General features: G+C 68.3%; 55 protein-coding genes and 9 pseudogenes (1 of these 64 only partly in view). 32 read left to right on the top strand and 32 right to left on the bottom strand.

Annotation, left to right across the window (positions count from 1 at the left end; genetic code table 11):
- The 4 genes from ACZ499_RS32990 to ACZ499_RS32975 all read left to right on the top strand — a co-directional run.
- Positions 1-795 carry the 3' portion of a pirin family protein gene (locus ACZ499_RS32990; protein ID WP_468679932.1) on the top strand. The gene continues 129 nt to the left of window position 1, outside the view, so 795 of the gene's 924 nt are visible here — the last part of the coding sequence; the start codon falls outside the window, past its left edge; the stop codon is at positions 793-795.
- 57 nt (positions 796-852) lie between these two features.
- Complete coding sequence (locus ACZ499_RS32985) at positions 853-1,194, top strand: GNAT family N-acetyltransferase (protein ID WP_466819651.1); 342 nt, start codon at positions 853-855, stop codon at positions 1,192-1,194.
- Between the two features lie 490 nt (positions 1,195-1,684).
- The gene (locus ACZ499_RS32980) at positions 1,685-2,275 is read left to right on the top strand and encodes an alpha/beta hydrolase (protein ID WP_468411028.1); all 591 of its coding nucleotides are present in this window, start codon (positions 1,685-1,687) and stop codon (positions 2,273-2,275) included.
- Between the two features lie 86 nt (positions 2,276-2,361).
- Positions 2,362-2,739, top strand: coding sequence for a transposase (locus ACZ499_RS32975; protein ID WP_468679928.1), 378 nt, complete (start codon positions 2,362-2,364; stop codon positions 2,737-2,739).
- A 22-nt stretch (positions 2,740-2,761) separates the two neighbouring features.
- Here the strand turns inward: ACZ499_RS32975 and ACZ499_RS32970 are convergent, their stop codons facing one another.
- Positions 2,762-3,085 (bottom strand): hypothetical protein, encoded by a 324-nt coding sequence (locus tag ACZ499_RS32970; RefSeq protein ID WP_468679926.1) that lies wholly within the window; start codon positions 3,083-3,085, stop codon positions 2,762-2,764.
- A gap of 214 nt (positions 3,086-3,299) precedes the next feature.
- Here ACZ499_RS32970 and ACZ499_RS32965 point away from each other — a divergent pair, with 214 nt between their 5' ends.
- Positions 3,300-4,070, top strand: a complete 771-nt coding sequence (locus tag ACZ499_RS32965) for a transposase (protein ID WP_468679921.1) — start codon at positions 3,300-3,302, stop codon at positions 4,068-4,070.
- Between the two features lie 227 nt (positions 4,071-4,297).
- Here the strand turns inward: ACZ499_RS32965 and ACZ499_RS32960 are convergent, their stop codons facing one another.
- Positions 4,298-4,891 (bottom strand): hypothetical protein, encoded by a 594-nt coding sequence (locus ACZ499_RS32960; RefSeq protein ID WP_468679919.1) that lies wholly within the window; start codon positions 4,889-4,891, stop codon positions 4,298-4,300.
- 1,628 nt (positions 4,892-6,519) lie between these two features.
- Here ACZ499_RS32960 and ACZ499_RS32955 point away from each other — a divergent pair.
- A complete protein-coding gene (locus tag ACZ499_RS32955; RefSeq protein ID WP_468679917.1) occupies positions 6,520-7,311 on the top strand; it encodes a hypothetical protein in 792 nt (263 codons plus the stop codon).
- A 163-nt stretch (positions 7,312-7,474) separates the two neighbouring features.
- On the opposite strand, the gene ACZ499_RS32950 is transcribed toward ACZ499_RS32955, so the two are convergent.
- Entirely contained in the window at positions 7,475-11,566 is a 4,092-nt protein-coding gene (locus ACZ499_RS32950; protein WP_468679915.1) for a NocE, read from the bottom strand.
- A gap of 399 nt (positions 11,567-11,965) precedes the next feature.
- On the opposite strand from ACZ499_RS32950, the gene ACZ499_RS32945 reads away from it, so the two are divergent.
- A complete protein-coding gene (locus tag ACZ499_RS32945; RefSeq protein WP_468679913.1) occupies positions 11,966-12,745 on the top strand; it encodes an AfsR/SARP family transcriptional regulator in 780 nt (259 codons plus the stop codon).
- 241 nt (positions 12,746-12,986) lie between these two features.
- Positions 12,987-14,282, top strand: coding sequence for a M28 family peptidase (locus tag ACZ499_RS32940; RefSeq protein ID WP_468679911.1), 1,296 nt, complete (start codon positions 12,987-12,989; stop codon positions 14,280-14,282).
- Positions 14,283-14,303: 21 nt separating this feature from the next.
- On the opposite strand, the gene ACZ499_RS32935 is transcribed toward ACZ499_RS32940, so the two are convergent.
- The 9 genes and pseudogenes from ACZ499_RS32935 to ureA form a co-directional block, all read right to left on the bottom strand.
- Complete coding sequence (locus ACZ499_RS32935) at positions 14,304-14,519, bottom strand: transposase (protein ID WP_468679910.1); 216 nt, start codon at positions 14,517-14,519, stop codon at positions 14,304-14,306.
- The gene (locus tag ACZ499_RS32930; RefSeq protein WP_468679909.1) at positions 14,516-15,259 is read right to left on the bottom strand and encodes an IS5 family transposase; all 744 of its coding nucleotides are present in this window, start codon (positions 15,257-15,259) and stop codon (positions 14,516-14,518) included. The genes ACZ499_RS32935 and ACZ499_RS32930 overlap by 4 nt, the downstream gene beginning before the upstream one ends.
- Positions 15,260-15,483: 224 nt before the next feature.
- Positions 15,484-15,781: pseudogene (locus ACZ499_RS32925) on the bottom strand (IS701 family transposase); the annotation flags it as partial.
- 155 nt (positions 15,782-15,936) lie between these two features.
- Complete coding sequence (locus ACZ499_RS32920) at positions 15,937-16,557, bottom strand: urease accessory protein UreD (protein WP_468679908.1); 621 nt, start codon at positions 16,555-16,557, stop codon at positions 15,937-15,939.
- 281 nt (positions 16,558-16,838) lie between these two features.
- A complete protein-coding gene (ureG, locus tag ACZ499_RS32915; RefSeq protein ID WP_468679906.1) occupies positions 16,839-17,534 on the bottom strand; it encodes an urease accessory protein UreG in 696 nt (231 codons plus the stop codon).
- Between the two features lie 24 nt (positions 17,535-17,558).
- Complete coding sequence (locus ACZ499_RS32910; protein WP_468679904.1) at positions 17,559-18,233, bottom strand: urease accessory protein UreF; 675 nt, start codon at positions 18,231-18,233, stop codon at positions 17,559-17,561.
- A gap of 98 nt (positions 18,234-18,331) precedes the next feature.
- The gene (ureC, locus tag ACZ499_RS32905; protein ID WP_468679902.1) at positions 18,332-20,344 is read right to left on the bottom strand and encodes an urease subunit alpha; all 2,013 of its coding nucleotides are present in this window, start codon (positions 20,342-20,344) and stop codon (positions 18,332-18,334) included.
- A 29-nt stretch (positions 20,345-20,373) separates the two neighbouring features.
- Positions 20,374-20,700, bottom strand: coding sequence for an urease subunit beta (locus ACZ499_RS32900; protein WP_468679988.1), 327 nt, complete (start codon positions 20,698-20,700; stop codon positions 20,374-20,376).
- A gap of 72 nt (positions 20,701-20,772) precedes the next feature.
- Positions 20,773-21,123: pseudogene (gene ureA / locus ACZ499_RS32895) on the bottom strand (urease subunit gamma); the annotation flags it as partial.
- 463 nt (positions 21,124-21,586) lie between these two features.
- On the opposite strand from ureA, the gene ACZ499_RS32890 reads away from it, so the two are divergent.
- Both ACZ499_RS32890 and ACZ499_RS32885 read left to right on the top strand, forming a co-directional pair.
- A complete protein-coding gene (locus tag ACZ499_RS32890) occupies positions 21,587-21,760 on the top strand; it encodes a hypothetical protein (protein ID WP_468679900.1) in 174 nt (57 codons plus the stop codon).
- Between the two features lie 7 nt (positions 21,761-21,767).
- Positions 21,768-21,933 (top strand): annotated as a pseudogene (locus ACZ499_RS32885) (IS5/IS1182 family transposase); the annotation flags it as partial.
- Positions 21,934-22,045: 112 nt separating this feature from the next.
- Here ACZ499_RS32885 and ACZ499_RS32880 read toward each other — a convergent pair.
- Positions 22,046-23,503 (bottom strand): NF041680 family putative transposase, encoded by a 1,458-nt coding sequence (locus ACZ499_RS32880; RefSeq protein ID WP_468679986.1) that lies wholly within the window; start codon positions 23,501-23,503, stop codon positions 22,046-22,048.
- 214 nt (positions 23,504-23,717) lie between these two features.
- On the opposite strand from ACZ499_RS32880, the gene ACZ499_RS32875 reads away from it, so the two are divergent.
- From ACZ499_RS32875 to ACZ499_RS32850, 6 genes and pseudogenes are all read left to right on the top strand, one after another.
- Complete coding sequence (locus tag ACZ499_RS32875; RefSeq protein WP_468679898.1) at positions 23,718-24,707, top strand: group II intron maturase-specific domain-containing protein; 990 nt, start codon at positions 23,718-23,720, stop codon at positions 24,705-24,707.
- 415 nt (positions 24,708-25,122) lie between these two features.
- Positions 25,123-26,346: pseudogene (locus ACZ499_RS32870) on the top strand (DUF349 domain-containing protein); the annotation flags it as partial.
- Between the two features lie 745 nt (positions 26,347-27,091).
- Positions 27,092-28,138, top strand: coding sequence for a hypothetical protein (locus tag ACZ499_RS32865; protein WP_468679896.1), 1,047 nt, complete (start codon positions 27,092-27,094; stop codon positions 28,136-28,138).
- Positions 28,131-29,123 carry a hypothetical protein gene (locus ACZ499_RS32860; RefSeq protein ID WP_468679894.1) on the top strand — a complete coding sequence of 331 codons (993 nt, stop codon included), beginning with the start codon at positions 28,131-28,133 and terminating at the stop codon, positions 29,121-29,123. Before ACZ499_RS32865 ends, ACZ499_RS32860 begins: the two co-directional genes overlap by 8 nt.
- Positions 29,124-30,243: 1,120 nt before the next feature.
- Positions 30,244-30,438, top strand: coding sequence for a hypothetical protein (locus ACZ499_RS32855; RefSeq protein ID WP_468679892.1), 195 nt, complete (start codon positions 30,244-30,246; stop codon positions 30,436-30,438).
- An 8-nt stretch (positions 30,439-30,446) separates the two neighbouring features.
- Entirely contained in the window at positions 30,447-30,881 is a 435-nt protein-coding gene (locus ACZ499_RS32850; RefSeq protein WP_468679891.1) for a hypothetical protein, read from the top strand.
- Positions 30,882-30,949: 68 nt separating this feature from the next.
- Here ACZ499_RS32850 and ACZ499_RS32845 read toward each other — a convergent pair whose 3' ends face one another.
- Positions 30,950-31,528, bottom strand: coding sequence for a TetR/AcrR family transcriptional regulator (locus ACZ499_RS32845; protein ID WP_468679889.1), 579 nt, complete (start codon positions 31,526-31,528; stop codon positions 30,950-30,952).
- Between the two features lie 86 nt (positions 31,529-31,614).
- Here ACZ499_RS32845 and ACZ499_RS32840 point away from each other — a divergent pair, with 86 nt between their 5' ends.
- A complete protein-coding gene (locus tag ACZ499_RS32840; protein ID WP_468679887.1) occupies positions 31,615-32,787 on the top strand; it encodes an FAD-dependent oxidoreductase in 1,173 nt (390 codons plus the stop codon).
- 350 nt (positions 32,788-33,137) lie between these two features.
- Positions 33,138-33,868, top strand: a pseudogene (locus ACZ499_RS32835) (transposase family protein).
- 55 nt (positions 33,869-33,923) lie between these two features.
- Here the strand turns inward: ACZ499_RS32835 and ACZ499_RS32830 are convergent.
- Positions 33,924-34,863: pseudogene (locus tag ACZ499_RS32830) on the bottom strand (LysR family transcriptional regulator).
- A 116-nt stretch (positions 34,864-34,979) separates the two neighbouring features.
- On the opposite strand from ACZ499_RS32830, the gene ACZ499_RS32825 reads away from it, so the two are divergent.
- From ACZ499_RS32825 to ACZ499_RS32815, 3 genes are all read left to right on the top strand, one after another.
- Positions 34,980-35,792: an inositol monophosphatase family protein gene (locus ACZ499_RS32825; protein WP_468679885.1), complete on the top strand. Its 813-nt coding sequence runs from the start codon at positions 34,980-34,982 to the stop codon at positions 35,790-35,792.
- A gap of 50 nt (positions 35,793-35,842) precedes the next feature.
- On the top strand, positions 35,843-36,487 hold the full coding sequence (locus ACZ499_RS32820) for an NADPH-dependent F420 reductase (RefSeq protein WP_468679883.1): 645 nt from the start codon (positions 35,843-35,845) through the stop codon (positions 36,485-36,487).
- Between the two features lie 628 nt (positions 36,488-37,115).
- The gene (locus tag ACZ499_RS32815) at positions 37,116-37,565 is read left to right on the top strand and encodes a DUF2690 domain-containing protein (protein WP_468679882.1); all 450 of its coding nucleotides are present in this window, start codon (positions 37,116-37,118) and stop codon (positions 37,563-37,565) included.
- A gap of 62 nt (positions 37,566-37,627) precedes the next feature.
- Here the strand turns inward: ACZ499_RS32815 and ACZ499_RS32810 are convergent, their stop codons facing one another.
- The 6 genes from ACZ499_RS32810 to ACZ499_RS32785 all read right to left on the bottom strand — a co-directional run bounded on the left by ACZ499_RS32810 (position 37,628) and on the right by ACZ499_RS32785 (position 40,672).
- Positions 37,628-37,834 (bottom strand): hypothetical protein, encoded by a 207-nt coding sequence (locus ACZ499_RS32810; protein WP_468679880.1) that lies wholly within the window; start codon positions 37,832-37,834, stop codon positions 37,628-37,630.
- A gap of 384 nt (positions 37,835-38,218) precedes the next feature.
- Positions 38,219-38,551, bottom strand: a complete 333-nt coding sequence (locus ACZ499_RS32805; RefSeq protein ID WP_468679878.1) for a WhiB family transcriptional regulator — start codon at positions 38,549-38,551, stop codon at positions 38,219-38,221.
- Entirely contained in the window at positions 38,548-39,009 is a 462-nt protein-coding gene (locus ACZ499_RS32800) for a hypothetical protein (RefSeq protein ID WP_468679876.1), read from the bottom strand. The genes ACZ499_RS32805 and ACZ499_RS32800 overlap by 4 nt, the downstream gene beginning before the upstream one ends.
- Positions 39,006-39,308 (bottom strand): hypothetical protein, encoded by a 303-nt coding sequence (locus ACZ499_RS32795; protein ID WP_468679874.1) that lies wholly within the window; start codon positions 39,306-39,308, stop codon positions 39,006-39,008. Before ACZ499_RS32795 ends, ACZ499_RS32800 begins: the two co-directional genes overlap by 4 nt.
- 53 nt (positions 39,309-39,361) lie before the next feature.
- Positions 39,362-39,493 carry a hypothetical protein gene (locus tag ACZ499_RS32790; protein ID WP_468679984.1) on the bottom strand — a complete coding sequence of 44 codons (132 nt, stop codon included), beginning with the start codon at positions 39,491-39,493 and terminating at the stop codon, positions 39,362-39,364.
- 570 nt (positions 39,494-40,063) lie between these two features.
- A complete protein-coding gene (locus ACZ499_RS32785) occupies positions 40,064-40,672 on the bottom strand; it encodes a hypothetical protein (protein ID WP_468679873.1) in 609 nt (202 codons plus the stop codon).
- 366 nt (positions 40,673-41,038) lie between these two features.
- Between ACZ499_RS32785 and ACZ499_RS32780 the strand changes: the two genes are divergently transcribed.
- The gene (locus tag ACZ499_RS32780; RefSeq protein ID WP_468679871.1) at positions 41,039-41,272 is read left to right on the top strand and encodes a hypothetical protein; all 234 of its coding nucleotides are present in this window, start codon (positions 41,039-41,041) and stop codon (positions 41,270-41,272) included.
- A 247-nt stretch (positions 41,273-41,519) separates the two neighbouring features.
- Complete coding sequence (locus tag ACZ499_RS32775; protein WP_468679870.1) at positions 41,520-41,654, top strand: hypothetical protein; 135 nt, start codon at positions 41,520-41,522, stop codon at positions 41,652-41,654.
- A gap of 276 nt (positions 41,655-41,930) precedes the next feature.
- Here ACZ499_RS32775 and ACZ499_RS32770 read toward each other — a convergent pair whose 3' ends face one another.
- The 3 genes and pseudogenes from ACZ499_RS32770 to ACZ499_RS32760 all read right to left on the bottom strand — a co-directional run.
- Positions 41,931-42,281, bottom strand: coding sequence for a hypothetical protein (locus ACZ499_RS32770; RefSeq protein ID WP_468679868.1), 351 nt, complete (start codon positions 42,279-42,281; stop codon positions 41,931-41,933).
- Positions 42,282-42,528: 247 nt separating this feature from the next.
- Positions 42,529-43,404: a hypothetical protein gene (locus tag ACZ499_RS32765; RefSeq protein ID WP_468679865.1), complete on the bottom strand. Its 876-nt coding sequence runs from the start codon at positions 43,402-43,404 to the stop codon at positions 42,529-42,531.
- A gap of 437 nt (positions 43,405-43,841) precedes the next feature.
- Positions 43,842-44,162 (bottom strand): annotated as a pseudogene (locus ACZ499_RS32760) (DUF3618 domain-containing protein); the annotation flags it as partial.
- An 11-nt stretch (positions 44,163-44,173) separates the two neighbouring features.
- Between ACZ499_RS32760 and ACZ499_RS32755 the strand changes: the two are divergent.
- From ACZ499_RS32755 to ACZ499_RS32745, 3 genes and pseudogenes are all read left to right on the top strand, one after another.
- Complete coding sequence (locus ACZ499_RS32755; protein ID WP_468679863.1) at positions 44,174-45,016, top strand: alpha/beta hydrolase; 843 nt, start codon at positions 44,174-44,176, stop codon at positions 45,014-45,016.
- A gap of 200 nt (positions 45,017-45,216) precedes the next feature.
- A pseudogene (locus ACZ499_RS32750) lies at positions 45,217-45,522 on the top strand (IS5/IS1182 family transposase); the annotation flags it as partial.
- A complete protein-coding gene (locus ACZ499_RS32745) occupies positions 45,519-45,752 on the top strand; it encodes a hypothetical protein (RefSeq protein ID WP_468679861.1) in 234 nt (77 codons plus the stop codon). The pseudogene ACZ499_RS32750 and the gene ACZ499_RS32745, both read left to right, overlap by 4 nt.
- 63 nt (positions 45,753-45,815) lie before the next feature.
- Here the strand turns inward: ACZ499_RS32745 and ACZ499_RS32740 are convergent, their stop codons facing one another.
- The 4 genes and pseudogenes from ACZ499_RS32740 to ACZ499_RS32725 form a co-directional block, all read right to left on the bottom strand.
- Positions 45,816-46,184, bottom strand: a complete 369-nt coding sequence (locus ACZ499_RS32740; RefSeq protein ID WP_468679859.1) for a hypothetical protein — start codon at positions 46,182-46,184, stop codon at positions 45,816-45,818.
- A gap of 131 nt (positions 46,185-46,315) precedes the next feature.
- Positions 46,316-46,702: a low temperature requirement protein A gene (locus tag ACZ499_RS32735; RefSeq protein ID WP_468679858.1), complete on the bottom strand. Its 387-nt coding sequence runs from the start codon at positions 46,700-46,702 to the stop codon at positions 46,316-46,318.
- Positions 46,675-46,986 carry a low temperature requirement protein A gene (locus ACZ499_RS32730; RefSeq protein WP_468679856.1) on the bottom strand — a complete coding sequence of 104 codons (312 nt, stop codon included), beginning with the start codon at positions 46,984-46,986 and terminating at the stop codon, positions 46,675-46,677. Before ACZ499_RS32730 ends, ACZ499_RS32735 begins: the two co-directional genes overlap by 28 nt.
- A gap of 59 nt (positions 46,987-47,045) precedes the next feature.
- Positions 47,046-47,379: pseudogene (locus ACZ499_RS32725) on the bottom strand (hypothetical protein); the annotation flags it as partial.
- Positions 47,380-47,681: 302 nt separating this feature from the next.
- On the opposite strand from ACZ499_RS32725, the gene ACZ499_RS32720 reads away from it, so the two are divergent.
- Positions 47,682-48,155, top strand: a complete 474-nt coding sequence (locus tag ACZ499_RS32720; RefSeq protein ID WP_468679982.1) for a carboxymuconolactone decarboxylase family protein — start codon at positions 47,682-47,684, stop codon at positions 48,153-48,155.
- 434 nt (positions 48,156-48,589) lie between these two features.
- Complete coding sequence (locus ACZ499_RS32715; RefSeq protein WP_468411166.1) at positions 48,590-49,246, top strand: DUF1326 domain-containing protein; 657 nt, start codon at positions 48,590-48,592, stop codon at positions 49,244-49,246.
- On the opposite strand, the gene ACZ499_RS32710 is transcribed toward ACZ499_RS32715, so the two are convergent.
- Entirely contained in the window at positions 49,243-50,424 is a 1,182-nt protein-coding gene (locus ACZ499_RS32710) for a permease (RefSeq protein ID WP_468679853.1), read from the bottom strand. The two genes, ACZ499_RS32715 and ACZ499_RS32710, sit on opposite strands and share 4 nt — an antisense overlap.
- A gap of 130 nt (positions 50,425-50,554) precedes the next feature.
- Between ACZ499_RS32710 and ACZ499_RS32705 the strand changes: the two genes are divergently transcribed.
- Positions 50,555-51,178 carry a DUF1326 domain-containing protein gene (locus tag ACZ499_RS32705; protein WP_468679850.1) on the top strand — a complete coding sequence of 208 codons (624 nt, stop codon included), beginning with the start codon at positions 50,555-50,557 and terminating at the stop codon, positions 51,176-51,178.
- Positions 51,179-51,326: 148 nt separating this feature from the next.
- On the opposite strand, the gene ACZ499_RS32700 is transcribed toward ACZ499_RS32705, so the two are convergent.
- A complete protein-coding gene (locus tag ACZ499_RS32700; protein ID WP_468679848.1) occupies positions 51,327-52,163 on the bottom strand; it encodes a DUF2182 domain-containing protein in 837 nt (278 codons plus the stop codon).
- Positions 52,164-52,317: 154 nt separating this feature from the next.
- A complete protein-coding gene (locus ACZ499_RS32695; protein WP_468679845.1) occupies positions 52,318-52,461 on the bottom strand; it encodes a hypothetical protein in 144 nt (47 codons plus the stop codon).
- A gap of 679 nt (positions 52,462-53,140) precedes the next feature.
- Between ACZ499_RS32695 and ACZ499_RS32690 the strand changes: the two genes are divergently transcribed.
- Together ACZ499_RS32690 and ACZ499_RS32685 are read left to right on the top strand one after the other, a co-directional pair.
- A complete protein-coding gene (locus tag ACZ499_RS32690) occupies positions 53,141-53,419 on the top strand; it encodes a hypothetical protein (RefSeq protein WP_468679842.1) in 279 nt (92 codons plus the stop codon).
- A gap of 497 nt (positions 53,420-53,916) precedes the next feature.
- Positions 53,917-54,666 carry a hypothetical protein gene (locus ACZ499_RS32685; RefSeq protein ID WP_468679840.1) on the top strand — a complete coding sequence of 250 codons (750 nt, stop codon included), beginning with the start codon at positions 53,917-53,919 and terminating at the stop codon, positions 54,664-54,666.
- Between the two features lie 174 nt (positions 54,667-54,840).
- Here the strand turns inward: ACZ499_RS32685 and ACZ499_RS32680 are convergent, their stop codons facing one another.
- Positions 54,841-55,002 (bottom strand): hypothetical protein, encoded by a 162-nt coding sequence (locus ACZ499_RS32680; protein WP_468679838.1) that lies wholly within the window; start codon positions 55,000-55,002, stop codon positions 54,841-54,843.
- Positions 55,003-55,255: 253 nt separating this feature from the next.
- Here ACZ499_RS32680 and ACZ499_RS32675 point away from each other — a divergent pair.
- Positions 55,256-55,425 (top strand): transposase (locus tag ACZ499_RS32675; protein WP_468679981.1); only part of this gene is annotated, 170 nt, incomplete at its 3' end.

Genomic DNA, 55,425 nt, shown 5'->3' with positions numbered 1-55,425 from the left:
CACTACGGCCCCGACCCCGTCGCCGACACCGGCGGCATGGACGTCGCCCCGCACCCGCACACCGGACTCCAGACAGTCAGCTGGCTCTTCAGCGGCGAAATCGAGCACCGCGACAGCCTCGGCAGCCACGCCTTCGTACGCCCCGGTGAGCTCAACCTCATGACCGGCGGGCACGGCATCGCCCACACCGAGGTCTCCACCCCCGACACCACCGTCCTGCACGGCGTCCAACTATGGGTCGCGCTTCCCGGCGAACACCGCCACGCCCCACGCGACTTCCAGCACCACGCGCCCAAGACCCTGCGCGTCGCCGGCGCCGACATCCGCGTCTTTCTCGGCACGCTCGCGGGCGAGACCTCGCCGGTGCGCACCTACACCCCGCTGCTCGGCGCCGAGATCGTCCTCGACGCCGGTGCCACCGTCGCACTCGACGTCGACCCGGACTTCGAACACGGCCTGCTCGTCGACCAGGGCGACATGCGCCTCGACGGCTTCCCGCTGCAACCCGCCGAACTCGGATACACCGGCCCCGGACGTACCCGGCTGACCCTGGCCAACGCCGCCGACCACCCGGCTCGCGCGATCCTGCTGGGCGGCCCGCCCTTCGACGAGGAGATCGTGATGTGGTGGAACTTCATCGGCCGCAGCCACCAGGACATCGTCGAAGCACGGGAGGCTTGGGAGCACTCCTCCGACCGTTTCGGCAGCGTCGACGGCTACCCCGGCGACCGGTTGCCCGCCCCCACCCTGCCCAACGCCGTCATCGCCCCTCGCAAGAACCCCTCCCGCCACTGAACACCTCCCGCCCCGGACCCCTCCCTCCGCTGACCCCCTGCACCCGAAAGAGCCCTCATGAGCGAGCAGAACCCCACCCCCGTCGTCCGTCGCGTCGAGGCCCGTCACCGGTACGAGATCCTCGTCGACGAGTCGCGCGCCGGCCTGACCGCGTACCGCGACCGCGACGACCGGCGGGTCTTCTTCCACACCGAGATCGACGACGCGTACGCCGGGCAGGGACTCGCCGCGATCCTCGTCGAGCAGGCCCTGACCGACGTCCGCGCCTCGGGCATGCGGATCGTCCCCGTCTGCCCGTACGTGGCCAAGTTCCTCCAGAAGCACACGGAGTTCGCCGACATCACCGACCCGGTGACCCCCGAGGTCGAGACCTGGCTCGACGCCCAGCTGGGACGCTGACGCCCAGGGCGGACGCCGCCACCGCTTCCCCGTCCACCCTTTCCAGGACACCGAGGCGTGCCGCGCGGCAGGAGTCACCGGAGCGGGCCGCCTGGTTCGCCGACTGCGAGGGACCCACCACACCGAGATCGCCCGGCGCGAACTGAGCGGCATGGAGACCTGGTTCGCCAAACCCGGCTCGACACGGCCTGCGCCACCGAGGTTGGAAGATGGCCATGAGTGCCACCCTGACAACCTGCGCGGAAAGCAGCGCTCCAGTCGGGGACCGCCGATGGGCGTGAGGCCTTGATGCACCAGCCTCACGAGCACGGCCTTCGCGCTGTTCCTGTGCCCCTCAGGATCAGGCGAAGGCCGTCTACGCGACTACTGAACTGCGAAAACCTCGATCAAGTTCGAGGTCGTCGTCGTTCGATGCTGAGCCGCGGTAAACAGCAGTGGCGGCGTTCGAGCACCGGGAGACACGTGATCAACTCGCTAGTAGTCTGCGGCCATGTCTGATCCCGTACCCTTCGCCGTGCCCACCCGTTTCGACGGAGGCCGAGATCGTGTCGCAGTTGTCGTTCCAGGTGTCGGCTACTCGCCTGCCCGGCCGCTACTGCACTTCGCCCGGAGCGTCCTGCTCCAGCACGGATGGACAGTCCAGGAGCTGTGGTGGCAGATCCCCGATGGGTTCGCGCAGTTCACGGTGGACGACCGGATCGCATGGGTGGAGCAGCAGGTCACCGAGGCCATCGAAGCCGAGGCCGGGGCGTGTCAGCTCGTCGTCGGCAAGTCCCTGGGCTCCCTCGCCTGCGGCATCACGGCTGACAGGAACATTCCGGCAGCCTGGCTCACCCCGGTCCTGACCAGCGACCACGTTGCCGCGGCTCTCCGGCGAGCCATGGAGCCGACCCTCCTCATCGGCGGAAGCGCCGACAAGCTCTGGGATTCACGAATTGCTGCGTCCCTGCGACACGATGTCCTGGAAGTGCCCTCGGCGGACCATGGCCTGGAGCTTGCGGACGATGCCGCAGGATCGGTTGAGGTCCTGCGGCAAGTTGTCTCTCGTCTGGACCGGTTCATCGGTTCGCTCAGCCGCTGAGGGCATCTAACAAGTTCGTAGAGGTCGTCGGCCTGGGATGCGGATGGTGGTGATCCAATGAGCCTTTTCCAACCTCACGCTGACGAGTGGTGAAGGACGAGGACGGCCTTCAGACGTCGGTGATTCGGTTGCTGCTGCAGCGGAGCTTTTCGCAGGAGACGCCAGCCCTTGAGGGCTGCCATAGCCTGCTCGCCGAGGCCCCCTTCCGGGCCTCATTCAGTTACGCGGATCCGACTACGAGACCGCACTCGCGTCCTGACCACCACACCAATGGTGTCCGTCAAAGCGGAACAAGGTCACCACCCGGCTTCGACGCTGAGGCATACAAGGAGCGCAATGCTGTTGAGCGGTGCATCGCCCGACTCAAGCAGTGGCGCGGCCTCGCAATGCGGACGGACAAACTCGCACTTGCCTATCAGGCCGCCCTGCACCTCGCCGCCATTCTGATCTGGTCCCGCAGGTGACCGAGTGCCGATGTGAGCCGACCTATACGAGGTCGGTGCTCGGTTGGCGCCGCCAATCCCAGTTGGGATGCCGGCTGACGAGCGTGAGGAACTCGCTCGCCTGCAGGATTTCGTAGTGGTTGGTGTCGACGAGCCCGTCGAGTCCAGGGAGGACGTCGCGGAGGAAGGCCCGGGCCGCGTCCATGGACTGGCACGAGACATAGACCGCGTATGGTTCGCCGATCTGGGTGGTCACCTGATCAAGCTCGTCGCTCTCGTAGTCAGCCAGGATCCCGCCTGAGAGGTCGACGGAGTATGAGCACCCGTGCCAGTGCAGCCTGTCGTCACCCGCAATAGGATCCGGCACGAGCTCAAAAGCACGGATCCGCCCTTCAAGCAACGGACGTCGCGCTGCGGGGACAAGGATGATCACAGATGGCCAGGACACTCGTTTACCTCCCTGGCGACCGTAGCCGAGCAGCCCCCTCGAGGCGCCAGACTTTCCGGTGGGCGGCTTCTCCATCAAAGAGACAGGCTCTAAAGGGTGTTGCAGAAGGCTTCGGTTCGGGCATTTCCCCTGTATGGGTGGGGTGTTGAGGGCTGAGCCGTTGTGGGTGGAGACGTTCACGGGCTTGCGGATCGAGCGGTTCGCGAAGCTGGTGAAGGTCGTGCGGGAGTGGGGCGGTAACGGGCCGGGCGGTGGCCGTCCGTGGTGTCTGCCGCTGGCTGATCGGGTGCTGCTGGTGGCGGTGTACTACCGCACGAACCTCACCATGCGGCAGCTCGCTCCGCTCTTCGGGGTCTCCCCGGCCACCGTCTGCCGGGTCATCCAGCGCCTGCGGCCGCTGCTGGCGCTGGAGCCCGCTCCGCGGCCGGTCGCCGACGTGGACCGGCTGTGGATCGTGGATGGAACCCTCATCCCTGTGCGCGACCGCACGGTTGGCGCTTCGTCAAGGAACTACCGGTTCTCGGCGAACGTGCAGGTCATCATCGACGCGGACAGCCGCCTGGTCGTCGCGAGCGCCCGGCCTGCGCCGGGCAACAAGGCTGACGCGCACGTCTGGCGGGAGTCGGACCTGCCGGCCGCGGCAGCCGGCACGACGGTGATCGCGGACGGCGCCTACCTGGGCACCGGCCTGATCGTCCCCCACCGCAGAAGGCCCGGACGCCCGCTCCTGCGCGGCCGGGAGGAGGACAACGCCGAACACCGACGGGTCCGCGCCCGGGTCGAGCACACCTTCGCCCGCATGAAGAACTGGAAGATCCTCCGCGACTGCCGCCAGAAAGGTGATGGCCTCCACCATGCCGTCCAGGCCGTCGCCACCATGCACAACCTCGCCATGGCACGGTGAAACAGCAGGTCAAGCAGCACACAACCCTGCCCGAACCGAAGCCTTCTGCAACACCCTTTAGGTATACCGCTCACCTCGCCAGCCGACCACGCGCTCACTCCACAGCCCCCCGTACGGCCCGCACCCGCGCCCCGGCGCGCCGTCTCAAGGCTGAGGTCCGGCGCGAAGGGGCGGAAGGGCGGAAGCGGCGGCGGTTACTCCAGGTCCCGTTTCACAAGCAGTCGAAATCAGTCGCAGACCGTTGCCGCGCGAATGGCATCGACAATGGCCGCGCTGGAATTCTGCGATTCCTTCATGATGGCGTACACCTTTCCGCACCCTCCCCGCGCACGGTACACAGGACCCGCGTATTGCGTGAAGTAGCCGGTGTCCTCTGCGCATCCGTCGGCGATCCAGTTCGAGCACACCTTGAGTTTCATCCATTTACGCGTGCTCGTATTGTTGTCCAGAATCGCGCACGTCGGTTCGTTGTTCGGGTCACCGTCCGTCGGTATGCGATAGGTGAACAAGGTCGCCAGCCGCTGCTCATTGGTGGGGAGCCGCTGAGCGTTGTCGAGTACGTATCCCCCACCGCACACCACGGCCGCCGCACGCACCTCCCCGGGGTGGGCGGCAGCGAGGGCCCGGGTCTCGGCGTTGGCCCCGGCCGTGACCTCGGCGGCACGCGGCGACGGATCGGCGTGGGCCTGCGGTGCCGCCACGCCCAGTGCCGCGATGCTCGTCAGCGCGATCAGGAGCCGGGAGGGCGTGAACCCCCGGGCCCGCATGGCGATTGCGGATGTCGTGGACCGCGTACGGCTCGGCATGACGACAGGTGACATGGATCCTCCTGGTGGATTTCACGGGCAGGACAGGGCGCCGTATCACCGTGGGATGCCTTCGTTTGTCCGTCAACACAAACCCGCGTATCCGCAGGTGGGGCGCGGACAATCGCGTTGTCCGCGGACAGGGGCCGCCGGATGCCCCCCACCCGCTCCCACCCGCCTCGCCTCGCCGATGGGCGTGAGGCGGATATCGGCGCCTCAACTCCCCCAGATTGTCCGACAATCGCTGGACCCGCTATCCGATTCCTGTTCTGCTGAAGTCGGAATCGACGGCGGGGCGAAGTGGTGTGCGCCCATGAGCACCAAAGGGGTTCAAACTGGGTAGGGCGGGACGTCTGCAAGGAGAGCCCAGAGGCGAGACAGCCCAGGCAAACAACCTCGCTTTTTTCCTGCGGGACATGACCAAAGGACGCACGGTCCGGGAATTGGCCAAGTGTTACGGGAGCGGCAAGACCACTTGGAGCGACTATCGCTCGGGCGTCAAGATCATTCCGTTCGACTTGCTGAAACGCGTGGTCTTGGCCCAGTGCCGGGACGAACGCAGTCGAGTGGAACTCCTGCGCCGGGCAAGGGACTTGCACGCCGCCGCCTGTGACGCCGAAGCGGGGAGAATTCCCACGGCTGATGCCAAGGCGCCGCAGCCCGAGGCTTGGCACGCGATCAGGGAGGCGCAGCGTCGGGCACAGGCCGATCTGGCAAAGTCGGAAGCGGTGGTGCGGAGCCTGTTGGCTTTGACCGCGAGGCTGCAGCACGAGCTGGGACAGACACTGCCGCCCGCTCACAGCCCCGCGCCCGGGAGCACAGTCACGCCGACAGGCCGGATGCCGCAGGTGCCGCTCGATGAACAGGCCGGACTGCGGAACTCCTCGACGCAACCCCTGGACGGGGACGCCGAGCAGGCGCGGGAGTCTGCTCCTTCAGACCCTATGAGTCACCGAATGCGCCAGGGGCACCCGTCTCGGGACATTCAGGAGGAGCGGCGGGAGGGGTTGGTGGGTGCCGTCATCCAGCTACGGCGAAGACACCTGCTCGTCAGGCGCGGTGCTGCCACGTTCGGTGGCACGCACTCCCCCGGTGACTCCCCCCGGGAGACGGTCCGCCCGCCGGCCGAGGTCCACCCCAGTGAGACATATGCGCTCCAGCCGTACCGACGCCAGAGCCGAGCGATGAGTCGTTCGGGCGCGGCAGTGGTACGCGGAGAGGTGGTCCGGCGGAGCGGCGCGACGGGAGGCTCGGGACGGCTTCCGGTTCTGCCGACCCACCCTGGGGGCGTCCGTGTCGGACGCGCGACGAAATGGGCACGGCACGGGCTCCTGCTCGCCTTCACCGTGCTGATCATCGTGGTGTCCGCCGCACGCATGGAGGGGATCCGACAGCCCCTCGCCTCGCCCCATCCCCCTCCGCCCCCGCGCCCTGTCCAGGGGCCCGGCCCGCAGGAGGCGCCCGCCAACTCCTCCCCGCAGATATCCCCTTCATCGATCACCACAAGCCCGCAGGCCGCTCCGTCGGCCGATGACTCCCGGCCCGTACCCACCTCGCCGAGCCCGTCCGGATCAGGCAGTACAGCACCGCCGCCCCCCGCCACGAACGTGGACCGCAGACCGCCGGGGCCGCAGCCGTCGACCGTGACCCCCGCACCAGCAGGCGGCGGCGGTGTCTATGCCATCTCCGAGAAGGGCAGCGCCGTTCTGGAGTGGAGCGGGAGCGGGACCGCCTGGAGGAAAATCGGCGCGACGGCCACGAAGCTCTATGCCGGAGCACCCGGATTGTTCGCGATCGACTCCGCCACACGTGAGCTGCTGAAGTACGGTGGCGCACCCGGAAGCTGGGTGAGCATCAGCGAGCCCGCCGCCGAGTTCGCCATCAGCGGGAATGACGTGTTCCGTCTGGCCCAGGACCGCAGTGCGATCCATCGATGGGACCGGACACGGAGCAGTTGGACCCGTGTCGGCGGCCCGGCAGGGCGCATCTACGGCGGTGGAGCGGGCGTGTTCGCCACCGACCCGGTGGACGGCAGGCTCTTCGCCTACCGCGGTAAGTCCGGGGTCTGGGCGTACGCGGGCGGTGCGGGAGCCGACTTCGCCGTGACGGACCACCACGTGTACGGCCTCAACCCCGAGCGCACCGCGGTCTTCCGCTGGAACGGTGCGGCCGGCGACTGGAGCCCGGTCGGCGGTCCGGCGGCCGCCCTCTACGCAAGCCCCTCCGACGTGTATGCCGACAATGCGGCGGACGGTGGGCTGTGGCGCTACCGAGCGGGTGGCTGGACCCGGGTCGGCGAGACGGGGGCGGCTTTCGGTACCCGGGGCGAGCGTTTGTACCGGCTGGACAAGAACCGGTCCGCGGTCTGGGAATGGGCCGGCGCCGACTGGCACCGGATCGGCGGGCCGGTCGGCTCGCTCGTGGTCGCGGGATAGCTGGTTGCGAGGTGACTGGTCGCGCAGTGCCCTGACGCCGCCCGACGCGGGCTCCGTCCTGCATCGGCCTGCTTCGGCTTGGTCGGCCTGTGTCGAGGGCCTCCCGCCGCGTCCCCGGCATGGCCGTGAACGTGGCGGGAGGCCCGGGGCCGACCGGCCTCCGCTACATCACCCAGCCGTTGACGGCCCATTCCATGGCGTCCGCGTAGAGCCGGGCACCGCTGATCTTGGGATGGAAGGACTGGGCCGAAAGGCCGTAGTCACGCAGGAGCGGCCAGTCCTTGACCGGATCGTCGCTCTTGGTCAGCGTCTTCACGACACCGTGGATGCTTTCCGGGCTGCCGCAGACGCCCTTCCCCTTGAAATTGGGGGTGGGGTCCGCGAACCGCGCGTCGACTCCGCTGTCCCTGGCCATCTGCGCCGCGGTCGCCATCTCGGCGGCCAAATGCTTGGCCAACAGGTCGAGCCAGTCGTTGGATGCCTTCGACATACCGATGGGCAGGACCTTCGTCCGCAGACAGCTCGCGTCGTCGGAGATCAGGTTGGGGTATCCAATGAGCAGCACCTTGGCATTGGGTGCCTTGGCGTGGATCCGCTGCAGGACGTTCACGATGTCTGCCCGCACCACCTCGCTGATCAACGCGGGAACGGCCTTCACCATCGGGAGGTCCTTGAAGGGCCTGTCCCGGTCCGTGTTCGTCCTGCCGTCCCCGTCGGTGTCCCGGTCGATCTTCTCGTCATGGCTGTCGAACTCCCCGCTCTCGCAGCTTCCGGTTCCGAAGGCGATCAGGCATTCCTGGATGACGTGGGAGAACCGTGAGTCGTTGCCGCCGATGGAGATCGGCACGAAGGTGGTGTTCTGGTCGAGATACCCCTGATCCAGTTGTGGCAGCTCACCGTTCTCCTGATATCTCAGGATGTTGTAGGTGCGCGCGCCGGAGCAGGCGATCAGGTGGTAGTCCATCACCGGGTCCCGCGTGTCCGCGAGCTCACCGACCGAGGTGTAGGTGCCGGTCAGCTGTGCCTGCCGGGACCATGCCTTGTCGGAGCGGTGGCAGGCATTGCGTGTGAAACCGTTGGTCTTGTCCCGGTAGTTCGACTCCGGATAGTAGTTGTCGTCTCCCTCCGAGGCGCCTTCTCCGGAGGAGTAGGAATCACCCATGGCCACGATCTGGTGCTTCGGCTTGCCGGGCAGCGGCTGGAACCCGACGGCGTCCCACGCCACGTCTTCGTCACCACCCCCGTCGATAGTGTGGGTCGACAGGGAGACCGACGGCGTGCCGGTGAAGCGGAACACCCCCAGACTCACCCAGCGGTTCTCGCGGGCGCGCTGCGGCACCACCCGTACCGGCGACGTGGAGTCCGTGCCACCGACGACATAGGTGGCCTGTCGGGTGTGTGCCCCGTGGTCGGGAAGGTGCACCAGGACTCTGGACCAGCCGATGTTCGCCTCGTCGAGCGTCCAGGTGCCGGTGATGAGCAGCCGGGTTCCGTCGTTGGTGCCCGGCTGGACGTTCTCCTTGTTCCGTGTATGGGAGAACCAGAAGTGGTTGTCGTTCCCCGCGCCTATCTGATGCAGATCCATCTTGCCGGGATAGGTGTTGTTCCAGTTGGCGAACTGGAACCCGAACGTACCGGCCGAGGCGGTCGCCCCGCACGATCTGTTCGTACTGCCCGCCGGTGTCGAGCCGTTGGGAGTGTCCTCGACCACCCTGGTCCCGGCGGGAAGGCCGCTCAGAGCGCACACCGGAGGATAGGAGGTGCCGTCCGGCTGCTCGGGGTAGGTGTCGTTGAACCGGTGGATCGCGTTGCCGCACTGTGCGCCGGTCTTGCAGTTCTTCCACTGCACCGAGGTGTTCCACCAGCAGTGCAGCCAGTGCGGGTTGACGTTTTCCGGCTGGTCGAGAGTGCAGGCTCCCTGACCCGGTTCGTTGGAGTCACCGTCCTTGATTCGGCCCGCGTCGCAGTTGTTGTCCTGCATCGTGCAGAAGAGGTCGATCGGCGGTTTCGCCGACGTACGGTCCTTGTTGGAGGACCACCACGCGGGCCGGTATCCCGGCTGGGTGTCTCCCGGGCTGGACAGTGCGGCGAGCGGACGGGCGGCCCAGCCGATCACCTTCTCCTGGTAGGGCCAGTCCTGGGGATGCGCCGCATGCGAGTAGTCGTCGGACCCGTCCGACTTCTCCAGGAACGGCGTACGGTTGTACTTCCAGAGGGGGTTGGCGGGGTTGTTGGTGAATCCGACTCCCCAGTGCGCGTCGCCACCGGCGGGGTCGCTCCCCTTCTCCTTGAAACCGGAGTTGTAGGCCCACAGGGCGAAGAACCAGTTCTCCAGGTACTTCGGATGCCCGTCGTTGACGGTCAGCCCCGCCCGAGCCGTCTGGTTCCACTTCTCCACGAGGATGTTCGCACCGGCGGCGATGTTCGCCGTGTAGTCCAGTGCGATGGCGTCCTGTTGCGTCGAGGTCAGCTCGATGCCCCGATCGGCGAGCCGCATTCCGTCGGTGGCCTGAGTGATGCCGTACCCGCAGTCCGACTTGGACCAGTCGATCGCCCAGGGATCCATCTGCTGACCGTCGGAGTAGTAGTTGACTCCGTAGAAGTTGCCGATCAGCGAGTTAGCCGTCACCCCCGGCACGGCGAACCGGGTGGCCTGCCACATATTGGATTCCTGCGCGGTGATCCCGAGCAGCACCTGGGCGGGGATGTGCCAGTCGTCGACGCGGTCCGGCACCCCGTTGGTGTCCCCGTACATCAGATGCAGCGGAAACAGGGACTGCGGCTGGTAGGCCGACATGCCCATGCCCTTCCAATTGGCGGGCCGGGAGATCTGTTTGTTGAGCGTGCCGGCGACTGCCTGGTCGACGGCCCATTCGACCTGGCGGGGAGTCGGCTGGAACGCCTGCTTGCGGATGTCGTTGCGCGGCACGGCGCACGTCCGCTCCGCCTCCACCGGGTCGCTCGGGGAGCCGGCCGCCGAGCTCTTCGCGGTCCGCGCGCTCTTTCCTGCCCCGAGCAGGGCCGGGGAGGTCGCCGTTCCCCGGGAGCGTTCCTCGGCCCTGCCGAGCGGCTGCCCGCCCGGCAGGGCCTCGAGCAGCATCTTCTTCCCGGTTCCGAGCAGGTGCAGCTCGGTCCGGATGGCACGGCCCTCCCCCTCGGCCTCGGCCCGCAGCGGGGACTTCTCCCCCGCTGCCCATGCCGTACTCACCGCGGCCGCGCCCCGGGTGGAGATACGGTCGTCCTTGGAGAGGTCACCGCGGTTCTTCACACTGCCCGGCAGAGTGCCCTCGGTCCTGGCCCGGCCGGTGACGTACACCGTGCCGTCGGCCGAGGACGCCAGGTCCCAGTCGGTGAGTCGGCCGCGCGCCAGGGTGGTGGGTCTGGCGTTGCCCTTGACGATCTGCTCGGCGCTGACCCGGCGGGCCTGGCTGTCGCCTTCCTCGGACTTCAGCGAGGGTGGTCCCGGCGCCCTGTCGATGAACGTGACACCCCCGTCCCGGTCGGCCCGCAGTTGGAACGGTACGCCCTGGGTCCGGGCGATCGTCGTCTGCTCCCCCTTGGGGCCGATCCTGACCAGCCGCCCGCCGGAGGCCGCCACGATGCCGTGCGCGGTCGGTACGGCGGAGGTCACCTGGCCGTTGAGCCGCAGGGGTGCGCGAACCTCGGCGCGCGCGAGGTCGACCGAGAGCAGCCGGGTGCCGGCCTCCTTGTCCCCGTCCTGGGAGAGCTGACTGAAGACGGCCTCCTCGCCTGCCCCGCATCCAGGGGAGAAGTACGCCAGTGTCGCCTGGCGGGCGAGTTTGGTGACCTTCCCCGACTCCAGGTCCACGACGGCGGTGAACGCCCCGCGCACCATCAGTTCCGGCTTGTTGGTGAAGGTCCGGGGCGCATAGGCGACGGCCGCGAGCTTGCCCGACTGGCTCACGCAGGCGTTGCCGATCCAGCTGTCCGCTTCGAATCCCGGCTCCGCCAGCGTCGCGGCGGTCTTCCACTCGTAGCCGTGGGAGGCGTCGGCCACCATGACGTGGAAGCCCTCGGCATCGCCCGACGTGGTCCATGCCACGTCCTTGGATGAGGTGTATCCCTTGCCCTGCACGGCCTCGCGCTGTGCGGCAGGGATGGCCCCGGCGGGCTCGCTCGCGGCCTTCGGCGTCTGGCCCGTGGCCTCGGCCGACCATCCCCGCACACCGCCGTCCGGGATCTTCGGGTCCGCCGAGGCCGCGGCCTGTCCGGACAGCGTCACCAGCAACGCCATCGCCGCCCCGACCACCAGGGGCACCCGCGCCCGTCGCCGTCTCGTTCGTCTTCTCACAGCTTTCTTCCCGCCCTACGCTCGAAGAGGGCCTGGGCACAGCCGGGCTGGGCCCTGGCCCCACGGCCCACAGCCGGGGCCACCGCGCACCAGTGGACACGGACGCTCTCTCCGGACTCTCTCCGAAGCCACTCACCGAGACGTCCGGCGACCGACGAGATCGCTTCCCACCGTGTCCCGTCCGTGGACAATGCCGATTGTCCAGGCGCCAACTGCCGTTTTCCCGTGCTGTGTTGACGGACAATCCCCAGCTCCGGACGCTGAGGCCCTCAACGATCACCACACGGTCGGCCTCCACGGCTTCCGTCCCCCGAGGCCGCTCCCCCATGTACCGGAGGAACCTTGAACGCCATCGGCATCGTGAAGGTCCGGCTCCTCGGCCCGGTGGCCCTGGTGCACGACAGCACCCAGGTCCTGGTGCGCGGACAGCGTCAGGTCAGATTCGTGGCGGCTCTGGCGCTCAGACCGGGGCAGGTCGTCTCCAAGGAGACGCTCATGGCGGAGTCGTGGGACGGCGAACCACCGCGTACGGCACCGGGCCAGCTGCAGACATCCGCCTGGCGGGTCCGGCAGGCGCTCCAGCAGGCAGGGGCCCCGCCGAAGGCGCTGGCCTCGCACGGCTTCGGATACCGGCTGCTGGCCGCGCCCAGCGATGTCGACATCTTCCAGGCGCGCGAGGCCGTCCGCAGCGCCCGGAAGCTGTTCGGACGCCGTGAGTACGAGGGCGCGGCCCGGGAACTGGACGTCGCCCTGGAGTGGTGGCGCGGCCCGGCGCTCGCGGGCATCTCCTCCGGCCGCCTCCGACACCGCGCGGAGGCGCTCGACGCGGAGCGCGTGGCCGCGGTGGAACTGCGCGCACTCATCGACATGGAACTCGGCGGGTTCGACAGCGCGGTCGAAAGGCTCACCGAACTCATCGAGCAGGAACCACTGCGTGAAGACCTGTACGTGACCCTCATCCGCGCCTACTACTCCATGGGCCGACAGTCCGACGCCCTGCACACCTTCCACCGCGCCGCCCGTCAGCTGCGCGAACAGATAGGAGTGGCCCCGTGCGAGAGGCTCCGCCACGCGATGCAGGCCGTACTGCGCCAGGACGCCCGAGCGGTTGAGGAAGCCTGAACTAGCGCCTCAACGGGTGCCCGTACGAGCGGGTCCCAGCCCTCCGGCACGCCCCACGGGCACAGCGTGCGGCAATTCATTTGGGTGGGGTGGCAACCCCTGCGTGGCTCGCGCGTCGTGTGGGGTGAGGGGCGTTTCCGCGTCCTGGATGGCGTCCTCTGGGGCGCCTCAGTAGGCCTTCGAGGTTCCCGTTGGTGTATTCCTCTCGCGACGCCGTCGCCACAAGGGCTGGGCGGCCCTGGTGGTCGCGGTCCTGGCCTTCGTCGCCGCGCTTCTTCCGGTGGATACGCAACCGGCCGCCGCCCGTACAACAGCGCGCCTCACGCCGGGGGATGGGGCGCCGACCGTCTCGCAGGCGGATGTCATGCCGCACCTGCGCGCACTGCAGCGGATCGCCGACCACAACGGCGGCAACCGGGCGCACAACACCCGGGGTTACACGCAGTCGGTGGCGTACGTGCGGCAGGCGCTGGAGCGGGTGGGTTTCCGCACCGAGCTGCGCCGTTTCTCGTACGCCGGTGCGGACGGCTACAACCTGGTGGCCGACTGGCCGGGCGGCGACCCGCGCCACGTACTGCTCACCGGCGCCCACCTCGACAGTGTTGCGGCCGGTCCGGCGATCAATGACAACGGTTCCGGCTCCGCGGCAGTCCTGGTCGCAGCACTCAAGGTGGCAAAGTCCCGCCTCAAGCCCGCACGGCACCTGCGTTTCGCCTGGTGGGTAGCGGAGGAGGCGGGGCTGATCGGCTCGGCGCACTACGTGCGAAGCCTGTCGACGCCCGAGCGCAAGGCCATCGACCTGTATCTCAATCTGGACCAGGCGGCCAGCAAGAACACCCAGCAGTGGTTCGTGGTCAACGACGCGCAGCACGGCGTGAGCGCCGGATTCCAGGCGTTCCAGGCGTGGTTCGCGGCGCGGGGCCTCGCCACCTTCGACGTGGGGGTCGGCGGATCGGACCACGAGTCGTTCGGGAACGCCGGCTCGGTCAGTGCCTTCGAATCCCTCACACGCACCCTGTCTGGCGATGCGGCTCGTTCGTGGACCCATGCCGAGCTGGAAGAACACCTGGATGAGGTGGGACGGGAGCTGCTGCGGCAGCTCTTCCAGGATCATCTGGACCTGCGGGCACGCCGGGAACAAGACGCGGTGCGATCCGGTGCACATCCACCGGTGACCGGCCCGGACGGGCGTCCTCGTCCGTGGCGGGAGCCGGGCCACGCGCGCTGGCTGGCCTGCCTGTTCGGACTCGTGCGGGTGGAACGGGTGGCCCACCGGGGACCCGGTACTACCAACGTCCATCCACACGGCGAGGGCCCCGGTCGCGGGTTCCATCGTGCGGCGCTGGCATGCGGGGACGACGGTTCAGGCGCTCGCGGTGGACTACCGGCGGATCGTGGAGCTGGGAGACCGAGCCGGACAACGGCGAGGGCGTCTCGGCGAAGGAACTGGCCGGGCGGCTGGACCTTGAGGCGGTGCCGGCGAAGATCGAGGGAGTGCGTTCGAAGGCGAAGCGGCTGGCCGAGCGGGGCTGGCTGACCGCCTCGCCGACGGGGCGGTTCACGCCGCGCGAGCCCACCGCGCCTGCTCGCCTCTCGGGCAGGATGCCGTCCGGGCAAGGCGGCGGCTCATGAGCATGGCCATCGAGAAATAGATGAACGTCTCGCTGGAGGCGGGCAGCGTCTCGAAGTCCCGCACCAGGCGCCGCGAGCGCATCAACCACCCCAGTGTTCGCTCCACGCACCACCGTCTGGGCAGCACCACGAAGCCGCTCATGTCGTCACTGCGCTTGACGATCTGAAGCGTGAGCTGGAGTTTCTCCCGCGCCCAGGCGCCCAGGCGCCGAAGCGGCCGGAGTAACCGCCGTCCGCCCAGACGAGAGTGATCTTCCGGAACTTCTCCCGGAGCCTGGGCAGCATGACGCGGGCGGCCTGGCGGTCGGTGACGTTCCCTGCGGTCACCAGGACCATCAGCAGCAGCCCGACGCTGTCCGTGATGACGTGTCGGCGCCTCCCGTTGATCTTCTTGCCGCCGTCATAGCCGCGTGAGGAGGCCGGCACCGACGCGGCGCCCTTGACCGACTGCGAATCGATGATCCCCGCGGTCGGCTCCGCCTCTCGTCCCTCGGCCTGCCGAGCGCGTCCGCGAAGGCGGTCATGGAACTCGCGGGCCAGGCCCTTGTCGCGCCACCGGCGAAAGAACGCATACACCCGGTCCCACGCCGGAAAGTCGACGGGCATCGCCCTCCACTTGATCGCGTTGTCGGCGACGTACCGGATCGCGTCCAGCATCTGCCGGTGGCAGTAACCCTCCGGCCGGCCGCCCCGGCCCTCGAGCCAGGCCGGGACCGGCAGCGCGTCGCGCACCACCGCCCACTCGGCGTCCGTCATGTCGAAGGGGTGCTGCCGCACCCGGTCGGGACGGTCGGCCGCGTTCCCGGACCGGTGAGCGAGGCAATCGCTCGCCGACACGCGGGAGTTGGACGGGAACAGGGGCGTCACGCAAGACTGGGACACCAGGGCCTCCTGGCGCTCGTAGGGTGTCGCAACCCCGAGCTACCAAGAGGTCCTGCTTTCCTGCGTCCAACCGATCAAGGCCACCCGACCAGGGAACCCGTTCGATCAGAACCGTCCTCATGATCGATAGGAATACGGCTTCTGGGGTGCTCTTGATCTTGGGGTGGTGTGTGGTCTGTTGGGGAGGGGTTGGTGGCAGGTGGTGCAGATGCCGGTCCAGCACCTCAGGATGTCCTGGAGGGCGTCGAGGGTCTGGTAGAGAGTGAGGCCGGTCCTGGGAACTTTGGGTTCAGTCGCTGTTCGGTGAGGAATGCCTGGGCCGCGGTCACGAGGGTGACGTGGTGGTGCCAGCCCGGCCAGGACCGTCCCTCGAAGTGGTCCAGGCCCAGGCCGTGCTTGAGTACTCGGTAGTCGTGTTCGATGCGCCAGCGGACCTTGTCCAAACGGACCCAGCTCGATGACCGGGGTGTCGGCCGGGAGGCTGGAGAGCCAGTAGTCGCTGGGTGCGTCCGCGTGTTCCGGCCTGTCTTGCTGGGAGTCTGTGCGTGGTGGCAACCGGTGCCTTCGTCACTCGCCCGATCCCCTGCACCGAGCCGCCGAGTGGGAAGGACTGCTCGAGGGCCCCTTGCGCGATCCGTCGGATGTCCTCCCGAACACATGCCTCAGGCTGGTCCCGGCTATAGGTTCCGGATGTGTTCGAGCGCGATGTCGAGGAGCTTGCTCACCTGGTGGAGGGTGGTGGCGGTGGCGGTGGCCAGGTAGGCGGGGTGCTGGGCGAGAGGGGTCAGAACGGCGTGGCCTTTCTCGGGGTCGTCGCCGATGAGGATGGTGGAGTGGTCGGTGGCGAGGTGGGGGTCCACGACGAGGAGTTGGCCGGCGGCGCGGTGTCTGCCCAGCACGGCGGGGCCGTCCCAGGCCGGTGCGGTCCCGCCGTAGGCGGTGTGCTGGTCGAGGACGGGCCGGCCGCCGCGGTGCACGGTGAGGCGCATGGTGAGGTGGCCTGGGGGTTCGGCCGTGCGTCCAAGGAGTTGCTCCTCGCGCAGCAGGACGGCGGCGGTGGGCGCGAGGTCGACCGTGCAGGTCTGATGGAGGGTGCTGCCCGAGGCGCTGATCAGAGGTTTGGGCAGCCAGGTCAGCATGGCGTGGTCGGCGGCTGTGAGGCGGACGTCATAGGTGGCAGGGGCGGTGGTGGCGCCGGGCAGCGCGATGGTGGCGGTCGGCGTGGTCACCTCCAGCCTGGCGTATTCCTCGGCGGTGACGTCGAGGGCGAGCCGGTCCCCGCCGAGTGGTGCGCACATGGAGCTGATCACGCTGACCCGGGCCCACCCGTTGTGGGGTTGCGTCTGGTGCAGGTGGAAGGGGCCGCTGTTGCGTATGAGCGGCACAGTCGTGGTCGAGCCGTCGCGGGCGGCCCTGATGACGGCGGTGGCCCGGACCCCGGAATGTTCGGGGTCCGTTGGGTGCACTCGTCCGGCCACGTGCTTTTCGTCTGTCTGACCGCTGTCCGTCTCGCTTCCTGAGGCGGTCGGTGCGGGGGGTGCCATGGTGGGCGGTGGGCTCGAGTGTGGTGCGGTGGCTGTCATACGGCGGCCTCGGTGCGCCAGGCGGACAGGCAGCCGTTGACCCAGTCGGCGACGGGCTGGATGCCGTCGTCCGAGGCGAGGCTGGTGAAGACGACGGGGAGGCTGCCGCGCTGCCGGTTGGCGTCGGCGGCCATGGTGTCCAGGTCGGCGCCGACGTAGGGGGCGAGGTCGGTCTTGTTGATGACGAGGAGGTCGGCGGTGGTGATGCCGGGGCCGCCCTTGCGGGGGATGTCGTCACCGCTGGAGACGTCGATGACGAATACCTGGTGGTCGACGAGGCCCTTGGAGAAGGTGGCGGTGAGGTTGTCGCCGCCGGACTCGATGAGGATCAGATCCAGGGGGAGCAGTGTCTCCTCCAGTTGTTCGACGGCTTCGAGGTTGGCGGAGATGTCGTCGCGGATCGCCGTGTGCGGGCAGGCGCCGGTTTCGACGGCGGTGATGCGCTCGGGGGGCAGTACGGCTTCGCGGAGCAGGAACTCGGCGTCCTCGCGGGTGTAGATGTCGTTGGTGACGACCGCGATGGACAGCCGGTCGCGCAGGGCGCGGCACAGTGCGGCGACGGTGGCGGTTTTGCCAGATCCGACGGGCCCGCCGAGGCCGATGCGCAGGGCGCGGCGGCCGCCGTCGGGGCGCTGCGCCTCGGCGCTGGGCGTGTGGTGGTGCGGCAGCATCGTGTCGTGGTCGAGGTGCATGGCGTACTCCGAACGGTATGGGGGTCAGGAGGCGAAGAGCCGCATGGACCAGGCGGCGTGCTGTTCGCCGGTGATGTCGAGGAGCGGCGAGGACGCGGCGGGCAGGACTCCGACTCCGTCGGTGGCGAGCCGTGCTGACGCTTCAGCGGCGGCGCGGGCGACGTCGTCGAGTTCGCCGGCGAGCCTGGCGAGCAGGGCGGTTGCGTCGAACGGGTTGAGGCTCAGCAGCCGCACCGCCGCCGTCGCAGGGCCGCCGATGCTCTCGTACGCGGCGCACTGGGCGGCGTCCAACGGCGTCAGGCCCGCGGCGCGCGCGGCGACGCCGAGCACCACAGGCTGGTGAGCGCCCTTCGGGAGCGAGTGGGCGATCTGGTCGAGCTCGGGGCAGGGCCAGGCGGCCCGGGCCGCGCGCAGCATCTGCCGGCCGAGCTTGCGGGCGATGTGCCGCAGTGCTGGTACGGGGGTGCGGGCGTCGGCGGCCTCGTCCAGCGCCATCGGGTCGTATCCGGTGGCGGCCGCGGCGGCGAGGCCGGCCGCAGTCAGCCCAGCGGTGTGCAGGCGGCCCCGGCAGAACGCCTCCAGGCTTGCGGTGTCGTGGACACCGCGCGAGGCGACCGCGGCTTCCACACCGCCGGAGTGGGCGTGCCCACCGGCGGGGAAACGGCCGTCAGCCAGGATGAGCAGGGCGGCGTGGCTCATAGGAACAGTGGCCTGCCTTTCACAAATACGGAGCTCAGAAGGAGGGATTTCCCGAGCAGGCGGTCCGGCGGCGGAGTGCCGCCGGACCGACGTCGCGCTCAGAAGAGGAAGTACCGCTGCGCCATCGGCAGTTCGGTCTCGTAGAGCTCCGGATTCTTCTGCGGATGATCCTTGTCGAACATCAGCTTGTCGTCGGGCTCGTCATCGTCGTCGTCACCGTCCGGAAGGGCCTTCTTCAGCACGGTGCGGGCGTCAGTGGTCGTGCCCCTGTTCGCGCCCGGTTCTCCTGTGCCGGGCTCTGTTCCCGTGCCCGTGCCCGTCCCCGCGCCCTCGCCGATGGTGACCTTGAAGGACTCGGGGCCGATCTCGATCTCCGGCGACTCACCGTTGAGCTTCATGCTCTGCTTGGTCACGTCACGAGTGGATTTAGTCTTCTTCACCCCCTTGGTCAGTTTGTACTCCGTCTTGATGTCGTCGGCATTGGGCACCACGAAGTTGAAGGAGTTACCTCCCGGGGCCCTGCCGCATGCCCCCCACACCGGGCGGGGCAGGTACGGCTGCGGTGTCGGGATCGACGCGTTGGCGTCACCGACCTGCGCGTAGGCGATCTGTCCGCCCTTGATGACCATGTGCGGCTTGACGCCGAAGAACTTCGGCTCCCACAGCACCAGATCCGCGACCTTGGACGTACCGAGGGGCCCGGTTGTCTCGACGGAGCCGACATGCTCGTCGATGCCGTGGGCGATGGCCGGGTTGATCGTGTACTTGGCGATGTACCGCCTGACGCGGAAGTTGTCGTGCCTGTCGGTGTCCTCCGGCAGGTGGTCGCGGCGCTTCTTCATGACATGAGCGGTCTGCCAGGTCCGCGTGATCATCTCGCCGATACGCCCCATGGCCTGCGAGTCGGAGGACATCATCGAGATGGCACCGGTGTCGTGCAGCCAGTCCTCGGCGGCCATGGTGGAGGGCCGGATACGCGAGTCGGCGTATGACTTGTCCGCGGGGACGTCGAGGTTGAGGTGATGGCAGATGACCATCATGTACATGTGTTCGGCGACGGTGTTGACCGTCAGGGGCCGGGTCGGGTTGGTCGACGCGGGCAGGACATTTTCGTAGCCCTTACCCACCATCTTCATGATGTCCGGCGAGTGGCCGCCCCCGGCGCCTTCGACGTGGAAGACGTGAATGCCTCGGGGCTTGCCGGTGTCGGGATGCTTGGTGGCGTTGAAGGTGTTCTCGACGAACCCGGACTCGTTCATCGAGTCGGCATGCAGGGCGACTTGGGCGTAGTAGGAGTCACAGATTTCCAGCGCCTTGTCGATGGCCGCGGGTGTGGCCCCCCAGTCCTCGTGGACCTTGAGGCCGATGGCGCCGGCCTTGATCTGGGCCTCCAGCGCCTCGTAGGAGATCGTGCCGCCCTTGCCGAACAGGCCGATGTTGACCGGGTAGGCGTCCAGGGCCTCGAACGTCCGCTGGAGGTGCCACTTGCCAGGCGTCACGGTGGTGGCCCGGCTGCCTTCCGCGGGGCCGGTACCGCCGCCGATGAGCGTGGTCACTCCCGACGCGAGTGCCTCGTGGATCTGCCCGGGGCCGATGAAGTGCACATGGGTGTCGATGCCGCCCGCGGTCAGGATCCGCCCGTTACCGGAGATCACCTCGGTTTCCGGCCCCACCACGAAGTGCGAGGCCCGTCCGCCCCGGTTCTCCTCGGCCGTGTAGGCCTTCGGTGTCATCGTTTCCGGGTTGTAGGCCTGGCCGATCGCCGCGATCTCGCCGTTTCGCAGGCCGACGTCGGCCTTCACCACACCCCAGTAGTCAATGATCAGCGCACCGGTGATCACTGTGTCCACCGGATTGTGTGTGGTGTCGCTCCTCGGGAAATGCGACTGGCCCATCGACTCCCGGATGACCTTGCCGCCGCCGAAAAGCATCTCGTCGCCGCTACGGCCCGGCCCCCCGCACCAGTCCTCCTCGATCTTGACGATGAGCTTCGTGTCGGCGAGCCTGACCCGGTCGTCCTTCGTCGGGCCGTACAGCGTGGCGTAATCCTGCCGCCACAGCGGCTCCGGAGGGCGCACGGTGAAGCTGAGGTCGCGCGGCGTCAGCTGCACAACACCACTTGTTTGACTGGAGCTACCACTCATGGGGCCACCGACCAATCCTTGTCGGTCTTACCGCGCTGAAGACCCTTTACCACTTGCTCTCCCTTGATGGGCACCACCCACACTCTGCACACGTGTTCCGGCTCGATCCGCTCCGACGTACCGGCCGCAATGTGCAGCCGCTTCCCCTTCACGTCGTCGTCGGCCGGGTCCGTGCAATCCTCGTCCTTGAAGAACTTGAGGCACGCGTTGACGTCGCCCAGGTGGAAGTGGGACCCGACCTGGATAGGCCGCTTCGCGAAGTTCTTCGCCCACAACGGCCCCTCCCTCAGGGAGTCGGCGTGGTCGTCCGCGTTGTACGTCACCGCGTGCTGATGGTCGTCCGCGAGGAGTTCGTACTTGCCCGGGTAGACCTCTGCGTCAGGGTCCGCCTTGCCGAGCGGGTCCGGGATGGTCACCAGCTTCGTGCCGTCCTTGAACGTCGCTTCGACCTGCACGTCGCGGACCATCTCCCGTACGCCGTCCATGACGTTGAAGTCCGTCAAGTTGACGCCGGCGGTCTTGCTGGGGATCTTGAGCGACTCTGCCACATCGCTCAGCTTGGTATCCATGAGCTCGGCGACCGTCTTCGTGTCGTGGCGGGCCTCCTCCAGCACGTAGGCCGCGAACAGCGCCATAATTTCGGGGTAGTTCAGCGCGAGATCCGGGTTGCGCCTGAGTCGTCGTTCGGCCAGATCTGCCGCGGCACGGATCATGAGCCGCTCCTGCTCATGTGGCGTCAGATGCATGCGGGTTCCCCTTCCTGCGGTTCGGCGTGACGTGCGCGGCGAGTCGCCCGAGGAGAACCCGGTGCGGACGCCACTCATTGGCTCAACGACCCAGGCAAGAATAGAAACGGAAGCAGAACCTCCGTTCATGCTTTCGGACGTACCGTGATCAGCGAGCCTCCGGCGTCACCCCCTCATCAAGTAGTACGGGCAACGGCGCCTGCTACGCCACAGGACAAGAGGCTGGCCCACAATCGCTGGCTATGTGGTGCTCCAGACGCTGGGCGGGATACTGACGAGACTCCGGCACGGCAGCTGTAACCGCATGCGGAGATGCCGGAACTGCGGGTTCACGCAGGCCGTCACTACGCCATCCAGTTCCACTACGCCTTGCCGGATGACGCCTGGTCCGTGGAACTGAGCACAGCCGTGCCGGCGCCGGCCGCCTGGGCTGACACCTGCCGGGAGCTGCCTTCCTGGGGCAGTGAGCCCCGAAGAGGATCCGGACCTGGAACCGACCGTCCACGTCCACGGCCACGGCCACGACGAGCCCGTGATCCCCTGCGAGATCATGCGCTGGTTCATGGAGCAGGTGGCCGAGCAGGTAGACCGCTACCGCATCGCCTTCAAGCAGGGAGAATCGTTGGCAATGGAATGATCAGGCAGTGGCTGGTGTGATCACGGCGTCGGAGCCGTCCTGGATAGTGCCGTTCACCGGGCTGAGCCCTCGCTGCTTCGGCAAGCTGGTGACCGTGGTGCGCCGCGAGTCCGCGGACGGGGCACGGCGCGGTCGGCCGTGGAGCCTGTCACTGGAAGACCGGGAGCTCGGCATCGCCCGCCTGCACAACCTCACCCTCACCGGACAGGGCGCGCCAGCCCGCACGGCACGACCGCGCCTTCATCGACTCGAAGACCATTTACGGGACAGCCGTTAGCTTGATCTTTAACCTGTGCGGCGGGGGCGTGGGGTAGTTGGCGTCTTCGTTTTTCGTTTGGCTGGCTGCGATTTTTGGGGTGTGTGCACGTCGTGGCGGGGGGTGGGTCGTGTGTTTGGGCGGCCTGGTGGTCGGCCGGGTCCGGGTCGGGTGGATGTCGGTGCTCGGGCCGGGCAGTGGGTGTGCGGGCGGATGTGCCGGAAGTCCCGGCGGACGCGGGCGGGGGTGAGTCTGTCCGCAGGGCTTGGTTTCTCCCAGGGCCGCCGCCGGTCGGCTGCGAGAGGGCGAGCGAGACGGAGTTGGGTGTAGGCGGAGAGGATGAGCCAGGTCCATCGGTCCGCGGCCTCGGGGGTTCGGATCTTCGGTGAGGTCCAGCCGAGGGTCTGTTTGAAGAGGCGGAAGGTGTGCTCGATGTCGAAGCGTCGCAGGTAGGTCTGCCAGAGGCGGTCGGTGTCTGCCGTGGTGGCATCGGTGCCTGACCACCACAGCCAGACCGGCTTCGGTGTTGCTCCGCCGGGCAGGTGGTCGATGTCGAGGCGGACCACGGTGCCCTCGATGATGGGGAGGGTGTCGTAAAAAGCGGCCCAGGACGAGCGATGGGTCAACTTGGGGTGGAGCCGGTCCCAGGAGCGGGCGGTGGCGGTGCCGTAAAGACGTGTGTCGGTGACGGTTTCCGTGGCGGGCGTGCCCCAGGTGTCTTGCTGTCCGAAAACGAACTCGCCTCCGTGCCGGGGCGGGCGGCCCATGGTGTGTGGCTGCCGTGGTGGGGTGGATCTGCGCAGGACGCGGTCCGAGCGCATCCGGGCCAGCACCTGAACGGGCAGGTCCTTGAGGAGGAAGGCCAGTCGGGGTGCGTCGTAGCCGGCGTCCGCGACGATGAGGACGTCCGGGTCGCCCGGGTGCCACTGCCCGGCAGCAATCAGCCGCTGCAGCAGTTCGCGCAGCTGCCGGGCCGTGACGGTGGCGGCGTCGTCCCCAGGTGCCAGACGCAGTGCGTCCAAGGGGGCGGTCCAGGAGGTGCGGCCGGGTTCGAGCGCGCAGACGATCGAGTAGGGCCAGCCTGGGACGGGGATGTGCTGGTCCTTGCCCCGTCCGTAGGTGTGACACAGGATCCGTTTTGGTGAGGTGTGTGCGTCCGGCCGCAGCCAGCAGGTGATGTCGACGGCCAGGACCAGTTGGCCGTCCGCGGTGCGAGGCAGGGGTGCTGCTGCCAGTGCCCGCCGCAGGCGGTCGATGTCGGTGCGTCCACGGGCCACCGCGGCATACAGCCCGCCGTGGCCCCGGCGGTGTTCACCCACCAGCGACAGCTCGGCCAACGACTTCACCGGTCCGTCACCGCACAGAACGGCGTCCGTCAGCTCGAACAACGCGTCCGAACGCGCGGCGAGGCAGGAGTAGAACTCGCCCCGGAAGCATGACAGTTCAGCCAGGGGCTCTCGTGGGGCATCGTGATGCAGCAGACTCATCCTCACGGCCTTCGTGCTGGACATGTGTGTTCCTTGGTCGGAGCACATGTTCAGCCGAAGGCCGCTCTGACGTGAGCCGTTTCCCGAACCGAGTGATCAAGTTCGAGCCACGATTCGACCCTGGTCGTTAAAGATCAAGCTAGAGGAAGCCGCCGGAGTTCGCTATGTCGTCAACGGCGCTCAAGCCGGTGACACGAAAAAGGACTCCCCGGTATTGGTCCGCTACGCCGACGATATGGTCGTGCTCTGTCACAGCCAGGAACAGGCACTCCAGACCAAGGCGAAACTGGCGGAGTGGCTGGCGCCCCGAGGTCTTGTCTTCAACGAGGACAAGACGAAAATCGTTCGCCTGCGAGATGGGTTCGATTTCCTCGGGTTCAACGTCCGTCGCTATCGCCACAAGCTGCTGATCAAGCCGAGCAAAGCGGCTGTCGGGCGCCTCCGGAAAAGACTCGCGGACGAGATGCGAAACCTGCGCGGATCGAACGCGATGGCAGTCGTTGCCAAGCTCAACCCCATCATCAGGGGTTGGCCTGCCTACTACCGGGGCGTGGTGTCGTCCAAGATGTTCAGCTCCCTCGACAACTACCTGTGGAGGCTGCAATACAAATGGACAACTTGGACCCACCCCCACAAGCCGAAGAACTGGATCGTCAACCAGTACTTCGGCAAACGCAACAAGTTCAGGAACGACCGATGGGTATTCGGTGCCCCCGGCACCCCTGCCTATGTCACGAAGTTCTCCTGGACTGACATCGTCCGGCACACAATGGTCAAAGGAAGGGCATCACCCGATGACCCCTCCCTGACTGACTATTGGGCGACTCGGCGCAAGAAGGTCAAGCCGCCGCTCGACAAGTACACGCTCCGCCTGCTCACCAAGCAGGAAGCGCGCTGTCCGCTGTGCGGCGACCATCTCCTCTTCGCCGAACAACCCCCTGAGTCTCCTGAGCAATGGGAGCGATGGTGGCTGCGGATCGCCCGCCAGGCGATCACGGCCGACTACCTCGTTCACCATGGAAGACCAAGGTCGCGGTCAAACGATGATGGGACCCGGCTCGTACACGCTTCCTGCCGACGCGGATATCTCATCCGCCAACGCGGGAGCACAGCACAGCTCTCCCGAATCGCCCTGTGGGGCTTGCATGAGCCGTGTGCCGCGACGAGTGGCTCGCACGGTTCTGAGGGGGGAGCGGCGGGGTGACCCGCCGCTCCTACCCGGCAATGCCCCGCGTTCGTCACGAGATCAGTCTGCCGGTCGCGAAGGCGTTGATGGATTCCATCGTCCGAGGACCTGCCATCGCGATCAGCGCGATGAGACCGCTCTCAGAACCACTCGGCACGAATTGATCGTCTCCGGCAGTTGGGAATGGAATTGAAGCCCTGGATGTGCGTTCCCGGGCTGCGTGGTCACGATTGATGAGCAGTTCCGCGGAAAGCTGAGACCATTCGTGGTGCGGTGGGACAATCACTGCACGGCCAGCGCGGTCGAGCGATGAGACCTGGCCAGAGGGGGTTGGCGGGATGGACAACGAGCCGGAGTTCCTAGTGGTGTGCGGCCAGTGGTGCGGCGAGACCTGTCCCATCTGGTCCGCTCGGAACGTTGAGGAGACGGCGCTGTGAGCAGCGACCCGTGGGGGCGCGTCGACGAGACGGGGACCGTGTACGTGCGTACGGCCGAGGGCGAGCAGGTCGTCGGTTCCTGGCAGGCTGGCTCTCCTGATGAGGCGCTGGCCTACTTCAAGCGCAAGTACGAGGGCCTGGTTGACGAGATCGGCCTCCTCGAACGCCGAGTGAGGACCACTGAGCTGTCGGCGGCGGATGCCCAGACCGCCATCGACTTTCTGCGCGAGCAGGTCGATACGCACCACGCGGTCGGTGACCTGGAGGCCCTGCGGGCACGGCTGGACAAGCTCGTGGAGACTGTCGATAAGCGCTGCGAGGAGCGCAAGGCCCAGCGGGCCAAGCAGACCGACGCGGCGAAGCACGCCAAGGAGGCGCTGGTCGTCGAGGCCGAGGAGCTGGCGCACAGCGAGCAGTGGCGGTCGGCCGGCGAGCGGCTGCGCGCGCTGGTGGACACCTGGAAGGGCCTGCCGCGGCTCGACCGGAAGTCCGACGACGAGCTGTGGCACCGCTTCTCGCACGCCCGCTCGGCGTTCTCCAAGCGCCGCAAGGCGCACTTCGCATCGCTGGACGCCCAGCGCGAGGACGCCCGCAAGGCCAAGGAGAAGCTGGTCGCCGAGGCCGAGTCGCTGTCCGGCTCGACCGATTGGGGTGCGACGGCCGCCCGCTACCGCGACCTGATGACCGAGTGGAAGGCCGCGGGCCGCGCCCAGCGCGAGTCCGAGGACGATCTGTGGAACCGCTTCCGCGGCGCCCAGGAAGTGTTCTTCGCCGCCCGCAGCAAGGTCTTCGCGAAGCGCGACGCCGAGCAGGGCGAGAACCTGAAGGCGAAGGAGGAGCTCACGGTCGAGGCCGAGAAGCTGCTCCCGGTACGGGATCTCGAGGCTGCCCGGGCCGCGTTCCGTGCACTCAACGAGCACTGGGAAACCATCGGTCAAGTACCGCGTGACGCCCGCCCGAAGGTCGAGGGGCGGATGCACACGGTGGAGCGTGCGCTGCAGGAGGCCGAGGAGTCCGAGTGGCGCCGTACGAACCCGGAGGCGCGTGCGCGTGCCGCGGGTCTGACGGGTCAGCTGCAGGACACGGTCGACAAGCTGCGGACGCAGATCGACACGGCGCGTACCGCGGGCAACAACGCCAAGGCCGACAAGCTCGCGCGCGAGCTCGAGGGCCGGCAGGCGCTGCTCGACCAGGCGCTGAGGGGCCTGCAAGAGTTCGGCACCCATAACTCGGTCCTCGCCGAGCGGGATGCCAGGCAACGGAACCTGGCCCAAAACGAGGACTCACTGCCTCCGGTCAAGGCGATACTCGACGATGACGCGCCCGAGACGTCCGTCCTACCTGTCGACGCCACCCGGTGCCACGTCCGGCTCGAACTCTCCGATGACGGCAGGCACATCTCGTTGCAGTTGATTCCTGGCCCGGAACATCCATGGGCCACCGTAGACTCACAGCCGCCGCCCCTCGATGTCGTTGCGACGCCGCTCTCGGCTTCCGATATCGAACCAGCCACCGCTCGGTACACCCATCAGCGCCCCGCCGCCTTCGCATTCACACCCCGCTGTTCCGGTCGCCACGTAATCCGGTTCACGCTCTACGACCACGCCACGGGAACCGCCCTCCAGCAGGTGCAGACCGAGCTGATCGTCGCCGGTCTGCCCACGCTCGGTGGCGATGGCTGGCTCCCGTCACCCACAGACCGGAAGGCGTGATCCGGTGCCCACAAAGCTCCCTATCCACGTCACCCGCGATCCCAGCGATGGATTCCGCCACCTCCCTGACCACAGGGTTCCGGAACCTGATCTGCGGGTCAGTTTCGATGTCCTCGCCAGCGGCCGCATACGGGCTCGGATGTCCGGCCCCGCTGTCCCAGCTCTCCAGAGCGATGAGCACCGGGCAGACCTTGTTGCTCAGCCAGCCGAGGTACGGGCCGCCGCTGCTCGGTTGTGCGGGCGGTGGAAGGAAGTGCTGGTCGACTACCAGCCCACTGACGGTCAGGGCCGGCCCATGCCGGGCCGCCCGCGCCCGTACGCCTCTTTGACAGACCTCAGTGGGCAACCGGAGGATGAACTCACCAAAGCCGTAGCAGAATTGGCGCGCAGTGGTGCGTCCGTCCTGTTCGACGTCCTGCTGGCCGGTGAGGACTCGGGCACCAAGAGGTTCCGCTCATACCTGAGCGCGGCCCTCGCGCGCGAGGGTCTGCGAATCCGGTTCGACTCCGAGGCGCTACACCTGCCCTGGCCCATGCTTTGCCTTGAGCCGGATTGGAGTAGCGAAGCCCCGGCTCTCGATGACCTCTTCCGGCGCTTCCTCGGTCACCGGCACCAGATCGAGCACACGGGAGACGCCTACCAGCGCATCTCGCCTCGCCTGCCGCTTCAGCCGCTCCCTGCTGTGAGTCTCAACCACGACGCCGCCGTTGGTGCCAAGACCCGTGCCCAGGAGGTAGCCGTAGCCCTCACCGAGGAGACGACCTGCACTGTGCGGACCAAGTACGACGACCTCGTCCAAGATCTGTCCAAAGGTGACCTCGACGAGCAGTTGATGTATTTCTGGTGCCACGGGCGCTTCGCACCGAACGGTCCCGAACCGGCGCACCTGGTCGTCCAGCTCACGGATGGCAAGGTTATCGACGGGCATATCGTGCGGGAACTCCGCGCCCGGCACAGCAAACCTGGGACGCACTTCCGGCCGTTCGTCATGATTAACGCCTGCCATGCGGGCATCGCAGCTGGCGATTCCGACCGGGCATTCCTAGGACGAGTACTGCTCGAACACGGGGCGCAAGGGGTGCTGGGGCCGCAGATCGAAATGCCGCAGATGTTCGCCGCGGAGTATGCCCTGGAATTCGTCACCCGCTACCTGCGCGGCAGCGAGACCGCCGGGAGCATCGTGCACGCACTCGCTCGACATTTCGCAGCCCGGTACCACAACCCACTGGGCTTCGCCTATGCGCTGCACTGCGGCATGGACTCTCTTGTAGAGCGAGCAGAGAAACTGTCCCATGGCTGAAGTCCAGACCGTCGATCTCGACGACACTGGCTGGCTGCTCGACTCCGACACCGGCGAGCCCGTAGCCGAGCACCGGCTGCCGGCGTACTTCGCGGAGCGTCTCGCTCCGCCGAAATGGGCGACGGACATCGTCGTGTATCTGCACGGTTGGCAGACCTCACCGGAGTCCGCACTCCGTGCCGCTACCCGGCTCATCCATCTCGCTGACCGCCAACTCAACGCAGCTCGCGCCCTCTACCCTCAGCTGAAACACTCTTTCGCGCCGTGGATCGTCGTAGTCCGCTGGCCATCCTCCAGTCTGGTCACGCCCAGCGGCTATCGACGGATCCGAGACCGCGCCCACGCAATGGGGACGAGTGGGCACGCCCCTCACGTGATTGGTCGCCTTCTCGGCTATTTGGACGCTGAGCGCCCCGATCCAGCCGACCCGGCGGTGCTGGCCAACCGAGACGGGCAATATCTCCACCTGGTCGGGCACTCCTTCGGCTGCCGGTTCCTGTGCGAAGCGATCCAGTGGGCGGCGACCGCAAGGCTCGATAACGGCACTACCCTGAGCTGGGATCAGCCGAATCTGCCCGGACGGCCCTTCACCGCCGACAGCATGCTGCTGTTCCAAATGGCCGCTCCACGCAATGCCTTCGCCACCGACTTCACCAGCCTCAACACCGCGCCCCTCCGCGGCCCGGTGGTCGCTACCTACTCACGCCATGACCGCGCCACCGGCTTTTGGCACCTGCGCGCCGAACGCCAGCCCGGCATCGGTCACTCCGGCATCGGCGCCGCTCCAGTACCCCTGTTCAACAGCGTTCTCCTCCCACCACATCGCCGCTATCCTCGCCAGGTCCTCAACCACCGCTTCGTGAACCTGGACGCGAGCGAGTATTTCGTTCGCGGCCGTCGGCTCAGCCCAGCTGGTGCCCATTCCGACCACCTGCGCTCCGAATCTGCCCACCTGCTCCTCAGCATCGCCGATTACTCCCGCTGACTGGCCCTCTGGCTCGCGATGTGTGCTCAGGTCGTCCAGGGGGCGGCGCTGGACGTAGGTGGTCGACGGCGCGGGCCCCGCTGACGTTGCTTCCGCATCCGACGAAGCCGGCGGCCTCGAACCACCGCTCAGAGCGACTGAGGCGGTGATCGCGCAGACCACCGCCTCAAAGATCGAGAACGGGGATCGAGGTTCGTCTCAACACTTTGTCCCTTGGGCCGGACAGGGGCCGCCGTCAATGAGAAAGGGCCATCGGAAACGCGGACCTGGTATGTAGACCGTTTTGTCAAGTGAGCAGGGGCTGTTGGACTCGCTTGCGCGGGCCTGGGGGTGGTGCTGTGGGACCGGCGGGAGGCCGGTGGCGTGTCATCGGCTGGAGCCCTGCGACAGCCTCCGGCCCGTCCGGCCACCGCGCCGAAACCATCCCGACCAGGCCCGGGACGGCCACCCGGCTCGAAGAACAGGAGCCCGGTCCGGCACCACAACGTTGGGAAGACCGTGAAACGAGCCGAAACCCTCACCGAATATATCCGGACAAAAACAGGAGAAAGGCTAAATTCCAAGCTCAGACGCTGCTGCCGTTCCGATCTTGAGGATTGTGCGTCGAACTGGTGTCTCGATCGGGTGATCCTTGCAGGCTGCGGGCATGAGAACAGGGCCTCTTGGTAGCTCTGGGTTGCGAAGCCAACCGAGAACGAGGAGACCCCGTTGCCGCAGTTGTACGCGCTCGCTCCGGTGGAGTTCAACTCGGCTGCTCCGTTCTGTGATTGTGTCGCTCACCGGTGCGGGGAATGCGGCCGATCACCCGGAGCGGGTTCGGCGGTATCCCTCGGGCATGACGGATGCGGAGTGGGCGGTCGTGCGGCCGCTGCTGCCGGTGCCGGGCTGGCTGCGGGGCGCAGCCGGAGGCGTACTGCCACCGGGCGATGTTGGACGCGGTCCGCTACCTGGTGGACAACGGCATCAAGTGGCGCGGTGCGACACGAGGTCGCACTGATCAAGTGGCAGACGAGAGAGAGGAGTTGATGAAGCCCAGGCCAGTGTCCAGGGCCCAGGGGCATTGCGTAGTCGAGATCGGTCCGGTTCGCCGGGTTCATGAGTGACGTGGCGTCCTGACGGCATGTCCGGCCAGTACGCCCGCAAGCTGATGATCGGGGAACGGAACCCCGACTGGCGGCTCCCGTACGTGATCCAAGTCCTGGATCTGGACGTGGACCTGGAATCGGGGCACGTGGCAGATACCGCAGAGCCGATCGGCCCCGTCGTCGATACCGGCTTCAGTGCTGGCTCTTGGCAGGAGCGAGTTGGACCGTAGGGGCCTTCTTGCCACTTCCAGCAGCGCGGCCCTGCCCTGCTCGGCGTGCCGGACCCCGTTGCCATCACGCGCCGAGTGCGCAACTCCTCCGCCACAGCCGTACGGGTCGGCCAAGGGGAAGTCTCGGCGATCTTCCGCATGGTCAAGACGCTGGCGCGGCCGAGTACGGCGGCGGCCACGTCAAGAAGATCGCCATCGACTACCTCACGGGCGGCGCGGGCCCCTGGCTGGACGGCCGCTGCACCGAGGTCATCGGTCAGAAGCTGTACGCCGCACCCTCCCAACTCCCCCACCTGATCGGCTGGATGACCCAGGACGGGGGCGACGACGCCAGGCACCAGATCCTCGCCCGGCACTACTACAGCACGCTCGTGAGGGCTGCCGCCAGGGCATACTTGGTGAAAGCGGTGCGCATCAGAGTCCTCCCGGCCACACAGGACTGACGAACCGGTCCGGTCCCGGTCGGCGTTCCTCCCGAGCGCGACCGGGCAGGAGCCTGCCCGTCAGCGCACTACGCCAGCGCCGCGTCCACCATCCGACGTGCCACCCCCGTCAGTTCGGCCAGGTCCGGGGCCGGGCGGGAGTGGGCAAGGGCTCCTACTAGGCGGTCGTAGAGGAGGCCGTCGGTCCAGCCCACCAGCAGCTCCGCGGACTCCTCGGGGCGTTCCGCCCCCAGCCCGGCGAGCAAGGCGGCTGCCCGGGTGCGTGCGCCCAGGCCCGCCCGGTGGAGCTCCGGCGCCAGCTCGGGCCGGCGGGCCGCCTCCAGGCTCAGTTCGAAGCGGGCCAGCTGCCGCGCGCGCCCCGTGGTCAGCCACCGGTGCAGCAGGGCGGCGATCGCCGCCGCCATCGCGTCGCGGTCCGGCGCCGGAGGGGGGCCGTTGCCGTCGAAGTCGCCGAGGTCGAGCTCGGCGAGCCGCTGGTAGCAGGCGCCGATCAGCGCCGTCCTCGTACGGAAGTAGTACGAGGTGCTGCCCGCCGACAGCCCCGCCGCGGCATCGACCGCCCGGTGGGTCAGACCGCGCAGCCCGGTGGCGGCCACGAGGTCGATCGCGGTGTCCGCGAGAAGAGTTCTGCGATCAGGGGTGGACATGGCATCACTCTACAGCTGTAGAGTGGCGCCATTACCTCTACGGATGTAGAGGACCCGGGCGTCGAACAGGTGGGGAGGAACGTGCCATGACGAAGACTCCACGTCACGCGGTCGTAGTGGGTGCGGGCATCGGCGGACTCACGGCGGCGGTCGCGCTGCACCGGCGCGGCTGGCAGGTAACCGTGTGCGAGCGGGCGCCCGAGCCGTCCGCCGCCGGCGCCGGCATCGTCCTCGCCCCCAACGCCCTGCGCGCCTTCGACGCCATCGGCTTCGACGCCACCCGGGCGGCGGGTCACGCCGTACCGGCCGCGATGGGCCTGCGGCGCCCCGGCGGCGACTGGCGGAGCCGCGCCGACGCGGCGACGATGGCGGCCCGTTACGGCCGCCCCCCGCTCGCCGTGTACCGCCCGGCCCTCGCGGCCGCCCTGGCCGCCGTGCTCCCGCACGGCGCGATCCGTTACGGCACCGCCGTCAGCGGCATCGACGACGCCGACGGCGGTGACGGCGGCCCGGTCGTCCGCACCTCGTCCGGCGATCTCCCCGCCGACGTCGCGATCGCCGCCGACGGCATCCGCAGCGCGCTGCGCCGCCAGTACTTCCCCGACCATCCCGGCCTGCACTACAGCGGCGAGACCGCCTGGCGTACCGTACTGCCCGCCGACGGCCTCCCGGACCTGGCCGCCGCCGAGACCTGGGGCCGCGGCGAACGCTTCGGCGTGGTCCCACTCTCGGACGGCCGGGTCTACCTCTACGCCACCGCCGTCGTCCCCGAGGGATACGAGCCGACCGACGTCCGCGCCGAACTCCTGCGCCGCTACGGCACCTGGCACGCCCCCGTACCGGCGCTGCTGGAACGGATCGACCCGGCGGCCGTCCTCCAGCACGACCTGTACGACCTGGCCGCCCCACTCCCCCGCTACCACGACGGCCGGATCGCCTGGCTCGGCGATGCCGCCCACGCCATGACCCCCAACCTCGGCCAGGGCGGCTGCCAGGCCGTCGAGGACGCGGTCGTGCTCGCACACCTGCTGGACGGGGCCGACATACCCGCCGCCCTGGCCGCCTACAGCGCGGCCCGGCGCACCCGCACCGACGCCATCCGCCTCCGCTCCCGCCGCGCCGGCCGTATCGCCGCCCTCACCCACCCCGTCGCGACGGCCGCCCGCGACCTTGCCCTCCGCGCCACCCCGGCCCGCACCGCACGACGCGCCCTGGACGACCTGTTCGACGGGTTCAGCCTGCCGACGGCTACGGGGTGAGCCCGAGACAGGACATCCAGGCCGAGCCCGGGCCAGATCCTCGGCGAGGTCAGCCGGCACCGTCCACGTCATGCGGGGTGTGGGCGAAGCAGTAGCCGTGCGAGCGCAGGACCACCTGTGGCCCGCCCTGCCCGAGGCACCCGCACCGGCTGGTACTGGTGGAACCCCGCCGCCATGACGCGACGGGACTTCACCCCTTGACCCAGCCGCTCCCCCGGGCCTGTTGCCACCCGACTTTCCCCGCGAGCTGAACTGTCCTGCGCGACGACGAAGCTCCTGGTAGACGGGATCTCGACCAAGATCACCCGCGTGTCTGCCAGGAGCTTCGCGCGCTCGCTTACCCCTCCTCGATTGATCTGTCCAGCCGCAACTTGCGGTTCCTGGCCGGACGACTGGCGGCTATGCGGCAGGAAATCGGGACGCGTTGGCGGCGCCTTCCCGCCTCGCGACAAGCCCTGCTCGCCCTGACTCACCTGCGGTGCGGTGACACCTACGCCGAGCCGGCCGCCGGATTCGGCATGGGTCGCGACCGCCTACCGCTACATACGTGAAGCCGTTGAGGCCCTGTCCACCCTCGCCCCGTCGCTGGCCGAAGCGATGCGGACGAACCGGACAAAGGTGTTCGTCATCCTTGACGGCACCCCGTTGCCGATCGACCGCATCGCCACCGACTCCCCCTACTGCTCCGGGAAACACAAGCGCCACGGCATGAACGTGCAAAGCCTGACCGATCCGTTCGGACGGCTGCTCTGGGCCTCGCCTGCCCTGCCCGGCTCCCCTCACGACCTGACCGCCGCACCGCAGCACGGGATCATCGAAGCCCTCACCGAAGCAAAACTCAAATGCTGGGCGGACAGGGCATATCAAGGCGCCGCCGGCCCCGTCCAGGTACCGTTTCGGGGCCGTCGACTCAAGCGAGGGAAGCGCCGCCACAACACCGCCCACGCCAAGATCCGCTGCCTCGGCGAGCAGGCCATGGCCACCCTCAAGGGGGCGCCTCCTGCGCAGCCGCCGCTGCAGCACCAACCGGATCAGCGACCTGGTGAAGGCCGTCCTCGTCCGTCACCACGCATCAGCGTGAGGTCGGCGAACTCTCCGGGAGTCAGCCGCCGCAGGCCTTTCTTCGGGCGTATCCGTCACTTCCCGGTGCGGTTGATGAGGGGCTGTTGAGAGGTGGTCGGTGGTGTGAATAGTGCCTGGAGGGTTTCGGTGGCCAGGTCTCGCAGCCAGGTGTGGGCGCGGTCGTTGTCGTAGCGCTGGTGCCACAGCAGGTACAAAGGTACGTCGGGCAGCGGGATGGGCGGCGGCAGTGTGGCCAGGCCGAGCTGTTCCCGGGCCGTACGGGTGACCGCGTCGGGGAGGGTGACGATGAGGTCGGGAGGGCGAGTTGCAGTGCGAAGGCGGCGGTGGGCCCGGCGGCGATGACGCGTCGTTCGAGGCCGTGTGTGGTCAGGGCGTCATCGATCGAGTCGTGCAGACTTCCGCGCCGCGAAACGGTGAGGTGTTCGGCGGCTGCGTAACGCTCAGGGCTCAGGGGGCCTGCGGTCAGTGGGTGGCCTGGGCGGGCGGCGACGACCAGCCGGTCCTTGCCGACGAGGCGGTGGCGGATGTCGCGGAGCGTCGGAGCGCTGGAGCTTGATTCGAGGTCGACCTCACCCCGGCGCAGCTCGGGGGTGTCCGTGCCGGGTTCGGCGGGCAGGCGCAGCTGGACGCCGGGGGCCTGACGGTGCACGCGGTGATCAGGGCGGTGCCGCAAGCGGCGGTCAGGGCGTCGTGCCAGCGCACGGTGAACACCCGCTCCAGGCCCGCTAGGTCGAGTTCCTGCTGCGCGGACAGAAGTTGGTGGGCCTGCTGCACGAGGGCGTGGACCTGTGCGCGCATGGCCAGCGCGCGGGTGGTGGGGACCATGCTGCGGCCGGTGCGGACCAGGATCTGGTCACCGGTGGCCTTGCGGATGCGGCCCAGGGAGCGGCTCATCGCCGGAGCGGTGACGTGGAGGCGTGCTGCGGCACCGGCGACACTGCCCTCTTCCAGCAGTGCGTCCAGGGCAGTGAGCAGGTTCAGATCCAGTTGCATGAGAGTAACTCTACGAGTGAATAGCATGCACTTGTTGTTAGTTGTCGAGGCACCTACCTTCGAAGTGCGGGTGCGGACAAGCCGCCTCGCAGCAACGGAACCCAGGGAAGCCCGCCATGAGCACAGCCATGCCTTTCGACGCCGACACGACGCTCCTGACCGACGTGACCGCCGCGGTGAAGGCCGCCGGCCTCACGCTGCGCGCCCGCTACACCTCGCACACCCGAGGAGTGAGTCTGGACGAGGTCGTCGCCGAGATCCACGCCAACGACGACGCGGTGCTGGATGTGCTGCGGGTACCGCTGCTGCGGGCCCGGCGAGGATCGCAGTGGGCCGAGGACGAGCTGGCCGGCGGGGCTCTCCCGCCGGGGGAGTGGTGGATCGTCGACCCCGCCGAGGGCAACATAAACCATGTCCACGCCATGGAGGACTGGGCCGTCACCGCCACTTTGGTCCGCGACAACCAGCCGGTACTCACCGTCGTCCACCTGCCGCTGACCGGTGACACCTACACCGCCGTCGCCGGCGGCGGTGCCCGCCTCAACGACGGACCCCTGAAGGTGTCCGCCAAGACCGACCTGGGCGCCGCGCTCATCGGTACCGGCCAGGCCAAACCCGGCGAGGACGAGCGCACCTTCCGGCGGATCGGTGACTCCGTCACCGCCATGCTCATCAACGGCCTGGTCGTACGCGTGTCCGTTCCCGCCACGATGCAGCTCATCCACGTCGCCGCCGGACGCATGGACGCGTTCTGGCAGTTCTCCGATGTCCGCTCCGGCCTGGTCGCCGGCGCCCTGCTGGTCTCCGAGGCCGGAGGCGCCGTCACCGACCTGGCGGGCGAACCCTGGAACACCGGCAGCCGCGACTTCCTGGCCGCCGCCCCCGGCATCCACGCCGCCGCCCTCAAGGTCCTCTCTCCGATCGCCTGAGCGAAAGTCTCCGCTCTTGCCCACCCCCGAACCGCAAGGAGCATCACCGTATGACCAGCATCGGCATCCTGGGCGCCGGCCGCGTCGGCACCAACCTCGCCGGCAAGCTCTCCGCAGCCGGACACCAGGTAACCCTTGGTGGCCGCAGCACCGAACACGCCGCCGCCCGCACCGCCGGGGCCGCCCCGCGCATCGCCTTCGCTGACCAGCGCGCCACTGCCCGCACCGCGGACATCGTGATCAACGCGACGCCGGGCGACAGCTCCCTGGACCGCCTCAGCGACCTGCGCACCGAACTCGCCGGCAAGATCCTCATCGACGTCTCCAACGCCACCCGCGACGACGGTGACGGCCTGCCCGGCGACTTGTGCTATCCCGGCAGCAGCCTCGCCGAGAAGCTCCAGGCCGCGCTCCCCGACACCCATGTGGTCAAGACCCTCAACACCATGCTTTTCATGGTCATGACCGCTCCCGAAACCCTGGCCACCCCACCGACGGCCTATCTCTCGGGCAACGACGAGCACGCGAAGAGGACCGTCACCGGCCTGCTCGGCGACCTGGGCTGGCAGCCCGAACGAATCGAGGACCTCGGCGACATCACCACGGCCCGCGCAACCGAGGCCATGATCCTGGTCGTGCCCCACATTCTGCGCCGACACGGCTTCAGGCCCTTCGCCGTCTCCCTCGCCCGTTGACCCACCAACCCCGGGTCAGACCAAGACCAGGCAGCGGGCTCGCGCAAGGCAGCTGGGTGCTGGGTGCCGGCAGGGACAACACCCGCTGGGCTGCAAGTGACGCCCGAACTCATCGACATTGGCCATGCCTACAACACGCGAGGCGACTCCCGAAGCCGTCGACAAACGACTCCTATTCCCCGGTTTTGGCTCAGGTTGTGTGATCCATGCACTGTGAGTGACGGCTGGACTCCCTGCGCGCCTTGGGAAGTTGCCTCAAAACGAGCAGTGGTAGGAGTGGGTGGGCCGACAGTTCAGGGCTGAATAAGGCCTTGTGCTGGCTGGAGGAGTTGTTGTTCCCGTCGATCGCGAACGTCGCGGTGCTGTCGGTCGCAAGGGGGTCTGCCCAGGTTCATGGGCTCCTACCTGCGAATTCCTACCGATGTTCCAACTGCGGGGCGGAGCGTCGTACTCCAACTACGGGTCCGTCGGTTGTTCTGTCAAGGGGGACGAGTCGAGCCAACCGGGCATCGCATCATAGTGATTCGCGTTACCCGTTGACGCGCACACGGCAGGCGGTCATGATCATCTTCGGCCTCCACGGGGGAGGCGCACAGCGACGTTCCTGTCCCTGGAGGTCACACCACCCATGAAGAACATGATCGCGAAGGTTGCGGGCGTCTCCGCAGCCGCGATAACCATGGCCCTCGTCCCGCTCGCGGGCACCTCGTACGCAGCCGGCTGCTCCGCCGCCGGCTGCGACAACACCGGCCCCGCCTCCCAGGGCTGCGACGGCGACGCCGTCACCAAGGCGAGCGTCACCGCCCGCAACAACCCCGACCTCCGGGCCGAGCTGCGCTGGTCCTCCACGTGTCAGGCGGCCTGGGCCCGGGTCACCTCCTCCGGCGAGCAGTGGTGGGACCGTTACGGCTCCATCGAGAAGTGGTCGGGCCACGGCACCGGGTTCCAGCGCAGCCTCCAGGTGAAGTTCCCCAACCCGGGCACGGACTGGACCAACATGCTGGGCGGCAGCGCCTACTACCGCGTATGCATCAAGGACACCGCCACGGACCTCGTCGACTGCAGCCCCTTCTGGTAAACCCGCCGGCCCTCCAGGTCCATGGGAACGAGGTCGTCCGTTTTGCGGGGCAGTCCGAGGACCTAGTCGGCGATGAGGTCGCTGGGTTCGGTCTCGCTCAGGCCGGTGGCCTCGCGGATGGCCTGCTCGGTGTCGCCGTTGTTGTGCATGGAGATCGCCATGGCCCCGTGCGCGGACAGGGCCGGGGCGGCGGGGGTGTTCGTCATGGTGAGTGCGTCTCCGGTTTCCGGGATGAGGGCGAGCAGGGCGGTGAGGGTGTCGGTGGGCACAGCCCGAGGACGTCCAGGAGCAGCGCCATGTCGTCCTTGTCCCGGGAGCTGCGGGCGGTGACCCGGGCCCGGCGGCGAGCCGCTGTGCCGGGTTCGGGTCCAGGGGCAGCGCTTCGGCCTCGAGGGCTTCGGTCCAGTCGGTGAACACGGTCAGACCGCCTTGCCGCTGGCGACCAGCTCCAGCACATGCCGGTTGGACGCGGCCTGTGCGGGGGTGATCGGTTCCTTCCAGCGGTTGTACGGCGTGGGCCGGGTAGGGATGCCCTCCAGCTCCAGCCGGGCGAGGGCCAGTTCGCGGACGGTCGGCGGGACGACGCGTGCCGCACGCTGCCGTTCACGGCGGCGGCGCCCCCGCGGTCCTGTTCGGCGACCACGCCGACCCAGTCATCCCCGAGCCGCCACGAACTGCTTGCGCAGTTGCGTGCGGTCGCGGGCGGTAGTCGCCGCCCACACCCCCGTCTTGGTCAGGCCGGGGTTGGCCAGCGCCCACTTGAGGCAGCCCTTGACGATCGGGCAGCCGGAGCAGGCGTGCTTGGCCTTGACGAGCGCCTTCTCCCGGGCGCGGGGGTCTTCGTCGGTGTTGCGGATGTCCTCGATCGAGAACCGGGCCGGGCTCGTTCGGCAGCGCAGGACCTGGTCGGTTTCGGGGAAGGGGATCCGGTCGTCGGCCGCGATGATCGTCGGCGGTTGCGGGGTGCCGGTGCGGTCGCCGCTCATGAGGTGCCCTCCGGAGCGAGGTGGGGGAGCTGGAGGAGGACCTGGTCCACGAGGTTCTGCGGCGGGCGCCACGGTCCGAGCTGGCCGTTCAGCCACGGGATGGGGAGCGCGAGCTCCGGGAGGTCGGCGAGGACCAGGTGGAACGCGTCGGGCTGCGCCCACTTCGAGCAGGGGGCGGTGCCGGCGGCGTCCTGGTGGCAGTCGGTGAGGCGGGCGACACCGATGACGGCCCGGGTGTGCAGGGCGCTGCCGCGGATCGCGGTGGCGACCAGCGGGTCGCGCATCGGGGCCCTCTCGGTGGCCTGCCCGGCGTGCAGCAGCTGCCAGCCGCGCCAGGACCAGGGTGCTGGACGGTTCTCCACGTCCGTCCCGGCGAGGATGCAGGTCGTCCAGGGCTGGCGGATCGTGATGCCCCGGATCCAGGTGCCCGGGTCGGCGGGGAGGGTGGCCGTGCTCATGCCGCCCGTCCCAGCGTGTTGGTGCCCGGCCGTCCGGCGCGGCGGCCGTTGATGTACGGCACCGTGGCGTGCTGCGCCCCGGCGAGGACCGGGCGGCCGGTGTGCTTACCCGCGTACATCGCGGCGTCGGCGGCTCGTTGGAGCAGCGACAGGTCGCGGGTGCCGAGGACGTCGGGGCAGGCGGCGCCGATCGACGCGGCGATGTCGACCAGGGCGCCGTCGTCGGCCTCCACCGGCTGCGCGAGCAGGGCGATGAGCTGGGCGGGACGGAGCTCGCGGCGGGCGGGTCCGATCCGCACGGCGAAGGCGAACTCGTCCCCTCGGAGCCGGCCGACCGCCCCGCGGCTGCCCCTCAGACGGTGAGCCGAGTGGCGGCCAGGACGCGGTCGCCGGCGGCGTGCCCGCCGGGGCCGTCATTGATCTGCATGAAGTGGTCCAGGTCCACGATTCCGACCAGGGCGTGGTCGTCGTACCGGTCGGTGATCTGCCGGGCCTTGGCGGTGAAGCCGTCGCGGCCGAGCAGACCCGTCAGCGGGTCGCGGCGGGCGGATGAGCAGCGCGCGTTGCCCGATCGGCGCCTGCACGCGCACGGTGGAGGCCATACTGGTCTGTCCCTCTGGTCATGTACGGGATGGGTGGCCCGAGGCGGCCGACTGGTTTTCCGGCCTTTGGCGGCCGTCCCGGGGCGGACCTACAGCTCGAAGGGCTCGGAGCTGAGCCAGCTGTAGGGGTCGTGCCAAGGGCCGGCGTTCGCGGCCTGCCAGTCGAGCGCCCAGTCGGGCCGAAGCCCTCGTGCTCCCGCGCCCCGGCCTGCTTGCCGGGAACCTCGAGTTCGGCCTGCTGCGCGGCGAGCGCGGTGTCATACAGCTCGTGCGCGATGCGTAGGGCCTCGCTCTTGGACGACGTCTCGCCGGTGAAGACGTGTACGCCCTTGAGCTGGCGGTTGGTGGGGCGGGTCAGCGTTTGACACGTCCTCGGACGGCGAGGGCGGCGAGGCCGCGCAGGACGGGTTCGGTCAGGCGTGAGGCCATCTCGATGTAAGTACCGCGGGTGGTCACGTTCTGGCCGGAGGAGCGGCGACCACGGAGTACACCACTACGCGCAGCCCCTTTTCGAACCGGTCGGTCGAGACACGTCCGTGCAGTAAGCCAGAGGGGTTGACGGGGGCGGGAGTGTTGGTGGTGAGCTGGCTGTCCTGGCCGATCACTGTCCCGGTCGTCTCCGGTTTCGGGTCGCCCGCAGGTAGGCTCCGCAGCACCATGGCCACGACGGTGGGGGTCATCGCCCGCAGCGACCAGGGCAGGGCATGGGAGGCGCGCAGGCCGTAGCCGGGCAGAGCCCAGTAGGTGGTCCGCAGCGCGTGCTCGGCGCGGCTGCGGCGAGGTCGGTGGTGTAGACGGCGCATTTCCATCTCGGCGTAGTGGAAGTCGGCGGCGCCGGGTTCGTCCTTGCCGTCCTCGAAGGTTTCGCGGAGCTTGTGGCAGAGGGCGGCGAGCGCGGACGGGCCTGGCGGGCAGGTTGCGGGGCCCGGTTGCGCGGGGGCCGGGGTCCATCCGGCGCGCAGCCAAGGGCGGTGCACGAGCAGGGCGCGGCAGTGGTGTTCTTCGGCCAGGACCAGGCGGTCGGTCGGTCCACCGCAGCGGGATACCCCGGCGCACGTCACCGCCTTGTGGGGTGCGGGCGAAGACGGTTTCGCCCTCCAGCCGCAAGTGTTCGAGGTGGAACGCGCCAAAGAACTGTGCCCGGTCAGGTCAGTGGTGGTCAGCACCAGGTGGGCGGCGTCCGACTCCGCGCAGCGGAACTGGGAGATGTGCCCCCACGATTGTCCCAGCGGACCTGTCCGCCCCTGGGAGCCGACAGCTACAACAGCGGCGGGAGAGCGCGCCGGAAAACGCTGTCCCGCTGTCACCGGACCGGAGAGGTAATGCCATGCACGCGCACGAGAAACGTCCTGAGAAGCAAGAAGGGACGCCGGGAACCGGTGCGCGTGCGGACGTCTTCCGTGTCCAGGGGCGTGGACCAGGGGCCGATGAGCACGGCGCGGGCCACCGCGCTCCAAGGTCTGGTGGGCAATCATGTGGTCGCGCGCCTCCTCAAGGAGGAGCGGCACGTCCACGGTGCCGGCTGCGGGCACGGTCACACGGGCGGGGCGAAGGGCGATGCGGTTCCCCCGGGGCAGAAACCTGGGAAGCTGAGTGTGCATGAAAAGGACGTACTCGCTGCCGACTTCAAGAAATTCCTGGCCGAGATGATGCAGACATAGCCGACGCGGATATCCGGCAACTCGATAGCGGACCACCTGCTGGTCCCCCAGAACTCGTTCAAGAACTGGTCGAAAAAGTTCCCAAAGTTGGACTGAGTACTGAGCGAGAAGTCCTCCGCACCCGACCGCGTCAGAGTGCACCCGACCGCACCGGGCACAGCATGTCGGGTCCGCGAAATTGATCTCCTAGCGTCGTGGACGTAAGGAGGAAGAAGGGCCGGGAGGGCCCGACCGCCTCAACCAGGCCATGGAGTACCTCGAGGACCACCTCCATGAGTCGGTCGGCGGGGCCGAACTCGCCCGGATCGCGATCGCGCTGTTCGGGGAGCTACTCGATTGCCCGATCTGGCTGGCCCGCGGACGAACTCGGCGAGGAGAGTGATCTCCTCCCCCGCTGGAACGGGCGAGGACTGCTCTCCCCGCTGATGATGTGCACCCCGTAGCAGGCCACTGCCCGGGCCCGCACCTGGCAGCGCGCCGCCGGTATTCCACCTGGATGAGCTGCGCGCCCCGTTCACCCAGCACGCCGCCGGCCACTGGAGTTGGATGGACGACTTTCGCGGTCCTGCTGTCCAGCCGGCCGGTGTTTCAGCTGGTTGCGACGTCGTCGCGCCGTCCCTTGCTTCCGTCCCGCTCCTGGCCCTTCATGCCAACAACTTCAAGGAGACTTCGGCGAGCGGCCGTTGTCGAAGATGACCCCGCGCTCGCCCACGCTCACCGGGACATTGACCCACCGGGCCTTGCCGTCGACGGACGAGGCGTACTGGCAGCGGTGACCGGTGTCCTGGCCGTATGCGACGCGTTCGAGGTCCGGCATCTTTCCGTAGCGTAGGTGCTTACTGACCCGGTTGTACTCCTTCCAGAACTCGCCGTAGACAGACTTCGCCGTCAGCACGGCCTGACTCGCGTTGGTGATTTCGTACGGTTTCAAGTCACCGGCCGGCTTGTCTAAGCGGATGGACCAGGGAACCTTCACGCCGTTGTAGGTAACGGTGCACCGTGTGGTCACGCCCGGCTCCTCGCTCGCCCTGCACCTGGCCCTTCAGGACGAGAGCGTCGACGTCCGAGTAACCGACACCAGCCCCCGCCCGCCAGAACCCCGCGTGCCGCATACCGATGGAACAGGCGGCTTGATGAGGATCTGTGAAATCCGGCCAGTGCTGCTCTTCGTTCCTCACTCGGTTGCTGTCGGCAACGATGGCCGACCCGCTCATAGAGTGCAGTCTCCGAGCCAGGGCAGGACCGCCCCGACCGAGTCAGCGGGAATCCGTTGCGTCGTCCTCGGCCGGGCCGGGGGCTGGCGTGCTGTCGGCGGCCTGGCTGGCGGCTCGTTCCGCGCGGAGTTCTTCGGCGACCTCGTAGGCCCGGGCCGGGTCGTAGACGGTGACCGAAGTGCCAGGGCTGTACATCGCGGCGGCCCGGGGCGTGTACCCATAGGTTTCGACGCCGCGCTGGGCGGCTATGCGGTCGACCTCGCCGACGGGTACCCGCCACAGCTCGGCGGTGTGGGACGGGGTCCACCACTCGTCCGGACGCAGGAAGTCTCGCTTGACCTCCGTCTGACGCTCCACCGCCACCTGGACCCGGCCGAGTTGCTCGGTCAACCAGCCGGTCAGCGCCTGTGCGTCGAGCCGAGCCAGCGGTGCGGACGTCGCCGGTTCGCACTCCACCGTCTCGCTGCGGGTATGCAGCACCACCTTGATCGACTGTCGCTGCCCCAGACTGAGTCGCTCGATGACGACGACTCGCTGCAGATCAGCCATCGCCATGGTCGACGAACGCAGAAAGCGGGCGATCACGACCTGGGCCGGAGTTCCCAGGGGGCGGAGCTCGATCCACCGCACCGTCATGGAGACCGTGACGTACATCATGGCCACGGCGAGCAGGATCACTGCGACGACCGTGAGCGCCAGTAGGACCCAGAAACCGCCCCAGACGAGTGAGCTCCCCGAGATCACGGCGACCACCAGAGCGGGCAGCAGAAGTGGGGCTGCGACCACCGGCGGGACCATGATGCTCCCGCCGAGCGCGACAGCCAGCTCGCGGGCCCGGCTGGGCACGAACAGCAGCCGCCATCCGGCTGTCATGGGTGCCACCACTTCCGCCAGCGGGCCGGGATGCTGAGTGTCCATGACTCAAAGGTAGGACTCTGCAAAGGAGTTGGTAAGGCCACAGCGAGCCGTACCTTCTCGAGGACGGGAACCGCAGCCGACAGCGCGTCAGCGGGCCAGGTAGGGGTAGAGGTCGGCCACGGCTTGGGGGCCGGCCGCGACTTGTTCCAGAGTCAGCGGCTGGCCGGCGGGGTCGGCGATGGGGAGGCACCAATTGGGGTACTCGTCGACGGTGCCGGACAGGTTCTGGGGGCGCCGTTCTCCAGGACGGGCAGGGCACGCTCATCGCCCGAGGCCCGCTCCCGAAGCTCGCGCAGATCCCGTACGACCGCCAATGCCACCAACCCGGGCCCCCTCACCTTCGCCCAGACCGCAGATCAGTCGGACAGCGCCGGCGAACATGCCACTGGCCGCGCCCAGGGCCAGACCGACCGGCTTGTAGGCGACCTTCGATGCCTTCACCGGCACCGCCGGCTGCGTCGGATGAGCAGGTAGGCGACGAGCGCGGCGGCCGCGGCGAGCAGCGGGGTGCGCTTCGCCCGCGCCATGCTCGCCGCCTGGCCGGCCTTCTCGCGTACGGGGTCGGGGGTCTTGTCCTTCACCAACTGCTTGGCCTGCTCCGCCTTGCCGCGGACATGGTCGGTGAGGTGCGCGGCCTTCTGCGCGGCTTGCTCCTTGACCGCGGCGGCCTGCTCCTGAGCCCGGGCCTTGACGTCGGCTTTGGCGGCCAGTGCCTTGACGGTCTGGCCGAGCCCATCGCGGGTGTGCTCGACCTGCTCGGCTCAGCAGGGTGCAGTTGCCTACGAACCCGCGCGAGTGGACCACCCAGCGCGAACTCAACGACGGCACCAAGGTGGTGCGCACGACACTCAAGGGCGGAAAGTCGGGCTTCGAGGGCAAGGTGTGGGCGTGGGCTCCCAAGCAGTACTTCGAGGACAAGTACAAGAACAGCGCCTTTCCGGTGCTCGTCGCGCTGCCCGGCAGCAACGGCTATCCCAGCAACTACTGGTACGGCGGTGACCTCAAGCTCCAAGAGACCATCGCTGAGCAGGCGGGCAAAGGAAAGAGCCTGCCGTTCATCGTGATCATGCCGGTGCTGAACGCGGACAAGAAGAACTACTACGACGGCAGTGACATCCCCGGCCGGGCAAAGATGGGCACCTGGATGTCGGACGACGTCCCAGACCTGGTCCGGGAGAACTTCCGTACCTTCAAGGACCCCAAGGGGTGGGGTTTCTTCGGCTCGTCGTCCGGCGGATACGTCGGGATGAAGATGATGCTGCAATACCCGAACCGCTTCGGCGCCGTCATCGCCGGCGGCCCCGACACCCGCCCGGACTCCCCGCTGTGGAACGGCCACGAGAATGAGAAGCAGGCAAACAACCCGGAGAAGCTGGCCCAGGACCTGATCAAAAAGGGCGGCCCAACGGTGAACCTCTCGATCATGCTGGGCACCAAGGAATCGGGGCAGCGCAATGTGAAGGACTTCCTCGCCAAGTACGGCAAGGGTCCCATCAAGACCAGTCTGCACATGATCCAGAACGGTCAGCACAGCGGACGGCAGTACGCGAAATCCCTCGCGGACGGCCCGCTGGAGTGGATCAGCAAGCGGATGCTGGCACCGTCGCCGTAACGGCCGCAACCTGCCACCGTGGGAAACCTCTGCAAGTGCGCTGGGGATGAGTGCGGGCGCTACCGCAGGCTCGGCACCTCCTGAGCGGGCTCTTCGTAAGGGCCTTCACCTACGGCGTCTGGGTCCGCTCCCAACTGCGGAAGCCGGCATGACGTTTGTCATGCGGGGCTGGCGTCCGTAGATACTGATTCGCCTGGAGAAGGCCCCTGGTGGACCAGGGCTTCAAGGACGAAGTCATCGTCCCCGGCGCCCTGCTGGGCATTGATGTCGAGGTCGTCCGCCGCAACCCTGCTGACCAGGGCAAAGGGTTTGTCCCGCAGCCGAAGCAGTGGGCGGTCGAGCAGACGAACGGCACGCTGCTGCTGCACTGGCGCCTGGCCCGCGAGTACGACCACCGGCCCGACACCTCCGCCTCCCGCGTCTACTGGGCCTCCACCGCGAACATGACCCGCCGCGTCACCACACCGAGCCCCACCTGGCGTGACACCCTCGGGCTGGCCGCATGAACGTCACCGAACTCCTCGCTGGCCTCCAGGCCCAGCACGACGAGGTCACCGACCGAGCCGCGGAACTACGTGGTCAGATCGAGCACTTGCCCGCGGCCCTGGCCGAGACCGAAGCCCGACTCGCGGACCTGGACACCGCCCGGAAGGTCATCGCGCAGGCCGCACCGGCAGGAGCCGAACCCGGCCCGCCAGAGACGGGCACTGCCTACCAGGCCATCCGGCCACGGTGATACCCACCCGCCCCGTCCCGCTTGAACCGGTCGCGGGACGGGGCTGCGATCCGGAAGAGGTGATCAGGAGACGCGCTTGAGGGTCCAGGCGTTGTTGTTGAAGCCGGAGTTCGGGAAGGCCACGCACGAGCCGCTGTAGTACGAGCTGGTCTGGACCCAGCCGGCGGGGTAGTACGCGGACCCGCAGGCCTGGACGACGGTGCCTATGGGCAGGCCGGTGAGCTGCTTGATCTGCTTGATGTTCGGGGCGAAGTTCTGGCCGCCACAGCTGTTGCTGTAACCCCAGTTGACGTCGACGTAGCCCGCCGGGGTGGCAGTGCTCGCACAGGTGGTCGTCACATCACCGGGGGCCGCCTGGGCAGGAGCGGCGGTGAGCGCGAACAGCGCGGCAGCACCTGCAGAAACGATGGCGATCGTACGCAAACGGGACATGACGGGCTCCTTGGATCGAAACAAGACCAACACGAAATCGACACTCTGTTTTTACGGTCTCCACACAAACCGCAACAGCCGATTTCCGGACTCCAAGATCACGCCATCGGCCCCATCAGCGCGGTTGCCAGTCACCAGAACCTCACGCCTGCTGGCAGCAACCCGTGGCGTTCCACGAAGTGCGCCGGGTCCAGTGCGCCGACGCGGCCCGTCACCGGGACGCGCTCGCCGTCGACATCGGTGGTGATGCGGCTGGAGAGGACGGGGGTGATGGCTTGCAGGACCAGCGCGGCCAGCCAGAGCGCTTCGGCGGCCCGGCCGCTACGGTGCCCGCCGCGGTGACACACAGCGCGGCCAGGACGCTGGTTGAGCGCGAAGCTGAGGACGTGCCGCCCATGCAGGAGGGCGTACAGGGCGCTGTGGAAGACGGTGACCAAGAAGTAGCCGAGGCCGAACGCAACGCCGTCCGTGGTGAACACCCGGGGAATGGTCAGGGCACAGGTGAGAAAGCCGCACATGCCCAGGGGATCAGCGGAATGCGGCGGGCGTTGGTCTCGGGTGGCACCTGGTTGGTGAGGTAGACGTAGGCGCCGTACATCCAGAACAGGACGGCAAAGATCAGCAGGACCCTGCCGGCCTGGGCGAAGGACAGGTCGTGGGTGAGCAGCACGGTCAGCTGTGTGATCGTGCAGACGAAGACGAGGTCGAAGAAGAGCTCCAGGGTGGAGACCCGGCGACCAGCGGCGCTCTCGGTCCCCCGGGCGGGCCGTCGACGGCAGACATACGTTCCTCCAGCAGGCATGTCGTTCCAATGTGCGGCCGACACATCAGCCCAGCGGAACGAAGCCGCCCCGGCCTGTCTCAGCCCCGGGGCGGGCATGCGCACATGGGGGCCTTCGCCGCCTCCCGGCTGACGGACTGGGCGGCGGATGCGATGTCCCGCCCCCTGGTCCGGCCGGGCTGGCGCAGCAGCAGGGCTCATGCAGCCCGCCGCCATCGAGATGCCGCCGGCCAGCGCGGGGGCGCCGTCGGAGCCCCCGGCGCCGACGACCATCGAGCCGAGTCCGCCGCCGAACAGGCCGCTCACCAGCTTGCCGCTGCGAAGGAGGCCGAAATTGAGGGCGCTGCCGTTCTCACCGAAGCAGGCCGGGGTCAGTGCCGCGAACATCGGGTAGCAGGCACCGACGCCGAAACCTCACGTCTCCCCCGGACTTGGTCCGGAAGCCGAGGAGACGCTCGGACATTCCCTGGAACCACCCAACGCCCCTCGTCCGTGGCGGCAGCCTGCCATACACCCCGCCCCCTTGCTCTGTGTTCCCGGTCCCCGCTGTCCTGAGCTGGCGTCCCACGGCCGGCGCTGCCGGGCCCGGATGCGCCCCTGACCGGACCGTCCACGCACCCAGGAGCCGAGACGCAGGTCACATTCCGGGATGTCACAGAACGCCGGTCCCGATTGTCGTAGAGGTGTCAGCGAACAACAGCAACAAGGAGTACACGATGGACGCCCGCCTGAACCTCTTCGCCAACCCGGTCGCCGCCAAGGTCGGTAAGCACTTCGTTTCCGCCGGCAAGGTGCTCGCGGACTCGACGCTGCCGCGGGCGACGCAGGAGCTGGTGAAGCTCCGCGTCAGCCAGATCAACGGCTGTGGTTTCTGCACTGACATGCACACCAAGGACGCCCTGCACGCCGGGGAGACCCAGACGCGCCTCAACCTGGTCGCGGCCTGGCGCGAGGCCACCGTGTTCACCGACGCCGAGCGCGCCGCCCTGGAGCTCGCGGAAGAGGGCACCCGCCTCGCCGACGCGGCCGGTGGCGTCACGGACGAGGTCTGGGCGAACGCGGCCAAGTACTACGACGAGGACCAGCTCGGTGCCCTGGTGTCCGCCATCGCACTCATCAACGCCTTCAACCGCATCAATGTCATGGTCCGCATGCCCGCCGGCGACTACCAGCCCGGCCAGTTCGCCTAGCCAGGAGCGGTCGGCCGGTACGGTCCGGCGCCAACGGCAATGCCTCGGGCACCGCCCCCTCGCGGCCCGGGGCAATGCCGCGCCCGCCTTCCTCTTGGCCGTCGCTCCCGGGGAGGCGGTTCCAGTGCGGTCTCCTGTGCGGTCTCCTGTGCGCAACCGTCACCCAGGTACTCCACAGACCGGAATCCCTCGTGGATGTGGATGATCGCATACCCGACGACAAGCCTCTCCGCATGCCGTCGAACAAAGGCGCTCAAAGCACCGGCTGACTGCTCCCACCAGCCGTGCCGGTCCCTCCCTGGCAGAGACCACAAAACCGGGGCGTGAGGTGCAAGCTGGAAGGGAGGCCGCCTCGCCATCCCGGGAGCGGGCTCGGGACCCGCGGTCTCGCCACTCCGAGTAAGCCCCCTGGGGCTCGGCAGGAGGGAAGCGAGATGACAGAAAACGTCACCACCGGTACGCACTGGCGCCTGACCGGTGATTGGTTCGATGTGTGCAAGTGCGCCATACCGTGCCCCTGCACGTTTGCGCAGCCCCCAACCTACGGCGACTGCGAAGGCGTACTGGTCTGGCACATCCGGGAAGGCAGCTTCGGCGACGTGCGGCTCGACGATCTCAACGTCCTGATGCTCGGTTCCTTCGTCGGCAACGTCTGGGCCGGCGAGCACACCGACGCGTACGCAGCGGTATTCCTGGACGAGCGCGCCGACGAGCAGCAGCGCGGTGCACTCGGTGCCATCTTCGGCGGTGAGGCGGGCGGATGGCCGGCTCGGTTCGGGGAGATGTTCCACCCTGAGATGCGCGGCATGGATTTCGTCCCCATCGCCGTCGAGATCGACGAGGACCTCGGCACCTGGCGGGCCGAGATTCCCGGCAAGGTCACGGCCACCGCCGAGGCGCTCACGGGCCCGACGACACCGGACGGCGCACGCGTCCAGGTCCACAACGCCCCGGGCGCCGAGGTCGGACCAGGCCAGGTAGCCACCTGGGGGCGGGCCACTGCCGACCGCGCCGAGGCGTTCGGCTTCTCGTGGGAGCGCTCGGGGAAGTCGAGCAAATACTTCCCGTTCGACTGGAGCGGCCCCGACTAGCGCGGACCCTCTGCCCCGGGGGCGTGCCCGTGCCCCTGTTCGCCGTCTCCGGGTGAGCCACCCATCATCCGCAGCATGGCCGGGCCGCCGGTGCGCCAGAACCGTACGAGCAACGTCGCGGCCAGCAGCAGGAAGGCGATGTTGAGCCACGTCGTGTAGTTCCAGGTGACCCCCTCCTCGGGGATCGTCGCATCGGCCTGGTCGGGAATCAGCCCCAGTCCGTCGAAGGCGAACTCCACCACGTATCCGGCGACGGCCATCGCGGCGAAGAAGGTGACCAGCAGGAAGACGGCCATCCGGGCGCCGTAGTACTTCCGGTAGATGTTCAGGATCGGCAGGATCAACAGATCCGCGAAGATGAAGGCGATCACACCGCCGAAGCTGATGCCGCCCTTCCACAGCACCACGGCCAGCGGCACGTTGCCGATCGAGCAGACGAAGGTGGCCACCGCCACCAGTGGCCCAACCAGCGGGCCGATCAGCTTGGCGGCGAGCGGATGCCCCTCCAGGAAGAACGTCCGCCAGAAGTCGTCCGGCACCCAGGCCGCGATCGCCCCCGCGATCAGCAGCCCCGCCACCAGGTCCCGCACCACCGCGGCCCACTCCATGACGAAGATGTGGGACACGGACGTGAAGCCGTCACGGGAGAACAAGCGGCGCGCGAAACCGCCCTCCCCCCGCACCGACATGTCCATCGCCGCATGGCCTTCCATTGATCCCGCGATCCCACGCTCGGCCTGCTCCCGCGCCCGTGTCAGCAGCCGCTCGCGCAGGAAGAGACGGAACAGCACAGCGAGTACGCCGATCATGATCGGCCCGCCTGCAAACTCGGCGGCCGTGAACTGCCAGCCCATCAGCAGCGCGAGGATCACACCGAGCTCCACCACCAGGTTGGTGGAGGCGATCTCGAACGCCATCGCTGCGGTGAAGTCCGCGCCCTTGCGGAACAGCGAACGGGCCAGCGCCACGGCCGCGTACGAGCAGGACGACGAGGCCGCCCCGAGGCCGGCCGACAGGGCGAGAGTGCGCGGCCGGTCATCGCCGAGCAGCCGGACGACGGTCGAGCGGCGCACCACCGCCTGCACTACGGCCGACAAGGCGAAACCGAGGATCAGTGCCCAGGTGACTTCCCAGGTCATCGACCCGGCGATGGACAACGCGTGGCCGATCGCTTCCACAGTGTGCCTGCCCTTCGGCGCAGGGTTCGAACGTTTGCCAGGAAACGCCATTTACAGGCCAATTTGGCAGGTCTAGCGTAAAAGTACAGACGACGCTCGCCGCCATCACCATGGGAAGAGGGGAGCAGTCATGTCGTGGACGATATCCGGCACGTATGTGGCCGGTTGCTCTTGCGCGGTGTTGTGCAGCTGTCCGTACGACGGCCAGCCGCGGGACGCCAAGGGCGGGACCGAGTGCCTCGGCACCGCCGTGTTCCATGTGGCGAACGGGAACCTGGACGACCTGGACCTGTCCGCCATGGACTTCGCGTTCTACAACCACTTCCCCTCCAATCTGACCTCGGGTGACTGGAAGGTCGGGATCGTCGTGGACAGCGCGGCCAGCGACGAGCAGGCCGAGGGCCTGGAACGCATTCTGTCCGGCCGCGAAGGCGGACCATTCGGCCAGCTGTCCCAGTTCTACGGCGACTACCTGGGCATGGAGCGGGCGAGGGTGGCCCTTACGGGCGGGGACAGTCCCGGCCTTACAGTCGAGGGCCGGACGGAACTCTCCTACCGGCCGCTCACCGGGCCCGACGGCAGCTCGACGAAGATCAAGAACGCCATGTTCGGGTTCGCGCCCGAATTCGAAGTCGGCAGGACCTCCGGCCGGTCCGATGCCTTCGGGCTGAGCTACGAGGCGTCGTACGGCGAGACGGCCGACTACGTCTTCAGCAGCGAGGAGACCGCTGAGTCAGGCCAGGGGCGGATCTGAGCCCGGTTGCAGGTGCTGTTCAACTACTTCGGGCGCTGTTCAACTACTTGGTGCCGTTGCGCATGTCCAGCGCAGGCTCCTCAGCTGTCGGGGCCTCCTACGCGAACGACGCGGCCCTAGGAGGCCTGGTGAGTCACATGTCGGTGAGTCACATGTCGCCCATAGGCGGCATCGACCCCTGCAACCCCGGCAGCAGCCAGTCCTGGAACGGGGCGAGCACGGCCAGCACGAGAAACGCGACGCCCACGACCCGGGCGAGCAGCGGGCCATGGGACCACAGTTTCTCCACGAAGATCACCACGGCCAGTGCGGCCATCGCCGCCACGTTCATCACCCCGAGGGGAACGAGGACGACCATCAGCCCCGCACAGCAGCCGACACAGTAGGCGCCGTGATGGACACCCACCCGAAGGTCGCGGGCCGGCCGCCGGAACCCGGCGTAGCGCACCAGGTGGCTCATGGGGTCGCGGCAGTGCCGCAGACAGACGTACTTGAGGGGGCCGAGCTGATACAGGCCCGCGAGCAGGAAGGACACCGCGCCGATCCAGCGTCCGGCGGTGGGATGGTCCTCCACCAGGCCCCCGGTGAGGGCCAGGGCCCCGTAGGCGAGCAGTCCGAAGGCGGTCCACACCAGCAGATACCCACCCACGAACTCCACGGTGCGCACGGTCCGCGCCCAGCCCGAGGACTGCCGACCGATCCCCCGCACCCATGTGATGGCCACCGGCGCCATCGACGGCAGCATCATGGCCGCCATCATCGTCACCCACAGCAGCAGGAACAGCGGCAGCGCCATCCCCATCGTGCCCGGCTCGACCCCCATGTCCCGGGCCTGCCCTATCGTCAGCGCCCATGCGGGCACCGCGATCAGTACGACCAGGAACCAGGCGGCGGCGAGATCCCGCTTCGGCAGCAGGCCCCCACCCGCTGCAGTCGGCGCGGCCGACCGGGCGGATGCGGAGGCGGAAGTCTGGCTGTGACGCATGGGCGTGTACTCCTGCGGCTTCTTCCAGGACAGCACGCATCCCTCCGCGGCGCGAGCTCGCATGCCGGCCCATACCCAGCAACGGCTCCGTGCCCACGGCGTTGCGCCGCTTCAGCCCTTCACTGACGACATTCGATGACTCTCGACGACAACATCAGGAGCCGCCCTTGGTCGACTGGTGGCGCTGGTCGTCGACCACCTTCGTGAACGCGTGCTTGAACGCGGCGTAGTCGTCGGCGCCGAGTTCGTGGGCGTGGCGGCGCTCGATGTCGGCGAGGATGGCGCTCGTGCTGCCCACCGGGCGGGGCCTGGCGCAGATGGAGCGCTCCGGCGCCCCCGAGAGCCGGGACCTCATCGCCACCGTGGTCGAGTCCGCTGCCCGCTGAGTACCGCATCGCCGATGACAGCCTGCGGAGCGCACGTAGCACCAGGACTCGTCCCGGCGCGTACGCCAGGCAGGGACTCGCCACGCTGCTCGCCGATATCAGCCTGACCTGTCGATCGATCCCGCCCGGCTGGCGGGTCGGCGGCTTTCCCAGCTGGGTATCGACGGGCCCGATGGCCATCGAGTGCGCGTCCTGCGCGGCCCCGATGCGGCTGCTGCTGACCGCCGCGGGCGAAGAGGTGGACGCCAACACGCACAATTGGATGCCGTTGGAGGACCGCGACCGGTCGCTGCGAGGAAACGTCTCGATCCGGGGCGGTCATACAGGGACTCCGCCTAGCCGCCTGACCTGGCCATTAACGCCGAATGCCCCACCAGGACGGTGAGGGCATCACGCCGACCACATGATTCGCAGCCGCTCGCTCGGCGGGACGGACACAGACAGGAGCCCTCAACCAAGATCAACTGACTATTCGTCGGACACAGCCTAGCGTGGAGTCATGGACACGGCACAGGAATTCGAGACCCACCGACCACGGCTGTTCTCGCTGGCGTACCGGATGCTCGGCTCGGCGGCCGAGGCCGAGGACACGTGCAGGACGCATACCTGCGCTGGCACGGAGTCGAGCCCGGTCAGGTGGTCGCGCCGGGCGCGTGGCTGGCCAAGGTGGTCACCAACCTGTGTCTGAACCGACTCACCTCCGCCCGGGCGCAGCGCGAGGAGTACCCCGGGCCCTGGCTCCCAGAGCCGGTGGTGACCGATGCCGGGGTGCTCGGGCCGATGGAGACGGCGGTCCCGAGACGTCCGGCACACGATGCCCGCAGCAACGTCCGGTCACCTGGCTTTCCCGGCCGGCCATCTCCCAGGTGAGCTCGTGCAGCGAAAAGGCGCCAACGGACACTCGAGCCTTGATCCAGGGACCCATCCCGACGGTGCCACTGTGGCCGTCCAGGCCACGGGCTGCGTCCGGATGCCGATCGAGAAGATCCACCGGCCACCCCGCTGATGTCCCCGCCCCACGAGCGGGGACATCAGCGGGCGAGTTCGACCGAGAGGCTGTCGTCGGTGCCGGGCAGGGACAGGGCCGCGAGCCACGTGCCGCCCGCGATGTCCTTCATCGAGCGGTGGCGCCGAGCGGCTCATCTTCCACCAGGGCGAAGACATCGTCGTGATGGAAAGCAAGGGCGGCAAAGCCGGAAACGTCATTACGAGTTACGGACCGTCCGGCCCCAAGAACGACAGCGGCGCCGCCGCATGGGGCGGGTCACCAACCGACCCCGGACCGCCCGTCACACGCGAGCAGATCGTCAACGGCGGCATCCCCACTCCTAAGGGCGGCTCTCTGCCTCCGGCGACAAGGAACCACCATGCGACTCGATCTGGCAGCGGATTTCGCCGTCACCCTCACCGACCGGCCCCTGGCCCTTGCCCCCCGCTATTCCCTGTCGGGCGCATACGTCACGGCATCTCCGCACACCGGCCGGCCCAGCCACGAGGTGCTCCTGTCCGAGACATTCGGGAGCGTCGACTGGCTGTGGTCCGGCGACGACGAATTCCGCTTCGACAAAGGTGACCGCTCACTCAGAGGCTGCACGCTCACGGTTCCCGAGGAAGCACCCGCGGGCTGGGATCCGCACGCCTGGACCGACGTACCCTCCACCGCCGGGAGCATGACGGCCCTCACCCAGGCCAACTTCGGCGCGAAGCCCACGTCGCTCAGGTGGGTGAGCGAATCCGGCGACCAGTTGGTGTGCGCCCACCGCAGGCCTCCCGTACACGACATCCTGCGCCTGCGCATCGCACCGTATCTGGATCTCGTCTTCGCCGACCGCGCTTACGCGGGATGGATTCTGAACCGCCCGGCCGACCACCTCGTACACGAGTGGGAACCCGCCCCTTCGACCCCGGCACCGGGCAGCACGGCGTCCGTGCTGCGCGACTACCTGACCACGGTCATCGAGCCCAAGATCGACAGAATGCAGGACGGCGACCCCGCCCTCCTCGGGGAACTGGACACCCTCCTCGCCCACATCGCCGCCCTCCCCGCAGACCCCAGGCGAGACGTACTGCACGACCAAGTGATCGACCTCCGCGAAAACTGGTACGGCGACAGCTGAACGGCTCACACCCATCCCGATGAGGGCAGAAGCACACACGGCTCGGCCGGCTCTCCGAGCAGATCCGCAATGTGGACGCTCGTCTGGCCCGCCTCGTGAAATGTCATGCCCCGCAGCTGCTCGACGTGGTGGGGATCGGTCCGGACAGGGGGCTCCCGCTCCCCAGCGCCGACTTCAGCTGGGAGTACGCGTCGGAGCCGTCGCCTTGCTGAGCACCGTGGGGAACAACCCGGAACGCCTGAACAGTGAGGCGTCCTTCGCCGCGCTGTGCGGCGGGACGTTCTCCGCCTGGATGGCAGAGACGTCGCCGTCGATGGCCCGCAGCGTGTGGGGCATCGCGCGGCACTCACCGAATCCAACCGTGAACTTGAGCGAGAGAACGCCCGGCTCAGGCCTCTGCAAGGACAGGTGAACGAACTCGAGAAGGACCTGACGGCAGCCCGCACCAGCCTGCGACAGATGATCCGGGACGAGAGCCGCCGCTGACGGGAGACTTAGAGATCATCTCATTTCGTGGGATGGGTAGTCTGTCTGTGTGTTGATGGTGGAGTGGTTGGTGCCGGACGGGTTGTGGGAGTTGTTCCAGCGGATGGTGCCGGAGGCGCCGACGCGTCCGCAAGGCGGCGGTCGGCGTCGGTACGGGGACCGTGAGGTGCTGGCGGCAATCATCTTCGTGGCGACGACGGGGTGCACGTGGTCGCAGGTCCCGCCGGTGTTCGGCCCCTCCGGAGCGACGGCCCACCGTCGGTTCATGGAGTG

The sequence above is a fragment of the Streptomyces sp. NPDC031265 genome, assembly GCF_055570295.1.
Note: the sequence above shows the minus strand (reverse complement) of the source record. Positions and strands in the feature narration are given on the sequence as shown.

Excerpts from the sequence above, each read along its gene's own strand:
- ACZ499_RS32985 (WP_466819651.1), top strand. The coding sequence starts at position 853 with ATGAGCGAGCAGAACCCCACCCCCGTCGTCCGTCGCGTCGAGGCCCGT.
- ACZ499_RS32980 (WP_468411028.1), top strand. The coding sequence starts at position 1,685 with ATGTCTGATCCCGTACCCTTCGCCGTGCCCACCCGTTTCGACGGAGGC.
- ACZ499_RS32965 (WP_468679921.1), top strand. The coding sequence starts at position 3,300 with ATGGGTGGGGTGTTGAGGGCTGAGCCGTTGTGGGTGGAGACGTTCACG.
- ACZ499_RS32960 (WP_468679919.1), bottom strand. The coding sequence starts at position 4,891 with ATGTCACCTGTCGTCATGCCGAGCCGTACGCGGTCCACGACATCCGCA.
- ACZ499_RS32950 (WP_468679915.1), bottom strand. The coding sequence starts at position 11,566 with ATGGCGTTGCTGGTGACGCTGTCCGGACAGGCCGCGGCCTCGGCGGAC.
- ACZ499_RS32935 (WP_468679910.1), bottom strand. The coding sequence starts at position 14,519 with ATGAGCGGCTTCGTGGTGCTGCCCAGACGGTGGTGCGTGGAGCGAACA.
- ACZ499_RS32920 (WP_468679908.1), bottom strand. The coding sequence starts at position 16,557 with ATGTGCGCACCACTCGGCGGGGACCGGCTCGCCCTCGACGTCACCGCC.
- ureG (WP_468679906.1), bottom strand. The coding sequence starts at position 17,534 with ATGCACCTCGACCACGACACGATGCTGCCGCACCACCACACGCCCAGC.
- ACZ499_RS32910 (WP_468679904.1), bottom strand. The coding sequence starts at position 18,233 with ATGAGCCACGCCGCCCTGCTCATCCTGGCTGACGGCCGTTTCCCCGCC.
- ACZ499_RS32880 (WP_468679986.1), bottom strand. The coding sequence starts at position 23,503 with ATGAGTCTGCTGCATCACGATGCCCCACGAGAGCCCCTGGCTGAACTG.
- ACZ499_RS32860 (WP_468679894.1), top strand. The coding sequence starts at position 28,131 with ATGGCTGAAGTCCAGACCGTCGATCTCGACGACACTGGCTGGCTGCTC.
- ACZ499_RS32855 (WP_468679892.1), top strand. The coding sequence starts at position 30,244 with ATGTCCGGCCAGTACGCCCGCAAGCTGATGATCGGGGAACGGAACCCC.
- ACZ499_RS32845 (WP_468679889.1), bottom strand. The coding sequence starts at position 31,528 with ATGTCCACCCCTGATCGCAGAACTCTTCTCGCGGACACCGCGATCGAC.
- ACZ499_RS32840 (WP_468679887.1), top strand. The coding sequence starts at position 31,615 with ATGACGAAGACTCCACGTCACGCGGTCGTAGTGGGTGCGGGCATCGGC.
- ACZ499_RS32825 (WP_468679885.1), top strand. The coding sequence starts at position 34,980 with ATGAGCACAGCCATGCCTTTCGACGCCGACACGACGCTCCTGACCGAC.
- ACZ499_RS32820 (WP_468679883.1), top strand. The coding sequence starts at position 35,843 with ATGACCAGCATCGGCATCCTGGGCGCCGGCCGCGTCGGCACCAACCTC.
- ACZ499_RS32815 (WP_468679882.1), top strand. The coding sequence starts at position 37,116 with ATGAAGAACATGATCGCGAAGGTTGCGGGCGTCTCCGCAGCCGCGATA.
- ACZ499_RS32805 (WP_468679878.1), bottom strand. The coding sequence starts at position 38,551 with ATGAGCGGCGACCGCACCGGCACCCCGCAACCGCCGACGATCATCGCG.
- ACZ499_RS32800 (WP_468679876.1), bottom strand. The coding sequence starts at position 39,009 with ATGAGCACGGCCACCCTCCCCGCCGACCCGGGCACCTGGATCCGGGGC.
- ACZ499_RS32780 (WP_468679871.1), top strand. The coding sequence starts at position 41,039 with ATGAGCACGGCGCGGGCCACCGCGCTCCAAGGTCTGGTGGGCAATCAT.
- ACZ499_RS32775 (WP_468679870.1), top strand. The coding sequence starts at position 41,520 with ATGGAGTACCTCGAGGACCACCTCCATGAGTCGGTCGGCGGGGCCGAA.
- ACZ499_RS32765 (WP_468679865.1), bottom strand. The coding sequence starts at position 43,404 with ATGGACACTCAGCATCCCGGCCCGCTGGCGGAAGTGGTGGCACCCATG.
- ACZ499_RS32745 (WP_468679861.1), top strand. The coding sequence starts at position 45,519 with ATGAACGTCACCGAACTCCTCGCTGGCCTCCAGGCCCAGCACGACGAG.
- ACZ499_RS32740 (WP_468679859.1), bottom strand. The coding sequence starts at position 46,184 with ATGTCCCGTTTGCGTACGATCGCCATCGTTTCTGCAGGTGCTGCCGCG.
- ACZ499_RS32735 (WP_468679858.1), bottom strand. The coding sequence starts at position 46,702 with ATGTGCGGCTTTCTCACCTGTGCCCTGACCATTCCCCGGGTGTTCACC.
- ACZ499_RS32730 (WP_468679856.1), bottom strand. The coding sequence starts at position 46,986 with ATGCCTGCTGGAGGAACGTATGTCTGCCGTCGACGGCCCGCCCGGGGG.
- ACZ499_RS32720 (WP_468679982.1), top strand. The coding sequence starts at position 47,682 with ATGGACGCCCGCCTGAACCTCTTCGCCAACCCGGTCGCCGCCAAGGTC.
- ACZ499_RS32715 (WP_468411166.1), top strand. The coding sequence starts at position 48,590 with ATGACAGAAAACGTCACCACCGGTACGCACTGGCGCCTGACCGGTGAT.
- ACZ499_RS32705 (WP_468679850.1), top strand. The coding sequence starts at position 50,555 with ATGTCGTGGACGATATCCGGCACGTATGTGGCCGGTTGCTCTTGCGCG.
- ACZ499_RS32700 (WP_468679848.1), bottom strand. The coding sequence starts at position 52,163 with ATGCGTCACAGCCAGACTTCCGCCTCCGCATCCGCCCGGTCGGCCGCG.
- ACZ499_RS32685 (WP_468679840.1), top strand. The coding sequence starts at position 53,917 with ATGCGACTCGATCTGGCAGCGGATTTCGCCGTCACCCTCACCGACCGG.
- ACZ499_RS32680 (WP_468679838.1), bottom strand. The coding sequence starts at position 55,002 with ATGCCCCACACGCTGCGGGCCATCGACGGCGACGTCTCTGCCATCCAG.